Raw genomic sequence first — 56,170 nt, forward strand, 5'->3', positions numbered from 1 at the left:
CGTTGACGCCGATGTCGGAGGAGGAGGCGAAGAGCTTCGGCATTCCCGACGAAGAGCGGCGGCAGTACGTGCGGCTCGACAAGGCCAAGGTCAATCTCGTCCGGGCCGGTGGTCCGGCGCGATGGTTCAGGCTGTTCGGCGTGAGCCTCCACAACGCGACCGATCTCTATCCGCAGGGCGACGAGGTACAGGCGATCGAGCCGTGGAAGCCGAAGAGCCCATGGGCCGACCTCGATGAGAAATCCCTCAACAGCATCCTGAACAGGATCAGCGCCGGCCTTGGCGACGGCAACTTCTACACGGCAAGGCCGAACGCCGGCCGCCGGGCCGTGGTGCCGCTGGTCCGCAGGTTGACCGTGAGCAAGACCGAAGAACAGGCCCGCCAGATCGTCCGGGCGTGGCTCAAAAACGGCGTGCTGGTCGAGTTCGAGTACCACAATCCGGAGACCCGGAAGCCCGCAATGGGGCTCCGTGTCGAGTTCAGCAAGAGACCGGGAGAAACCGCGCCACTGGAAAAAATCTAGTGGCGCACAGTGACGCAACCGGGTCTGCGCCACCACTACCGGTGCGTTAGTAGAAAGTAGTGGCGCACTCGCGCGCGCCACTGACTTTCTTTAAGTGACGCACCGATGGCGCAGTGGATGCGCACACAAGTTGTTGTGCAAAGGAGGAAAGAGATGAAACCGTTTCATTCGTCGGAGGAAATGTTGGATGCACACGAACTAATGTTTGGCGAGGCCGGGCGGCGTTGCGCGGAGATCATCCTGAAATGGGCGACGACGTTGTTCGCGGTCCCGCTCGACGTGCTCAACATCCGGGTCGTGCTCGCGCCGGTCGAGCTTGGCCCTTACAATCGGCATACGGGTTATCACTATGGCAGTGAGGGGTCTGGCACCTTTATCCTCGGTAACCGGCATATCGTGAAGCTCAGTAGCGGCACGCTCGTTTTGACCGAGCAATCTGATGAGTTTCTGATCGGGTTTGAAGACTTCATCGTGCATGAGCTTACCCACGCCCGTCAGGCGTGTTTGGAGCGCCAGCATGGGTGGAAGAGAACGCGCGGCGCGCATCGTGATCAGGGTTGGTACGCCGCCGTTGCCGAGGCCTGCCCGCGCTATCTCGGTGTCGAGCTTCCTCGGTCATCGTGGCCGAAGGGGCCGCGCACGCCTGAAAGCACACTAACTGAAGTGCAGATGTGCCACTGGCCAATGTCGCTACGGCTGCTTGCCACGAGCGACGATCCGCGCCTGCCGAAGGTCGGTAACACACCTACTGTTGTGCATGATCGGCTTGAGGTTTGCTGATGCTCCGCCGCTCACCATCGCGTTCGTCTGCCGCCGAGAAAGAGCGGCAGCGGCAGCGCGAGGGCAAACGTGAAGCGCAGCGGCGCTGGCGCAAGAACGTCGAGGATGGCAAGCGGTGCGCCTCGACGCCCATCAGCGCGCTGATCCTGTGCTGGCTCGATCGCCGTTATCCGGGCCGATGTAATCTCGACGACCTCGGCGATGTAGGCCGGTTGATCGGCGACATCCTCGAAGCGAGCGCGCGTGCCGATACCGATCAGTGATCCGAAAATTTTCGCGTCCCGATGTAGATCGATCTACGTCGTCCGCCTCCGGACTGTGCCATTGTCGCCGGCAGGAGGTGCGGCCCATGAACCTCGATCGATCCCCTATCACTCCGTTGAGGCCCGACCGTGGCGAGGCCATCCGAGCCGAGGGTCGGGCATGGTCTCGTGCCATCGCCGCGCAGGCGCTGTCGTCGCCGCAGCGGAGTGCCGAGAAAATATTGCGCGCCAATTGGCCACACGACAGCCGCGCCGCCACGAAATTGAAATCGGCGGTGTCGCCGACCTCGACCACCAACAGCGGCCTGCCGCCTCACGATCTGGTCGAAGCGTTTCGCAGCTTGGCACCAGCATCAGCGGCGTGGAAATTGTTTGCCCACGACGCCGCGCTCAAGCTCGACCTGACCGGCGTCCATAGCATCAACATCCCGCACGTCGCGAACTTCCCGCCGCAGCCGGTTTTCGTCGGTGAAGGCAGCGCCGGTCCTGTCGCGCAATGGTCGCTGATGAAGTCGGCGGTTGGTCCGGCGCGAAAAATATTGGTGATCTCGTGCGTCAGTGAGGAGTTGGAAGCCGCCTCGCCGCAATCGGTCAGCGGCGTGATTGCTCGCGTGCTCGCGGACAGCTCCAACAAGAGCATCGACGCGACTGCGTTCGATGCCAATCCCGACGACGGCATCAGGCCAGCGGGATTGTTGTTCGGCGTGACGCCGACGCCTGCCGCTGCAGCCGGCGCGTTCGTGGCCGAAACGATTGCCGCTGACGTGTCCAATCTGGTCGGCGCGATTGCCGCCAACGGCATCGATCCGAGCGACACCGTGTTCATCGCTGGCGCGCGGGAAGCGTCGCTGATGCAGACCCTCGCAGGCGTCGATGCGATCATGTCCCTGGCTGTACCGCCTAAAACCGTGATCGCCTGCGCGCCTGCAGGCATCGCCAGCGGTTTTGAAGGCGGACCCGAGATCGACACCAGCAAGGAAGCCGTGGTGCATCGCGAGGGTGCGAGCCCCGGTGAGATCGTGAGCACGCCGGGCGTCTCGGCCTCGCCGAGCACATCGCTGTTTCAGAGCGGCCTGATCGCCGTCCGGGTTCGGGCGAATGCAGCATGGGCCGCCGCACCGGGTGCGGTGCAGGTCGTTTCAGGCGTCAATTGGTAGGTGAGCCATGAGCAGCTACAGCGACGAACAGGCGCGGCGCTGCATCGACGAAGCGCGCAGGACCATCTCCCGCGTCGATGCGATGACGCCGCATCAGGTCGAGAGCGAGAGCGGAGCGGAAGATGATGGAATCATCCGCAGGGAGATCGATCTGTCCGAGCCGCGCGTCGTTTCTAGAATGCAAGGCGTCCACGATCGCCATATCCGCCAGATCACCGAACGCGACGAACAATGGGCGCGTCAAGCCGAGCTGGCGCGAGCGAGGCAGGAGCGCGACAAGCAAGAGCGCGCCGAGGCCGCCGCCAGCGCCGATGCCGTGCAGCGCATCGCCGCGCTGGAGGCTCGCCTCGCCGGCCTCGAACACGACGCCGAGACGTGGCGGGACGTCGTCCGCGCGTTGGCTGATGGCACCGAACGCATCGACGAGCGTTTGCGCGAGCTGCGATCCGAGATCGGAGCCGATCGCAAGGCGGTGCTCGATCTGCCGGCGGTGTTGCCATCGTCGAGACTAGTGCAATGATCAGCGCCAATCAGATCGCCAACACGGTGCGCGACATCCGCATCGAGGCGCGACTGGTCGCGCTGCGCTGGCTCGCGCGAGACACCGCGCTGGCCTATGACCGGTTGGTCCGGCATGGCGTGCCGCCAGCCCTCGCGCACGACTATTTCGCCGTCGAGATGCTGCGGCAAAGGTTGGACGAGGAGCGCGATCGGGAGATCGATCTCTGATGTTATACAGCGTGCGCAACGTGGTGTGGGTCGGCGATAGGCTGAAGATGGCCGGCAACGCCGAGCCAAAGGGTCTTGTGATCGAGCTTGTCCCAGAGCCCGCATCGCCGGGCCAGCGCAGGCTCTACAGCGTGCGAACGCCTGATGGCTTGATGTCACCGCCGATGCTTCGGCCACGCGCCCGTTGGCGCGCGGAGCAAGTGCTGCTCGACATCGCCAACGCACCGGAAGTGTTTTGATGAGGGCCGGGGGGACTGTTATTCGGATAAGCCGAAGGGAGGAATCGAGCGGCTGCACGCTTTTGTTAGCGTCCAAATATTCGGTTTTGGGTAAAGCGCGCGATCAGCAGTAAGATCAGCTCATGACAGCCCAAAAACCCATCCCGATCGCCGCTTGTCGGCCCGGAACCACCCCGGAACCGCCGGAGACCTTGGGCGTCACCGGCTCGAAGTTGTGGCGCGACGTGCTGGAGGAATGGACGCTCGACGATGCCGCCGGCTTGGCCGTGCTGGAGCAGGCCGCGCAGGCCTACGACCGCGCCGAGAGCCTGCGTCGGCAGATTCAGATCACCGGAGAGGTGGTCGAGACCGGCAATGGCGGGATGAAGGCCAACCCGCTGATCATGTGCGAGATCGCCGCCCGGAGCCTCGTGGCGCGCCTACTGGGTCGGCTCGGCGTGCTCGACCGTGAGGACAAGCGCGGTCCAGGCCGGCCGCCCGGAAAGGGCAATCCATGGTAACGGCCACGCCCCGGACTCGAATTTCGCCGGCTGCACTCGCGCTGTTCGCCGAGCTTGAGCACACACAGCATGATCGACCCTTCGACGACAAAGCGCGGGAGCTGATGCGCCTGCTCGGCCTGACTGCGGAATGGTGGAGTGGCTGCTCAGTGCTCGACCGGAGCGACGGTCCCGTACACAGCTCGCCGAACTACTGCGAGTATCACGATTGGCATCGCTGCCGGGCGGCGCGCAACGAGCTGCTGGCCGCGCTGGAGGCGCGGGGCAAGCCTCGAACCGCCTAAGACTGTCTAAAACCGCGCCCCACCCAAAGTAAACTATACCCCAAGATGAACAGCAGGATGCACGGCAGGAACGCCCAAGCCGCTATCACGCCAGCAGCATATCCCCAGCGTCTCCACCGCTGATCCCAAAATTGTTGTGCGATGTAGTTCTTGTCCGCTTCGTTGTACTGATCATGCATGTAAAGGCGGCTGCCGTCAGGCATGTCGACCACGGCCATTGAGCCGTCCTTGTCCCATTCGCTTCGGTCTCTCCATTCAACCTCACGAAATTGCAAGCTTAGCTTCTCGGCGGACGGTGAGCGCATCGTTTCATAAAAGGGCTTCTTAAGGTCGAACGGGTCCACGAAGCCTTTTGTTGCTCCAATCGGTTGGAATGCGCCACGTACTGTGTCCGGCGTAGCTATCGTATAGGCGACGAAACCCGCACCCATGATCCAGAGAAGCGAGATCAAGACCCAAGCGCGAAACAGCCCCCTGCTGATGTTCATTTTGAAATCCTCTCGGCTCTAAGTATCAAGCATATCCCACTCGTCGCCGAGCACCCACCTAAGCGCTGACAGCTTCCCGTTGATCATGCCCCACTCGAAATCATCCCAAGGCCCCAATTCGCCGGGGCCGTACTGCTCCTCCTTCCTTCTAGCCGAGTGCTCGGCCATCTCCCAAATGGACCGATTTGTCGTCAATCCAAAGGGGTCCTTGCCTCGTTCCTCGTGGTCCTCGATCAGCACCGCTTCGCCGCTCTGAAGTTTTTCGTTCCAGACCTGATGCCGGTTGTACCAGACCTGATCAATTAATTTTTCGATCGCTTCCGTTATCTCGACGAATCGGCGCGGAGGAAAGTCGATCGTGTGCTCGACCATGATGTCCCGAAATTCGACGGGACGGTATGTGTTGAGAGCATTCCCCAGCTTGGTAAAATATCGCGATCTGCTCTTGGGAAAGAACTTGGCGATGTCCGGATGCGGCTCCTGTTCGTTGACGCCGACGTTGCTGAAGTCCTTGATGTTGTGGCTCACGAACGCATAGTGGCCGGCGGCCCGCCGCTGAATCTCTCCGTAGGCCTCGATCAGCGTTGCATCACCCATGCCGTTGCGCGGCCGGTGAAATGGAGCCTTGTTCTGCAACGCGCGTTCCGCCGCTGCGAGCTTCATGGAAGGCGTGATTTCGACTATCTCGGCTGCACCAAAGACCAGCCGTTCGATCCGCTCTACCGCCTTCGTCGCGGCATCCCGGTAGTTTACAGATTTGTGGTCGATCTCGGTGAGCTGCCGGATGGCGACTTGCTTCTCACCATCGTTGCCGTAGCGGGCGAGCATTTCCTTAGCCCGTCGCAATGTGCCTGCGATGCTTCGCCCGCTTTCCTCAACCACACGCTCTTTGTTTCGAGCTAGCTCGTCCACGACTATTTTTGGAACGACGAGACTCACGAAATTCATGCGCACCAAGTCCTCCAGTGCGCTCAAGAGCGGCTCTTGGCTGTAGTCCTTTACAAGCTCCAGCCAGACGCAGGTGTCCACCACGAGAAAAACAGGCTTGCGCTGTCGTGCCATGTACCCCCCAGCCTTCGGGCGACTCGCCCCCCGTCGTTGACAAAGTGAATTACCTCAAGTTGAGGTGGCATAGCCAAGCGCTTTTGGGCCGGCGCTGGCTCCAAGGCTGGAATTGCGGGGAAAACCACGTGGGGACCGGGGCAAGTGAGCGACGATAGTTCAGATAAAGATGCGTCATCCGCAAAACTGACCAGCGATTTCTTGGAGGGACTATACGGCGATCCACTGCGATCCGAGACCATGCGCGCTGGTCGCCAACTCATCATCGCTTCGGCAGTGTGCGCAGCGGTCGTGCTGTTCAAGGTGCGCCTCCAATCCACCAGCCTCGTTCCGCTGGATTTTGGCAATCGGGTGGACGTTCTGCCGATGCTTTTATCGCTGGCGGTCGTGCTGCTGTTGGTCAGCTTCATCTTGCGTGCTGCCACTGACCTCCTGCGAGAACGCGAGACCGCGAAGCTGGTTGTCGAGTACGTAGAAGGTGAGCGGGTGCAGGCCGCCAAAAGAGCCGCTCAGGAGACAGAAGAAGGCATCGCGCAAAGTGAACGCGAGGCCTATGAGGATCGCCCGGACTCAGACCCGGACCCGTGGTGGGAGCCGTATGTTGCCGTGAAAGAAGCTGCAGATGCGGCGGTGCTGAAAGCAGAAGAGCGACTCGGGATTAGACGGCTGCCTCGGCAATTGAGGCGGGCACGCAGTATCCTAGAAGTCGGCGTGCCCATCGTCTTCGCGGCCCTCGCGATCATCTTGTCGAGAGCGTCGGTGTACGCATTCGGCGCGGCCATAGTCTCTGCTTTCACGCCCTAGTGGCCGTAGCGCGTTCATCCCTGCGATCGATCGAGGTCGCCGGGCACGAAACCGGCCACCGCGCCGACGCACCAGCGGCCACGCCACGCGATCCCAGATGCCGTAATAAAAAGTTTGCTTTTCTCGTCCGGCTCGGTGGCGGTGAGCACCGGTGGCCTCAATCTTTCGGCTTCTCGTAGAGGTCGATATCGTTGATCGCGTCTTGGATGAGGTCGCGCAAGGCGGTCAACGTGTCGCGGGCGCGGAGTGCTGAACGGCCAGCCATGTACGGACCGGCAGGCGGCAAATCATCCGCAGGTGAGGCTGCGACGCTGCTACCGGTTTGACCGGTGCTGATCTCGGCAATGCGGCCACCGTTGACCCCGAAATAAGCGGCGATGTCGTGCTGCCGATCTCCGCGAGCCAGCATGCCTTTGACGGTCGCGATCTCTCCTTCACTCAGTGCCATGGGTCTCTCTTTTCCTCTTGCGAATCGGGAGCCTGTACGGTGACACAATGCAGGGTAGCAAGACGAGCATTGGGGTCGTTGTCCCGGTTATTCACAGGCAAGGAAAAAGCCCGGCCAGCGATGTGCTGACCGGGCTGCCTCAAATCCAAAACGGTTTTGGATTTCCGCTGATCACGCCGCGAGCCGCAGCTCGGTCCAATCAACGGCCTTCGCTTCCGGCTCGCCGATGATCCGCCGCAGCTCGTCGGCCCACGCCTGCAGCACCTCGCGCTTTTCGGTCAGCTCGCGATCCTCGGCATGGACGTAGTGCCGGCCGGTGACCGGCGGCAGCTTGATGCCGTCCTCTGCCGTCACGCGATGATCCAAGCAGAGCGCGATCTTCGACATCGGCTGACCGATCAGGCGCGCCCAGCTCGCCGCCGATCGGCGGAGGTCGTGCGGCGAAAACGGCTTCAGGCCGAGCAGCGCGCAGATGCCCGGCGTCTTCACCGAGCCGTCCTTCCGCTTGGTGCCGCGCAGCGCGGTCGCCATCGCTTGACGGTTCATCGGCTGATCGCTGAGCGGCGACATGAAGACGTGCTGCTGCGCATCGCTGGTCAGCGCCTCCCTGATGATCTCGACCGCCAGATCGCTCAGCGGCTGCTTGAGCACGCGCCTTTTCTTCACGCGCCGCAGCGGCACGTCAATCCGCGCACGATCGCCGTCGAGGTCAACCAGCTCGCTGCGCTGTGCGCCAAGCAGCTCGGCACTGCGCAGCATCGTGGTCAACTCAAACCGCAACGCGAGGCGAGTCCGGCGATCCCACGGCAGATCAGCGCGGTCGAGGCCCCACCACAGCGCCTTGATCTCCGCCTCGGACAGCACCCGCGTGCGCGGATGCTCGGCGTCGAGCGGCTCCAGATCGCTGCAGGGATTCGAGGTGACGTACTCGCGCCGCAGTGCCCAGCGGAACAGGCCGGAGGCCGCGCGCCGCATGTGCCTTGCATTGCTGATCGACGGGACGCCGAGCCTGCCGGCGACGATGTCGTCCGACATCGTCTGAATGTCGCTTCTGCTGACCTCGCTCGCCAGCTTCCGGCCGAGACGGGGACTGAGGAAGCGCCGGAGGTGACTGGCGACGTTGCTCCATGTCTCGATCCGGGGCCGCATCTCGCCGTCCGGCTTGCGGACCGGCGTCTTCATCCACTCGACCCTCTCGGCGATGACCTCGGCGACGGTTTTGCCGGCCTTGGCCTGCTGCGCCTTGCGGTCGCGGAAGGTCTCGGCGAGCGCGGCGGTGCCGAGCCCCTTGATGGCGTAGACCCGAGCGCGGGCGTCGGCGACGGTGAAGGCCTTGCCGTGGACGCCGAGCCAGCCCGAGCGCTGCTTGCCGGTCACCGGGTCGGTGAACTTCAGATAGAACGTCGCGACCCCGGCCGTGGTGACGGAGACGTAGAGGCCGGGGGTCTTGCGGTCGTAGAATTTGACCCGCTCGGTGACGCGCCGCGCGATCAATTTGTCAGTGAGGATGACACTGCCGGTGGGACGTGGGCTGGCAGCTTGTGTGGTAACTTCGGGCATGGTTTCGACTCTCCAAAGGTTGGGACCATGCCGGGACGCTTCGCTCTGGTGCCAACCGATGGCGAAGGTCCCGGCCCTAGATTTGGCAATCCCCGCGACCCAGCCCGATACAAGCGTTACGCAAAATGGCCTGTTTTCATAGGGTTTTCGTAGCGTCACGGTGAGACACCGTGCGCCAAATTATAGTCGTGTGGTCCTGACGCCCTAGCGGCAGGTGTCTTTTCGAATTGCGCGATGCGCGTTGCGAAGACGGTGACAAAAAAGCCCAGTCTCGCCGGGGAGAGCACGAAGTAAGCCGTAAGCCATCGCGTAGGGAAAGCCGGATTGCTCCGGTTACACCTGTGGTCCTACCCCCGTGCTCTCTACCTTTTGCACGGGGCCCATGGGTGCGATCGGCACCCGGCTTTCCCTGCGCCCTCTGTTAAAGAGAGAGCGAAACGAAAGAGCAGAGCTCGGGCAATCATGTCGCGAGAACGCGAAGTTGCATCCTCATCCTTAGCTGTCATCGCCCGGCTCGACCGGGCGATCCAGTACGCCGCGGCCTCTCGTTTCAAGCACAGCCGTCTCTGGAATACCGGATCATCCGTATGCGGGGGTGATGACACCGCGCTGTTTGATATCTTGAATTGCGCCTCATCCTCATCGTCGTCCTGGCGAAAGCCAGGACCCATTACCCCAAATGCAATTTGTTGCGCGACGCTCGGGCCACACCCCTCTCTAACAACAGGCCCTCTGGTGATGGGTCCCTGCTTTCGCAGGGACGACGATTGTGGATATGGGCCACGCCACACATTCGGTGTCGTCCTGGCATTCGCCAGGACGACGGTGGTGATTGCGGAACGATCCCGCCCTCTCACTCATGCGAACACGACATTTTGTCATGACCGGCGGAGTTGCATTTTTTGCAGTGCATAATATGATGAGGATAATTCAATCAAATCCCCGGCATTGAAGGGAATCCTGCCATGGCAACCAGCACCGATCCCGTCGTCATCCTCTCCGCCGCCCGCACCCCACTTGGCCGCTTCATGGGCGAGCTCACGCCGCTCGCGGCGCACAAGCTCGGTTCGCACGTGATCGGCGCGGCGCTCGAACGCGCAAAGCTTGCGCCCGAGCGCATCGACGAGGTCTTCATGGGCAACGTGCTGCCCGCCGGCCAGGGCCAGGCCCCCGCCCGCCAGGCCGCGCGCGGCGCCGGGCTGCCGGATGCCACCGGCGCCACCACCGTCAACAAGGTCTGCGGCTCCGGCATGAAGGCGACCATGCTGGCGCACGACATCATCAAGGCCGGTTCGGCCGAGATCGTGCTGTCCGGCGGCATGGAGAGCATGAGCAACGCGCCCTATCTGCTGCAAAAGGCACGCGGCGGCTATCGCGCCGGCCACGACCGCATCATTGACCACATGATGATGGACGGGCTCGAGGACGCCTACGAGACCGGCCGCTCGATGGGCGATTTCGGCGAGGCCACCGCGGAGGCCTATCAGTTCACCCGCGCCGACCAGGACGCTTTCGCGATGGAGACGCTGAGCCGCGCCCGCAAGGCGGTCGAGGGCGGCGCCTTCAAGGCCGAGATCGCACCGATCACGCTCAGCGAGAAGGCCGGTCCGCGCATCATCGCCAATGACGAGCACCCGCTGAAGGTCGATCCGGCAAAAATCCCCGGCCTGAAGCCGGCATTCCGCGCCAACGGCACCATCACGCCGGCCGCCTCCTCGGCTAATGCCGACGGCGCCGCGGCGCTGATCCTGACGCGGCGCTCGCTCGCCGACCGCGACGGCTTGCCGGTGCTGGCCGAGATCAAGGGCCATGCCACCCACAGCCAGGAGCCACAGTGGTTCACCACCGCGCCGATCCCGGCGATCAGAAAACTGCTCGACAAGGTCGGCTGGAGCGTCGGCGACGTCGACCTGTTCGAGATCAACGAGGCGTTTGCGGTGGTCGCGATGGCGGCGCAGCGCGATCTCGGAATTCCCCGTGACCGGCTGAACATCAATGGCGGCGCCTGTGCGCTCGGCCACCCGATCGGCGCCACCGGCGCGCGGCTGATCGTGACCTTGCTGCACGCGCTGGAGGCGCAGAACCTGAAGCGCGGCGTCGCGGCTTTGTGCATCGGCGGCGGCGAAGCCACCGCGATCGCGGTCGAGCGGGTCACGCACTAGTTTAAACGGCCCCACGTCCGAGTCCGAAAACGAGGGAACTTTGGCATTTTAGCCATAGCTCCCTCGTGGCATATTGTGCATCACGAATTGAACCCTCATCGCATTTCATCCGGGGCCCAATGATCTCGAACTGGCTTGCTTCCACCCTCGCCCGCCGCAACATCCATTACGGCTGGGTGATGGTCGCCGTGACCTTCCTGGCCGCGCTGATCTCGGCCGGCACCGTCGGCGCGCCCGGCGTCTTCATCGTGCCGCTGCAGAAGGAATTCGGCTGGTCGACTGCCGAAATCTCCTCCGCGCTGTCGATCCGCTTCATCCTGTTCGGGCTGATGGCGCCGTTCGCCGCCGCGCTGATGAACCGCTACGGCCTGCGCAACGTGACGCTGGCGGCGCAATTGATCGTGGTGTCGGGACTGTTGGCCTCGCTCGCGATGACGCAGGTCTGGCAGCTCATTCTGTTGTGGGGCGTCGTGATCGGAATCGGCACCGGCATGACCGCGCTGGTGCTCGGCGCGACCATTGCAGCGCGCTGGTTCGTGGCGCGACGCGGCCTCGTGATCGGCATCCTCACCGCGAGCGTCGCCACCGGGCAGCTCGCCTTCCTGCCGCTGCTCGCGACCATCACCGAGCGTTACGGCTGGCGTGTCGCGCTTGGCCTCGTCTGCGTCATGCTCGGCGTCGCTGCCTTTGCCGTGCTGATGGTGATGCGCGACCGGCCGAGCGATGTCGGCCTGCGTCCGTTCGGCGACGAGGGCACCGCACCGCTCCCCGCGCCGCCGCCGGCCAATGCGCCGATCATGGCGGCTGCGCTCGGCACGCTGCGCGACTCCTCGAAGTCGTCGGTGTTCTGGATCCTGTTCGCGACCTTCTTCGTCTGCGGCGCCTCGACCAACGGCCTCGTCCAGGTGCACCTGATCCCGGTGTGCCTCGATTACGGCATCCCGCAGGTGCAGGCCGCGAGCCTGCTCGCCGCGATGGGCATCTTCGATTTCTTCGGCACCATTATCTCGGGCTGGCTGTCGGACCGCTTCGACAATCGCCGGCTGCTGTTCTGGTATTACGGGCTGCGCGGGCTGTCGCTGCTGTATCTGCCGTTCTCAGACTTCACCTTCTACGGGCTGTCGCTGTTTGCGATGTTCTACGGCCTCGACTGGATCGCGACCGTGCCGCCGACGGTGCGCCTGACCGCGCAGCGCTTCGGCGCCGAGCGCGCCAATCTGGTGTTCGGCTGGATCTTCGCCGGCCACCAGCTCGGCGCCGGTGCCGCCGCGTTCGGCGCCGGGCTGTCGCGCACGCTTTATGCGAGCTATCTGCCGGCGTTCTTCATCGCCGGCGCGCTCTGCGTGATCGCCGCGCTGAGTGTGCTGGCGATCTCGCGACCGCAGCCCAAGGTCGCGCCGGAGGCGAAACCGGTCGCGGCCTGATCGAGCCTCGCTGCGTGCTGCTTACTCCGCGGCGAGACCGGTCGGCTCGGCGTGCGCGACCTTGTTGTAGTCGTGCACGACGCGACCGAACGGCAGCGTCAGGTCGGCGATGTAATGATGCGCGCCGACGACACGCTTGACCGGGAAATCCGCGACCGGTGCGTTGACATGCGGCACGAGATGCAGCCGGCCCGGCCCGATCCACGATCCCTTGACCACGATGTCGGTCAGGTTGATCGCAACCAGCTGGCAGATCTCGATATGGCCGTCGACGCCGGGGATCATCTTCAGATTAACTTGCGTCTTCGACAGCGTGGCGCGGGTGATGTCGCCATTGCCCGCCGTGCTCTCGTGCTTGTAGCCCATCGTGCCCATTGCGACGAGCTGGCCGGCATATTCCAGCGTGCCGGTCAGCGTGTCCTTGACGATCTCGAGCTTGGGATGCGCGTACTTCTTCGGAAAGCCCCAGATCTCGCGGCCGGCCGCGATCGGCGGATCATCGTCGAGATACATCTGGCAGACGAAGTTGACTTCCTCGCCATGTAGCCGCGCGGGGATCACGAGGCCGGACTCGGTGTAGCTGCCGAACCCGGAGCTGTCGGGCATCTTGATCCATTCGTAATGCACGATCGCCTGCTCGATCGGCTCCAGCGGCTCAGGCAGGCCGGCGCGGATCAATTCCGGATCGGTCTCATAGGTGATGACGAGGAATTCGCGATCGATGAAGCGGTACGGTCCGGCGGGATAGCTCGGACCAGCAGCCGGCATGGACGGAAGCTTGAGCAGATCTTCCCTGCGCATCGCGATAAACCCCTGTTCGGAAAATATTGCGCGGAGGCTAGCGGCCGAGATTGACAGCGATGTGAGGGATTTCCGTCACGCGCATGACCGCGGTTACGCTTGCGTGACCCGCGTGTCGCGGATCAGGCCAATGCCAACCATGCAGGCCGGCATGCCGGATGCGCCGTGCGTCGGTGGGACACTTGTCATCACCGCGTCATCGGCACCCTGAATTCTCGCCGCGATTTTTTGGAGTGCCTGATATGGACGCGCGTACCCCGCATTCTGACGACATCGAGCATGCGACGCCCGGCTGGCGTCCCCAAGGATGCGATCGCGTGGCGCTGGTTCTGCAAGGCGGGGGCGCGCTCGGCGCCTATCAGGCCGGCGTCTATCAGGCGCTGCACGAATCCAATATCGAACCCGACTGGGTCTGCGGCGTCTCGATCGGCGCGATCAACTCGGCGATCATCGCCGGCAATCCCCCCGAGAAGCGGCTGGAGCGGCTGCACACGTTCTGGGATCGCGTCACCAGCCGCAAGATCTGGCATTACACCCCGGACGGCGACATCTTCCGCAAGGCGCGCAACTTCACCAGCTCATGGCTGACGACGACGCTCGGACAGCCCGGCTTCTTCACCCCGCATCAGGCCAATCCGTGGTTCAGCCCGGCTGGCGCACGCACCGCGACGAGCTACTACGACACGACGCCGCTGCGTGAATCGCTGCTCGAGTTGGTCGATTTCGACCGCATCAATTCCAAGAAGATGCGCTTTGCGGTCGGCGCGGTGAACGTGCTGTCCGGCAACTTCATCTATTTCGACAACGCCCATGACGAGATCATCCCCGAGCACATCATGGCGAGCGGCGCACTGCCGCCGGCGCTGCCGATGGTGAAGGTCGGGACCGATCATTTCTGGGACGGCGGCATCGTCTCCAACACGCCGCTGCAGCACCTGCTCGACCAGGAGGACAACGCCAACTCGCTGGTGTTCCAGGTCGACCTGTTCTCGGCGCGCGGCGCGCTGCCGCGCGACATCCAGGACGTGATGGCCCGCCACAAGGACATCATGTATTCGTCGCGCACCCGCTACAACACCGACGTCTACCGCAAGACCTACAATCTGCGCACCGCCCTGCACAACGCGCTGGGAAAAATCCCCGACGACCAGCTCTCGGACGAGGAGCGCCAGCTCAAGAAGGCGAACAGCCGGCTGCCCGGGATCACGCTGCTGCAGCTGATCTATCAGCAAAAGGCCTATGAGGGCGACGCCAAGGACCACGAATTCTCCGGCACCTCGATGCGCGAGCACTGGGCGAGCGGACACGAGGACACCAAGCGCTCCCTGAAGCGGCGCGAATGGATCAAGATGCCCGAGAACGGCATGGGCATCGTGATCCACGACGTGCATCGGGAGGCGGAGTAGAAGAGCTCGTCATTGCCGGGCTTGACCCGGCAATCCATCCCGCTTCGCATGACTCACTCGTCCGCCGTTGCGGACGATGGATGCGCGGGTCAAGCCCGCGCATGACACGGTTGGTTCGCGGCGCCTTATGGCCGCGTCGACATGTTGCTCGGCGGCCCGGCCTTGCGGATCGGCTCGGCCAGACGCGCGAACTCGCAGAGCAGCGAGCGCGTCTTGCGCGGGTCGATCACCTCCTCGACCCAGAACTTCTCGGCCGAGCGGAACGGCGAGCGCAGCTTGTTGAGGCGATCCTCGATCTGGCGCAGCTTGGCGGCGGGATCACTGGCCGCATCGATCTCGGCACGATAGGCCGCCTCGATGCCGCCCTCGAGCGGCAGCGAGCCCCAATAGGCCGACGGCCAGGCATAGCGCATCGAGAACCGGTTGGCGGGCTGATGCACCACACCGGCGACGCCGAAGGCGTTGCGGATGATGATCGTGCACCACGGCACCGTGCTCTGGTTGACCGCTGCCATCGCCCGCACGCCATGGCGGATGGTCGCCGACTTCTCCGCCTCGAGCCCGATCATGAAGCCGGGGCAATCCATCAGATAGACCACCGGCAGATGGAAGGTCTCGGCGAAGTCGACCCAGCGCACCACCTTCTGGCACGCGTCCGAGGTCCACGAACCGCCATAGTGGAAGGGATCGCTGGCGAGCAGCAGCACCGCCCTGCCCTCGATCCGCGCCAGACCGGTGATCACAGGCCGGCCGAAATTGCTGGCGACCTCGAAGAAGGAGCCCTTGTCGACGACCGCATCGATGATCGGCCGCATCTTGTAGACCTGCTTGCGATTGCGCGGCACAGCCTTCAGCAGCGATTCCTCGGCACGTTCCGGATCGTCGGTGCAGGGAATGGTCGGCGGCAGATCGTAGACCGACGCCGGCAGATATGACAGGAAGCGCCGCGCGTAGTCGAACGCCTCCTCTTCGGTCTCGACGGCCTGATCGATCGCGCCGGCGCGGGTCTGGATGTCGGCGCCGCCGAGCTCCTGCTTGGTCAGATCCTGGCCCAAACGCTTCACCACCGGCGGACCGGCGACGAACATCGCCGAGCTCTTGGTCATGACCGAGTAATGCGTGGCCGCCAGCCGCGCGGCGCCAAGGCCAGCGACCGAGCCGAGGCCGAGACCGACCACCGGCACGCACGACAGATTGGCGAGCGTGTACCAGTACGAGCGCGTGCCGCCGACACCGCCGGGCAGATTGGCCGCGCCCCGGGTCTCGATCGTCTTCACCGAGCCGCCACCGCCCGAACCTTCGATGATCCGCACGATTGGCAAGCGGAAGTCATGCGCCATCTCCTCCGCCATCAGCGGCTTGGTGGAAATCGATGCATCCGCCGAGCCGCCGCGCACGGTGAAGTCGTCGCCGACCACGACCACGGTGCGGCCGTCGACCCTGGCGCGGCCGAACACGCAGTTCGCCGGCGTCAGATGCTTGAGTTCGTTGCTCTCGTCGTATTCGGCGATGCCGGAGATGGCACCGACCTCGTGGAAGCTGTTCTGGTCGACGAGCTTGTCGATACGCTCACGAACCGTGAGCCGGCCCTGGTCGCGTTGCCGCTTGACCTTGTCAACGCCTCCCATCTCCCGCGCGAACGCTTCGCGCCGAGCGAGGTCGTCGAGTTCCGGCTTCCAGTTCATTCATTGCCTCCGTCTTGATGATTTTGTTGTTATGGGCGGCCACCGGAAGCGACTTGCGTTCGATCCGATTGCTGAAGATGTCGCCGTCGGCGCCTTCGAGCAGGCTGCCGAGTGCTGCGGCGAGATCGACCATCTGCGGTGCGACCTCGCGATGCAGCCGCTGCTCGTCATACATCGCCGAGAGCAGGCCGATCGTGGTGACCACATAGGTCTGATATTGCGGTGACCACAGCGGCACCGCGACGCCGTTGATGTGCGGGCTCCACAGGCCGCAGGCGACGACGTAGCCGTGCTCCTGCAAATGGCGGCGGTTGGCCGCGATGCGCGGCGTCAGCATCTTGGCACTGTCCGGCAACTCGCCTTCCATCTCGGCGATGAGCGCGTCGCCGATCGCGGGATCGAGCGCTGCGGTATAGGCGTGGCCGGCGGCGGTGGTCGCCATCGAGATGCGGCTGCCGGTCGCCTCATGCAGGCCGAGCGCATTCGCCGCGCGGGCGAACTCCAGATAGACCAGATGAAAGCGGTCGGGGATCACGAAGCCCACGGTGCCGGGCAACTGGTCGGCGACATCCTGCAAACGCAGCCGGATCAGGTTGCGCAGCTGCAAGCCCTTCATCATCGAGGTGCTCATCGCGACCGCGCTCGGGCCGATGCGATATTTCTGATCGCGCGGTAGATAGACGAGCTGCCCCATTCGCGTCAGCGTGTGCGTCAAGCGCGACACCGTCGAACGCGGCAGGCCGCAGCGGTTCGAGATTTCGAGATTGCCGAGCCGGGCCTCATGTCCTTCGAAGCACCGCAATACATCAAACGCGCGCGACACCACCTGGATGACATCGCCATCGCCAGTCTCGCTGGCGAGCATTCCCTGCCGGCTAAGCCGTTCCGAGCGCCGTCCCATCTTGTTTGGCTCCATTCCGTCTTGCGGAATAAAATTCCACTTGCAGATGAAGCTACCTCAGGCAATCTGCCTCCACAACAAAAAGCCGTTCGCCGGATGAAATTTCCGCTAGACGGTATCGGAGAGTGGAATGCCAGAGATCAAGGTTGTGACTGAAGTTGCCGGGCGCGTTTGCGCGCTTCCTGTTGAAGCCGGTAGCAGCATCGGCGATGGCGACGAGATCGCGTTCGTCGAGGCGATGAAGATGGAGATCCCGGTCACATCGACGGCAGCAGGCAAAATCAAGTCGATTTTGGTCAGGATCGACGACGTCATCGCGGAAGGCCAAGCCGTCGCGATCGTCGAGACCTGAGCGCGGCCGTCGAGCCGCTCGGCGCGGACCAAATTCCCAGACGTCATGTGATCGGCGGTGGTTCCTTTGGGAGCCGCACGGCGTCGCATGCTGTTTCGCTTTCGAAACATTCTCGACCCGAAAGTTTCACATAGCGATACAATCGCCGAGCAACCGCTCGTTTTGTGAACATCTGTTCGAAAACCGGCAGCCGCCGGTTCGTGCCTGCTCGGCTCCGCGCCCGGCTGATGTCGATGCGCGCTCGGTTGCACGCGCCCTGATTGCGTTGCACAACAGGAGGCGATGAAACGATCGCCTCCTCCCGTCACTGCCACCACCACGGCCTGGTCCAGCTCGAAGCCGCCGCTGCTGCGGTTTCTGCACACGTGTTACGCAGACTTCCTGCCGGAGGTTGCCGGTGCGGTGGCCGACTACATCCCCGAGCTCGGCAAGGCGGACCCTGCCCATTTTGGCATCAGCCTCGCGACGCTCGACGGCCATGTCTACGAGGTCGGCGACACCAGGGTGCCCTTCACCATCCAGTCGATGTCGAAGCCGTTCGTATTCGCGCTGGCGCTGGACACGCTGGGCGCCGAGCGGGTGGAAAGCGTGATCGGCGTCGAGCCGTCCGGCGACCCCTTCAATTCGATCCGGCTCAATGCCGAGAACCACCCGTTCAATGCGATGGTGAATGCCGGCGCGATCGCCTGCTCCGGCCTGCTCCATGCCGACAAGGGCGATGGCGCATTCGACTATATCCGCCAGGCGCTCGGCCGCTTCGCCGGCCGCGAACTCGACGTCGACGAGGCGGTCTATGCCTCCGAAAGCGCCACGGGCGACCGCAACCGGGCGATCGGCTATCTGCTGCGCACCAACAGCGTGATCACCGAGAACGTGCCTGCGGTGCTCGACGTCTATTTCCGGCAATGCGCCATCCTCGTCACCGCGCGCGACAGCGCCGTGATGGCCGCGACGCTGGCCAACCGCGGCATCAATCCGCTGACCGGCGAGCAGGTGGTGACGCCCTACGCGATCGCACGCACGCTGTCGGTGATGACCTCGTCGGGCATGTACGACTACGCCGGCGAATGGATCTACCGCGTCGGCATCCCGGCCAAGAGCGGGGTCGGCGGCGGCATCCTGGCGGCGCTGCCGGCGCGGCTCGGACTCGGCAGCTACTCGCCAAAGCTCGACAAGCACGGCAACAGCGTGCGCGGCATCAAGGTGTGCGAGGCGCTGTCAGCGCATTACGACCTGCACATGCTGAACCGCAGCGATGATGCCCGCCACAGCATCATCGCCGACTACAATATCGGCAAGAACCCGTCGCGGCGCCTGCGCCGGCCGCAGGAGCAGGAGATCCTGGCAAAGCACTTCCAGGAGGTGCGCGTGATCGAGCTCGTTGGCACGCTGTCGCTCTCCAATGTCGACTATGTCTCGCGCCGCCTCGCCGGCAGCCCGCGACCGGAGTTCGTGATCTTCGACCTCCGCCGCGTCACCGCGACGACCCGCGCCGGCGCCCGGCTGGTGGCGGAGGCCTTCCAGGAACTGGCCGAACTCGGCGTCACCGTGATCCTGTCGGGCATCAAGCGGACCTCGCGCGAATGGAGCACGATCAGCGAGTGGACCAACCGGCTCGGCAATATCAGGGACTTCTATCTGCTCGACACCGCGATCGAATGGGCCGAGGACCAGATCGTCTACCGCTATGGCGGCTCGATCGACTTCCTCGAGACCACGGAGCTGTCCGAACAGCCGCTGCTCGCCGGATTGAGCGAGGCTGAGATCGCTGACCTCGCCTCGCTCTGCGCGGTCAGGACCTACCAGCCGAATGAAAAGATCATCGCCGCCCGCAGTGAGGCGACCTCGTTGTTCTTCCTGCGCAGCGGCGTCGTCCACGTCACCCTGCCCGACGGCATCCGGCTCGCGACGCTGACCGCCGGCATGGCGTTCGGCGAAATGGCGCTGCTGGAGCCGCGACGCTCGGCCGACGTGGTCGCGGACATGTCGGCCACCGCCTATGAAGTCGCGATCATGGATTTCGAGCGCTTCCGCGAGCAACACCCGCGCGCCGGCGAGCGGATCATGCGCAACCTCGCGCAGATCCTCGCCGAGCGGCTGATCGTGGCAAATGCGAAGGTCGATTTGCTGACGTCAGGGTAAGACTTCGTCACGCTGCGCGAGGGTTTGTGGAACCCGTCATGCCCGGGCTTGACCCGGGTATCTACATCTTGGTGCTAACCCTGACGAAAGACGTGGATGGCCGGGTCAAGCCCGGCCATGACATCGGAGAGTGCAAGCGATCCGGCCTCTCCCCGCATCCGCCAAGGCTTCGGCGGACAGGTGCGGAGAGAGGCAAAGACCTCAGCTCACCACTTCCGTCACCGGCTGCATGTCGATCTCGAACGTCTCGAGAAACTTCGACGTCATGATGTAGAAGCCGACCGAGAGCTGCAGCTCGATCAGCGCGCCCGGCGTCAGCAGCGCCGCGATCGCCTTGAAGGTCGCATCCGTCGGCTTCTTCAGCTTGACGATCTCGTCGGTGAAGGTCAGCGCCGCGCGCTGCGCCTCGTTGAAGCAGGTCGCGGACTGCCAGTTCTCCAGCGCGGCGTTCTGCTCGTCGGTGACGCCGACATTTTTTCCGATGCGCTTGTGCGCGACGATCTCGTAAGGCGCTTCGCAGAGAATGCCGGTGCGCGTGATCGCGAGCTCGCGCACGATCGGGTCGAGCTCGCCCTTGTGGCGGATCGCGCCGCCGAGCCGGCAATATTGTTCAAAGTAACTCGGCGAATGCGCCATCATGCGAAAGATGTTGGCGTTGCGGTTCTTGTCGAGGATCTCGCGGGTGCGCGGGCTTGCCTTCGCGGGATCAGAGTAGTCGATACGGGCCATTTCCTAACCTTGATCTCTGTCGTTTCTGTCTGGTTCCGAAACAGTATCCGCCGGCCGTCGCAGGAGCAACACGCGCGAGTCAAATTGCCGCCGCATTCCCAGACAACCCTGACACAGTCGATATTCGCTGAGTGGGGACTCATCAAAAGCGAATGCTCGACGCGGGGTGTTCCGAGTACAAAATCTGGCCGTCGTTTGCGCAATTTGCGCAACGATGAGTCACGCCCAAGTCTAGGGGAAACGCATGAAGGAAGCCACCAAGAGGGCGGCCTCGGAAGCGCTTGCGCAAATGCTGGCGGTGACGGCGATGCTCGTCATCGCCAGCTTTGTCTTTTATTGGCGATAGTATCTGTAAGCTTTGAGGGGCAAGAGCGAACCAATTCAGCCTGGTCTTGCGTTCTGACCGGATCACTCAGCCCCTCATTTTGCCTTTGCGAAATACGGAACCAGCCGTCCCGCAAGTTGCGTGAAGCGCGCCAAAACCTTGTCGCCGATGGCGAGATCGTTGTCGCCGTGCGCCATCATGCGAAAGCCCTCGTCGGCATCCACGAGCAGGATATTGTAAGGCACATGCGCCCGGGTCTCCGGCGTTGCGGCGCGGCAGACCAGTGACGTCGCATACACCGTCCCTGCCCCGCTCGCGCGATGCTCGGCGAGATCAGACGAGCCGCAGGCCGCACAGAAGCTGCGGCGGAAATATTGCCGCGCGGCGCAGGCGTTGCAGGTCTGATAGACGATGGCTTCCGCGCCCTTGGTCCAGTCAGCGATCGGTCCACTCATCGCACGCGCTCCAGGAACATGCTGACATGCGAGGACAGCACGCCGCCGTCGCCATGCAGCAGCGCGACCGACGCATCCCGCACCTGGCGATTGTCGGCGCGGCCGGTCATCTGAAGATGGGTTTCGACCAGATGCGCCATCGCGCCGCCGACGCCGCAATGGCCATAGCTGAGCAGGCCACCATGGGTGTTGAGCGGCAGCTCGCCATCCTGATTGAAATGGCCGGCGCGTACCCGCGCTGCCGCCTCGCCGCGCTTGGCGAGGCCGAGGTCTTCCAGCAGCATCGCGAGCGTGATCGTGAAGCTGTCGTAGACCGCGGCGTAGCGCACGTCCGATATCGCGATGCGCGACGCCGCTTTCGCCTTCGCGATCGAAATCTCCGCACCGAGCTCGCTCAATGCGGGCGCGGCCGTGATGTGCTGATGGGTATGCGCCTGGGCGCAGCCGCGGACGCGAACCCGCCTTTCGCCGGTCGGCTCGCGGCTGATCACGCACGCCGCGCCGCCGTCGGAGACCGGACAGCAGTCGAGCAGCTTGAGCGGCATCGCCACCGGCTTCGAGGCCATCACGTCGGCAACCGTGATCGGCTCGTGGAATTGCGCGCCGGGATGCGTCAGCGCGTGCTTGCGCATCAACACCGCGAACTCGGCGAGGTCTTCCTGTGTGAGCCCGTATTCATGCATGTAACGCGTCGCGACCAGGCCGTAATAGGCCGGGATGGTCGGCCCCAGGGTCACCTCGTAGTCCGGATGGCCGACCTGGGCCAATGCCTGGATCGAGGCGTCGCGGCTCTGCCCGGTCAGCCGGTTCTCTCCGCCGACCACCAGCACGTGCCTTGCGACGCCGGCATCGACGAGATGATGCGCCAGCATGGTCATCGCGAGGCCCGTGGCGCCGCCGACCTGCACGGCGTGGGCGTAGGACGGACGAATACCAAAGTGCTCGGCGAACACGGTGGCCAACATGATGTGCGGCGAGACGGTGGAATAGCCGCAGAGGATGCCGTCGATGTCGGCGCGCTTCAGCCCGGCATCCGAGATCGCAAGCTCGGCCGCCTTGCTCATCAGGTCGAGCGAGGACAGGCCCTCATGCTTGCCTTAGGACGTGAGGACGACGCCGGTGACGAAGCACATCGTTATCCCCTCTTCTCCGTCATACCGGGGCGACGCGAAGCGGCGAGCCCGGAATCCATAACCACGATCGTGAGTATGGATTCCCCCGATGCGCAATTGCGCATCTGAGGCCTGCGCCTGACGGCGCATCCCGGAATGACGAGTGGAGAAATTGGTTCAGCATCTTCAATACGACTTCGGAAGGCCGAGCACCTTCTCGCCGATGAAGCTGAGGATCAGCTGCGGGCTGATCGGCGCGATGCGCGGGATCAGCGATTCCCGCAAGTAGCGCTCGACGTGATATTCCTTGGCGTAGCCGAAGCCGCCATGCGTCATCACCGCCTGCTCACAGGCGTGGAAGCCGGCTTCCGCCGCGAGATACTTTGCGGAATTCGCGGCGGGGCCGCACGGCAGGTTCTGGTCGTATTGCCAGCCGGCGCGCAGCACCATCAGCCAGGCGGCCTCGAGCTCCATCCAGCACTTCGCCAGCGGATGCTGGATCGCCTGGTTCATGCCGATCGGGCGGTTGAACACGATGCGGCCCTTGGCGTATTCCGACGCCCGCTTCAGCGCGATCTGGCCGAGGCCGACCGCTTCAGCCGCAATCAGGATGCGCTCGGGATTCATGCCGTGCAGGATGTATTCGAAGCCGCGGCCTTCCTCGCCAATGCGGTCTTCGACCGGAATCTCGAAATTCTCGAAGAACAGCTCGTTGGAGTCGACGGGCTTGCGGCCCATCTTCTCGATCTCGTGCACGGTGACGCGCTTGCGGTCGAAGTCGGTGTAGAACAGGCTGAGGCCGTGGGTCGCGCTCTTCACCTCCTCCAGCGGCGTGGTGCGCGCGAGCAGCAGGATCTTGTTGGCGACCTGCGCGGTCGAGATCCACACCTTCTGGCCGTTGACGATGTATTTGTCGCCCTGGCGCACCGCGCGGGTCTTGAGCTGCGTGGTGTTGAGGCCGGTGTTGGGCTCGGTCACCGCAAAGCAGGACTTGTCACGGCCGTCGATGATCGGCGGCAGCATGCGCTGGCACTGCTCCTTGGTGCCGAACACCACCACCGGATTGAGCCCGAACACGTTCATGTGCACGGCCGATGCGCCGGACATACCGGCGCCGGATTCGGAGATCGTGCGCATCATGATCGCGGCATCGGTAATGCCGAGCCCGGAGCCGCCATATTCCTCGGGGATGCAGATGCCGAGCCAGCCGGCATCGGCCAGTGCGCGGTGGAAGTCAGCCGGATAGCCGCCCTCCTTGTCCTTCTTCAGCCAGTAGGCCTCGTCAAAGCGCGAGCAGATCTTGGCGACGGCGTCGCGGATCGATTCCTGGTTGGCGGAGAGTGCGAAATCCATCTGTCGTGCTCCTATGCCTTCACCACTTTGGCCGCGCCGTCGCGCACCATCGCCGCGATCTCGTCAGCGGAGAAACCGGCCTCGCGCAAAATCTCCGCGCTGTGCTCGCCGAGCCTGGGCGCTAGCCGGCTTGGCTCGACCTTGGTCTCCGACCAGCGCGCCGACGGCGTCATGCTGCGGATACGGCCCTCGGTCGGATGATCGATCACGGGGAAGACGCCGGTCGCCACCATATGCGGGTCCTCCAGCAGACTCTCGAGATCGTGCATCGGCATCACGGGCACGTCGGCCTTCTCGAGGATCTCGTTCCACTCGGCGGTGGTCTTGGTCTGCAGGATGCGCGCGAGCTCGGCGTAGACGACATCGATATTGGTCGCCCGGCCGGCGAAGGTCGCGAATTTCGGATCGCTGCGCAGATCGTCGCGGCCGGTCGCCTTGAAGAAATTCTCCCACTGCTTGTCGTTGTAGACGATCACGCAGATATAGCCGTCCAGCGTCTTGTACGGCCGCCGATCCGGCGACAGATGCCGCGCGTAGCCGCCTTTGTCGAGCGGTGGATCGTAGGTCAGGCCGCCCATATGATCGCCCATGACGAAGCCGGCCATGGTCTCGAACATCGGAATGTCGACACGCTGGCCCTGCCCGGTGCGGTCGCGATGCACGAGGCTCGCGCAGATCGCGCCGACCGCGGTGAGGCCGACGATGCGATCGACCAGCGCGTTCGGCACGTAGCGTGGCACGCCGTCCGAGGTCTGTGCCATCAGCGCCGGTAGCGCGGTGGCGCCCTGGATCAGGTCATCATAGGCGGGCTTGGCGGCATACGGGCCCTCCTGGCCGAAGCCGAACACGCCGGCATAAATCAGCCGCGGATTGACCTTGGCGACGACGTCGTAGCCGAGTTGCAGGCGCGCCATCGCCTGCGGGCGCACATTATAGACCAGCACATCGGCCTGCGCGATCAGGCGCAGCACGGCTTCGCGTCCCGCCGGCTTCTTCAGATCAAGGCAGACCGAGCGCTTGCTGCGGTTGGTGTTGAGGAACACCGGCCCCATGCCGGGATGCCGGGTCGGACCGATCTGCCGTGTCACGTCGCCGTCAGGCGATTCCACCTTGATAACGTCGGCGCCGTAGTCGCCGAGCATCTGGGTGGCATAGGGCCCCATCAGCACGGTCGTCATGTCGACGACCTTGATACCCTGCAATGGTCCCATCGTGCTGTTCGCTCCCGGATGTTGTGGTTACGCAGCTAGTAACGGGAGCTCTTCGCCGAGATCAAGCTGTGCCGGGCGTATGGGCGTATGCGCGGCGGCGGCCGGATCGTTTCCGCGCGGCGGAACGCAGGGCGGAAAGACGAAGCGCGCCACCGCCGGCTCGCTGCCGGCTACTGCCCGGTCATCGCCTCGCGCGCCTTCAGGAACTTTTCCAGTTCCGCGTTCTGCTGCTCGAGCCGCTCGGCAATGCGCTCTTCGACTTCGGCGCCAGCGGCACCCGCGGCCTGCTCGATCAGCTGCCTGATATTGTCCCGGAGGATTGCGATCCGATCGTTCACTTCCGACAGCGACAGGGACGTCTCGATACCCATGGTCCGTTCTCCCGGTGACAGGCGCAAGCAGCTTAGCGCGGCGGGAGGCCGCGGCCTATCCCCTAGCCGATCCCCTCGTTCATCCCTTGGCCTATCCTTGGCCTATCCTTTGGCCATCATCTCCCGCAGCGCGGTCTTCAGCACCTTGCCATAATTGTTCTTCGGCAGGGCATCGAGATAGACATAGCGCTTGGGCCGCTTGAAGCGGGCGATCGAGGCAAGGCAATGCGCGTCGAGCCTGCTGTCGTCGGCGGTGGCGCCCTCCTCGAGCACGACGCAGGCGACGACGATCTCGCCCCATTCCGGATCTGGCACACCAATCGCCGAAACCTCGCGGACATCAGGATGCGTCAGCAGCGCTTCCTCGACCTCCCGCGGATAGATATTGGTGCCGCCGGAGATGATCACGTCCTTGGAACGGTCCGACAGCGTCAGGAAGCCGTCGGCATCGAGGCGGCCAACATCGCCGGTGCGCAGCCAGCCGTCCTTCAGCGTCTCGGCATTGGCCTTCGGATTGTTCCAGTAGCCGAGCATCACGGTTAAGCCCTTGACCTCGATCTCGCCGGTCTCGCCTGCGGGCAGCGGCTTGCCGTCCTTGCCGGTGATGCGCACGGTGACGACGCTCTGGGCGGTGCCGACCGAAGCCAGCCGCTCGAGATAGCGCGGATGATCGCTCGCGCGGTGCCAGTCGCGCGACAGCGCCGTGATCGTCATCGGCGACTCGCCCTGGCCGTAGATCTGAACGAAGCGCTGGCCCATGGTCGCGATCGCATCGGTGATGTCGGCCGTGTACATCGGGCCGCCGCCATAGATGATGGTGCGCAGTCCCTCGCCATTCTCGCCGCGCTTCTTGGCGGCATCGACCAGGCGGCGCACCATGGTGGGCGCCGCGAACATCACGACATTGTCGAGCTGGCGACCGAGGTTGAGCACCTCGTCCGGATCGAAGCCGCCGGACTCGGGAACGACGTGCCGGCCGCCCATCCGGACATGCGGGAAATTATACAGGCCGGCGCCGTGCGAGATCGGCGCCGCATAGAGCGAGGCATCATGCGGCGTCGCCGGATCGACGTCGGCGAGATAGCACAGCGACATCGCAACCAGATTGCCGTGGCTGAGCATCACGCCCTTGGGACGGCCCGTCGTGCCCGACGTGTAGAACAGCCAGGCGAGATCATTGGTTTCGCGCGGCAGCGGCGCAGGTGTCCCCTCGCCGCTTCGCATCGCCTTGTAGGCATCGCTGTCGACCGACAGCATGGTCATGCCGGCGGGACAATCGTCCTTCGCTTCGGTCAGCGCACCGATCGTGTCATCGGACACGAAAGCCAGTTTGGCGCCGCCATTGCCGCAGATCCACGCCGCCTCGCGGCCGTGCAGCTTGGCGTTGATCGGGATTGCCGCGGCGCCGATCCACCAGATGCCGTAGAGGCATTCGAGATACTGCGTGCAGTTCGTCGCAAACAGCGCGATGCGGTCGCCGGCGGCAATGCCGTGATCGCGCGCCAGCGCCGCCCCGATCGAGGCGGCGCGGCGGGCAAAGGTTGCGTAGTCGGCGTCGAGGTCGAAGCCGGTCAGCAGCGCCGGCGCGTCGGGACGCGCCCGCGCCGTCGCCGCCAGCCATTCGGCAATGTTCATCGCAGTAGCCCCAAGCAAACTGTCATGCCCGGGCATAGCCGTCCGAAGGACGGCGTCGCTTCCGCTTGCCTATGCCCGGGCATCCACGTCTATGGCGCCGCATAAAGAAGGAAGACGTGGATGGCCGGGTCAAGCCCGGCCATGACGAATGGAGAGAATGTGGCCTACTTCGCCGGCTCGAGGATCGAGACGTAGTTGGCGACCGCAGCGCCGCCCATGTTGAAGATGCCGCCGATCTGCGGGTTCTTGAGCTGCATGCCCTCGGGCGCCTGCCCGGCGAGCTGCATCGCGCTCATCACATGCATGGAGACGCCGGTGGCGCCGATCGGATGGCCCTTGGCCTTGAGGCCGCCGGACGGATTGACCGGCAGCTTGCCGTCCTTCTGGGTCCAGCCTTCCATGATCGCGCGCGCGCCCTGCCCCTTCGGCGTCAGGCCCATCGCTTCATATTCGATCAGCTCGGCGACCGTGAAGCAGTCATGGGTCTCGACAAAGGACAGATCGGAGAGCTGCAGACCGGCCTTCTGCAGCGCGCGCTGCCAGGCGGTGGTGCAGCCTTCGAACTGCAGGATGTCGCGCTTCGACATCGGCAGGAAATCCTGCGCATGGGCGGTGGCGCGGATGTTCACCGCCTTGCCCATGGTCTTGGCGGTCTCGGCATCGGTCAACACCAACGCGGCGGCACCGTCCGAGACCAGCGAGCAATCGGTGCGCTTCAAGGGACCGGCGACGAACGGGTTCTTTTCGCTCTCGGCGCGGCAGAACTCGAAGCCGAAGTCCTTGCGCATCTGCGCATAGGGGTTGGCGACGCCGTTCTTGTGGTTCTTGGCGGCGATCATCGCCAGCGCATCCGACTGGTCGCCGTATTTCTGGAAATAGGCCTGCGCGATCTTGCCGAACACGCCGGCGAAGCCGCCGACCGTGTCGCCGTCCTCAGGCAGATACGACGCCTTCAGCAGGTTTTTGCCGATCTCCGGACCCGGCGTCCGCGTCATCTGCTCGACGCCGACGACCAGCACGATCTTCGCAGCACCCGCCTCGATGGCGCGAATGCCCTGGTGCACCGCGGCCGATCCGGTGGCGCAGGCGTTCTCGACGCGGGTGGTCGGCTTGAAGCGCAGCGCCGGATTGGCCTGCAGCACCAGTGACGCCGTAAAATCCTGCGGCGAGAAGCCGGCGTTGAAATGGCCGAGCATGATCTCGTCGACATCGGACGCGGCAATGCCGGCATCGGCGAGCGCCTCGTTGGCGACCTTGACGACAAGGCTTTCGACGGTCTCTGCGTCAAATTTTCCGAATGGCGTGTGCGCCCAACCCACAATGCTGGCTGCTGTCATGGTCGTATCTCCCTGTTCCCGTTCGGGAGTTATGTAGCGTATCTCGAGAGCGTTTTCGAGCGAAGTGGATACCGGTTCGCGTAAAGAAAACGCGTCAAAACCAGAATCTAGAACCCCGTTCCTATCGGAACGGAGTTCTAGGCGGCTTTCAGCGTTTTCATCGCCTTCGCGCACATGGCGGTTATGCCCGCCCAGTTGCCGGCGCGGATATCGGCCGCCGGGCACAGCCAGGAACCGCCGACCGCCAGCACATTGGGCTCGGCAAGCCAGGTTGCCGCATTGGCCTCACCGATGCCGCCGGTCGGGCAGACCCTGACGTTCGGGAATGGACCGGCCAGGGCCCGCAGTGCCTTGATACCGCCGGCCTGCTCGGCGGGGAAGAATTTGACGACGTCGAAGCCGTGCGCGAGTGCCTGCATCAGCTCGGAGGCAGTCGCGATCCCCGGCGCGAAGGGCAGCCCGCTGGCAGCCACCGCCTTCAATAACTCGGGCGTCGCGCCCGGGCTGATGCCGAATTTGGCGCCGAGCGCCTCGGCGCGCGCCAGATCGTCACCATTGAGGATTGTGCCGATCCCGACCACCGCATCGGGCACCTCGGCGATGATGGCCTTGGCCGCATCGACCGCGACCGCCGTCCGCAGCGTCACCTCGAGCGTTCGCACGCCGCCCGCGACCAGCGCCCTGGCGAGCGGCACTGCGTCGGCAAGCCGCTCGATGGTCAGCACCGGGATCACGGTGGCCTGGCGGATCAGCTCGGCGATCCGGTCCTGCTTCGATGTCGTTGTCATTGCGAGGCCTTGCGGGATGGTGGGGGACGAGGCGCCTTCTTCGGCGGCATGGCGTAGCGTGGAATGATCGCACCGGGATAGCACACCACGACGCCGGCCAGACGATGGCCGGCGCGCGCCGCCTCCTCAGGCTCGGCGCCGCCGAGCCGCGCGGCGAGATAGGCCGCGGCAAAACTGTCGCCGGCCGCCGTGGTATCGACCACCGGCTTCGGCAGCGGTTCCGCTCTCACCTCGCGCGTTCCCCCGGCCGAACGCACGATGCAGGCGGGCTCGGCAAGCTTCAGCACGACCTCGGGGCTCGAGATGCCGGCAAGCAGCGCGGTGTTGCTCTCGCCGGGATAGAGCGGCGCCAGATCCTCGGTCGAGGCAAGCACGATATCGGCGGTCTCGAACGCGCTGCTGAAGACCTTCCGTGCAAGTGCCAGGTCCGGCCAGCCGCGGGCGCGGAAATTGGTGTCGAACGCAAACCGCGTGCCCAGCAGCCGCGCGCGCTTCAGCGCCGCCAGCAGCCGTTCCCGTCCATCCTCGCGCAGGATCGAGAGCGTGATCGCCGACAGATAGACGATGTCGTAGGTCGCGAGCGAGTTCAGGATGTCGGCCGTCTCGGGCAGGTCCATCAGCTCGCGCGCGGCGGCGCTGTCGCGCCAGTGGAAGAAGCGCCGCTCGCCCTTGTCGTCGGTCTGGATCAGATAGAGCCCGGGCAGCTTGCCTGCCAATCGCGCGACATGCTTGGTGCCGATGCCTTCGCTCGCCCAACCCGCGATCATCTCATCGCTCAGCACATCATCGCCGAGCGCGGTGACATAATCGATGTGGACGCCGAGCCGGGACAGATAGACGGCGGTGTTGAGTGTGTCGCCGCCATAGGAGCGCGAATACAGGCCTCCGGGCTGGCCGCCCGGAGCCTGGCGCAACTCGATCATGCATTCGCCGATGCTGGCGACCCTTGTCATGCCAAGACCCGCGTGCCTGAGCGGAGCTAGGCGGCGAACTTACCGCCCAGCTCGTCCTCGATGTGGATGCGGATGATGTCGTCGAACGTCTTCTCGGCGGTGGTGAAGCCGAGCTTCAGCGCGCGCTCGGTGGCGAAATCGCGCGGCCAGCCCGAGACGATGCCGATGATGGTCGGATCGGGCACCCGCTTGATCCGCGCGGTGACGTTCTTGCCGGCAACGCGCTCAAGCGAGGCGATCTGCTCGCCGACGCTGACGGACATCCCGGGCATGCTGAGATTGCGCCGCGGCCCCATCGCGTTGAGATCCATCGTGCCGGCGTGAACCAGGAAGCCGACCGCCGATTTCGGCGAGGCGTGCCAGTGCCGCACGTCCTCCGACACCGGCAGCACAGCCTCCTCGCCCGCCAGCGGCTCGCGGATGATGTTGGAGAAGAAGCCGGACGCCGCCTTGTTCGGCTTGCCCGGACGCACGCAGATCGTCGGCAGGCGGATCGAGATCCCGTCGAGCAGGCCCTTGCGGGTGTAATCGTTGATCAGCAGCTCGCAAATCGACTTCTGCGTGCCGTAGCTCGTCAGCGGCGTATGGAAGAACTCGTCGCCGATATTCTCAGGGAACGGCGCGCCGAACACCGCGATCGAGGAGGTGAACACCAGCCGCGGCTTGTAGCCGCCGCCGACGGCGCGGATCGCGTCGATCAGGTAGCGGGTGCCATCGAGATTGATCCGGTAGCCCTTGTCGAACTCGGCCTCCGCCTCGCCCGAGACGATCGCGGCGAGATGGAAGATCACGTCGGGCCGCTCGGCGATCAGGGGCGCCGCGGCGCCGACATCGGCGAAATCGGATGCGACGACATTGACCGGGATCGAGGCGTTGGCGGGCTTGGCCGGCGCGACCACGTCCTGCAGGGTCATCCTGCTGATGTCCTGCTTGCCGAGACGGCCCTCACGCAACAGACGCTCGGTCAACTTGCGGCCGACCATGCCGGCGGCGCCCAGAATCAGAATGTGCACGACCCTGCTCCTTTTCTTCTCTTGTTCGAATTCAGATGCGGGCCTTGCGCGCCTATTCCTTCACGGCACCCGTCATCGCCGAGACATAATGCTCAACGAAGAAGGCGTAAAGAATAACCAGCGGCAATGAGCCGACCAGCGCCCCAGCCATCAGCGATCCCCATTTGTAGATATCGCCGTCGACGAATTCGTTGACGATGGCAACCGGTACCGTCTTGTTCGGCGTCGATTGCAGGAATGTCAGCGCATAGATGAACTCGTTCCAGCACAGAGTGAACGAGAAAATAAAGGCGGAGATCAGGCCGGGCACCGCCAGCGGCACGATGATCTTGACCAGGATCTGCCAGCGCGACGCGCCGTCGATGAGCGCGCACTCCTCGAGCTCGTAGGGGATGGTCTTGAAATAGCCCATCAGCAGCCACGTCGAGAACGGGATCAGCAGCGTCGGATAGACCAGGATCAGCGACAGCGGCGAATCGAACAGCCCATAGGCCTGGATCACCGAGGCCAGCGGGATGAACAGGATCGAGGGCGGCACCAGATATGCGAAGAAGATCAGAACGCCGACGGCCTCCGCGCCCTTGAAGCGCAGCCGCGTGATCGCATAGGCCGACAGCACGCTAGCGACGATCGAAAGGAACGTCGCGCCGACCGCGACGTACATCGTATTCCAGAGCCAGCGCGGATACTGGGTCTCAAACAGCAGCTTGCTGATGTGCTTGAAGGTCGGATGAACCACCCAGAACGGGTTGAACTTTTCCATGTCGATGAGCTGTTCGTCCGGTTTGATGGACGTCAGCACCATCCAGTAGAACGGGAACAGTAGCACCACGAGGATGATGAACAGCGGCAGATAAAGCGTAACCAGGCGCCGCGGCAGCGACTCCAGGTAGCTCATGCCTTCGGTGTCATCGCCGGTGTTGGCGGTCGCGGCCTTCGATTGCAAGGTTGAATCAGTCATTGTTCGATCCTTGCTGCCATTTGCGGCGCTGCATTCCGAACCAGGAGATGGCGATAGCCGCCACCAGGAAAGGAATCATCGCGGTGGCGATCGCGGCGCCCTCGCCGAGCCGCCCGCTGATGATGCCGCGCTGATAGCTCAGCGTCGCCATCAGGTGGGTCGCGTTGACCGGGCCGCCGCGGGTCAGCGCCCAGATCAACTGGAAGTCGGTAAAGGTGAACAGCACCGAGAACGTCATCACGACGGCGATGATCGGGGTGAGCAACGGATAGGTGATGAAGCGAAAGCGCTGCCAGCTGGTGGCGCCGTCGAGCGTGGCGGCCTCATAGAGCGACGGCGAGACCGTCTGCAGGCCGGCCAACAGCGTGATCGCCACGAACGGAACGCCGCGCCAGACATTGGCGAAGATCACGCTCGCCCGCGCCCACTCGGTGTCGCCGAGGAAGTTGATGTTGCTGTGAATCACACCGAGCTTGATCAGCGACCAGGAGATGATCGAGAACTGCGAGTCGTAGATCCACCAGAACGCGATTGCCGACAGCACGGTCGGCACGATGAACGGGATCAGCACGATCGACCGGATCACCGCCTTGAACGGCATGTGCCGGTTCAAGAGCAGTGCGAGATAGAGCCCGATCGCGAATTTGATGGCGCTTGCGATCAGCGTGTAGAACAAGGTGTTGAACACCGACAGCCAGAAGATCGAGTCATCCCAGAGCCACTGGTAGTTCTCGATACCGACAAAGGCGCCGGCGCGCCCGATGCGCTCGTCGGTGAAGCTCATCCAGACGCCGAGGCCCAGCGGATAGGCCAGAAACAGGATCAGGAACGCCGCCGTCGGCAACATGAACCAGAATGCCGCCCAATTGCGGTTTCCGCTGAGCCGCGACCAAAACGACGGCTCGCCTGCCGCGACGGCTTGCGCCGGCATCGATGTCTGGACAGTGCTCATTCGCTCTCAACTCCGAATCATGCGGTGACGCGCGACCAATTTGCCGTACGTCACCTCAGATCGCTCATGGACCGGAGCCGGCGCGGCTTCCCGCGCCGGCTGTCACCTAGCGGAAGATGCGCTTGGCCGCGCGTTCGGCCGAGGCCATCGCGGTCTTCACATCCTCACGTCCGGTGCAGTAGTTCGCAAACATGTCGACCACGACAAAGTCGGCGATCGCGGCGGCCGCGTTCTCGCTCATCTGCGCCTCGCCCGCCGGGGTCGACGCGGTCTGAGCCACGCTTCGATAGGGCGTCGTCTTCGGGTCGGCCGTCCAGACAGGATTCTTGTCGTAGTCGAGCAGGAAGTGCGACAGATAGCCCTGCGCCGCTTCGATCCACGGATTGAACTGATCCTGCTCCAGCATGAAGGCGGTGAACGCCTTGCAAGCCTGCGGATACTTCGAGAAGCTGAAGATCAGGATCGGGAAGCCGAGATGCAGCTCCCGTGTCTTGCCGTCGAGACCGGCCGGCAGGTGGGCATGATTCATGTCTTCGGCGATCTGCGGATTCTCCTTCTTCGCCGTGACGTAGATCGAAATGCCGTTCACGGTGAGATGAAGCTGCCCGGCGAGGAACGCCTTGTTGTTGGAGCTGTCGTTCCAAGACGCGGTCCCGGGCACGAAATTGTCGTAGAGGCCCTTGACGTATTCGAGCGACTTCGCGGTTTCCGGCGAATTGACGACGACCTTGTTGTCCTTGTCGATCAGCTTGCCGCCATGCGCCCACAGCGCCCAATGCAGCCAGCCGTTGGCATCGCCCGAGGCGTGGCCAAGCGCCATGCCGGCCGGGGTGCCGTTCTTGTTCATGCCCTTCACGAGATCCGCGAAGCCGGCGAGATCCTTCGGGAACTCCTTGTGGCCGGCCTTTTCCATGGCGGCGACGCGATAGTTGACGAGGCCGCCGGTGGCCGCGACCGGAATTCCGATCCACTTCCCGTTCAGCATGCCGTACGCCTTGCCGGAATCGGCCCAGCCACCGCACTTCTTGCCGAGATAATCGGCGACGTCAGTGACGTCGACGCACTTGCTCGGGAACAGGAACGGCAACGAATAGAGGCCCCATACCATGTCGAGGCCCTGCCCCGTATTGGCCGCGACCGACGCCTTGGGCTGGATATCGTCGTAGGATTCGTTGGAGACGTTGATCGTGATGTTGTTGGCCTTCTGGAAGGCATCGACGATCTTCATGAAGGCCACGTCCTCGGCTTCCACAAAGCGCTTCCAGCGCAGCAGGTTGATCTTGGCGCCCGGCTCCGGCTTCCATTGCGACGTCTGCGCCCAGGCCTTGGCATAGCCGAGCAGCTGATCGCTCGACATCGTCGCCGCGGCAGCCAGCATCGTGGCGCCGCCCTTGAGCAGCGAACGGCGGTCAGTGTTGAACATGGACATTGGCAATTCTCTCCCGATTTTTGGTTGTTGTTCAGAAATGATCCCTGCCGCCTGCAGCCGCGGCCGAAATCCCGGTCGAAATGATACACGGACGAGATGTGCGGTCGGCGTCAGCTATTCAGTCGTTTCCCCGTCGAATCGTCGAACAGATGGACCAGCGCAGGATCCGGCTTGAGCCGAACCTTGTCGCCCGGGTTGAACAGATGGCGCTCGCGGAACACGGCGACGACCTGCTCGCCGCCGAGCTTGGCGAACACCTGGGTCTCCGAGCCGGTCGGCTCGACCACCACGATCTCGGCCTCGGCGCCGTCATCGGCGATGGTGAAATGCTCGGGCCGCACGCCGTAGACGGCGGGCTTGCCGTCGGAGTTGGCCGGCGCCGATTTCAACGGCAATTTAACGCCGTTCGGCCCCTCGAAATAGGCAGCGCCGTTCGCCTTCACACTCCCCTTGAGGAAATTCATCGCCGGCGAGCCGATGAAGCCGGCGACGAACTGGTTCGCCGGCGTGTCGTAGAGCTCGAGCGGCGAGCCCATCTGCTCGACGATGCCGTCATGCATCACCACGATCTTGTCGGCCATGGTCATGGCCTCGATCTGGTCGTGGGTGACGTAGACGGTCGTCGTACGCAGCCGCTGGTGCAGCTCCTTGATCTCGGTGCGCATCGCAACGCGCAGCTTGGCGTCGAGGTTCGACAGCGGCTCGTCGAACAGGAACACCTGCGGATCGCGCACGATCGCGCGGCCCATTGCGACGCGCTGGCGCTGGCCGCCGGAGAGCTGGCGGGGATAGCGGTCGAGCAACGGGGTCAGCGCCAGAATTTCCGCGGCGCGCTTGACGCCGGTCGAGATTTCCTCGGGCTTGGCGCCGCGCAGCTTGAGCGAGAAGCCCATGTTGTCGGCGACCGTCATATGCGGGTAGAGCGCGTAGTTCTGGAACACCATCGCAATGTCGCGCTCTTTGGGCTGGACATTGTTGACGACGCGGTCGCCGATCGAGATCGTGCCGGAGGTGATGTTCTCGAGCCCCGCCAGCATGCGCAGCAGGGTCGACTTGCCGCAGCCGGAGGGGCCGACCAGAACGACGAATTCGCCGTCCTCGATCGGGATCGACACGCCGTGCAGGACTTCAAAATTGCCGAACGATTTCCGCACGTCGCGAATCTGGACCGACGACATCCACTTCCCTCCTCAAATTCCCGACGGCATACGACGAGTGCCGCCACCGCTTTGTTATGTTCCGACCACGCTGGGTGCGCGGCTCTGTTGGACTGAGTTTATTGTCCGCAGTTTATCCGGTTTTGGCAATCGTTCGATTAGCAATCGCTTGGTAGCGCTGTCAATATCGGTTTGTCTGCGACGAACGTCGTGGTATCAGCGGCAAATGGCCCCAAAGCGCATCATGCCAGGCAAGATACGGCTCGCCGAAGTTGCGAAGCTCGCCGGCGTCAGCCCGATTACGGCCTCACGCTTCTTCAGGAATCCGGAAGCGCTCTCGGCCGGCAAACGCGCCCGGGTCGAAAGTGCGGCAAAAGAGCTCGGCTATGTGCCCAATCTCGCGGCACGCGCGCTTGCGTCGCAGCGTACCGAGGTGATCGGTGTCCTGATCCCGTCGCTGACCAACAACGTATTCTCCGACGTGCTGCGCGGCATCTATGACGCGCTCGACGGCAGCCGCTACAGCATTCAGCTCGCCAACACCCGCTACAGCATCCTGCAGGAAGAGCGCCTGCTGCGTCTTTTTCTGGCACAAAAGCCGGCTGGTCTCATCGTCACCGGAATCAACCAGACTGCCGATTCACGGGCCATTATGGAGACTGTCGATTGCCCGATCGTCCAGATCATGGAGACCGGTCCCTCCCCGATCGACATGATGATCGGATTCTCGCATTTTGACGCCGCAAGAGCGGCAATCGGCCATCTGCTTGCACAGGGCTACCGGCGGATCGGCTTCCTCGGCGCGCGGATGGATCCGCGGGTGCAGCGCCGGCTTGACGGCTATCGCGCCGCGATGAGCGATGCTGCGCTGTTCGATCCGCAGATCATTGTCACCACGGCGATTCCGACCTCGGTGACGCTGGGCGGGACGTTGCTTGCCGACCTGCTCGCCAAGGCGCCGGACATCGACGCGGTGTTCTGCGTCAATGACGACCTTGCGCTCGGCGCACTGTTCGAATGCAAGCGCCGGCACATGGCGGTGCCGGAGCAGATGGCGATCGTCGGTTTCAACGACCTCGAATTCATGGCGTCGAGCGAGCCGACGCTGAGCAGCGTGCGCACCAACCGCTACGAAATGGGCAGAAACGCTGCCATGATGGTGATCGAAACGCTGGAAGGGCGCCGGCCCGCCGAGCCCGTCGTCGATCTCGGCTTCAGCGTCATGGAACGGCAGAGCTCTGCGCGGCGCAGCTGACATCCTCCCGACACCAGCCCGTCACAAGGGACACGAAAAATGACAAAATGATAGCGCAACCAAGTCCCTTCAACTAAGGTCCAATCCATCCAGTGAAACACCTGTGCGTGATCGTCGAGGTTTGTAGTGCGCGACGATTTGCACAAGGTAGAACACGTTGAACCAGAGCCCTTGAATGGGCGTATCAAGAATATGCATTGCGGGAGAAACCAATGACAAAACCCCACACCAACGGGCACAGCGCCGCAGGCGAGACCAACAAGGGTAAGGGCCGCCGGCTCCGCTCCCAGGAATGGTTCGACAACCCGCACAATCCGGGCATGACCGCGCTCTATCTCGAGCGCTATCTCAATTACGGCCTGACGCGCGAGGAATTGCAGTCGGGCAAGCCGATCATCGGCATCGCCCAGACCGGCAACGACCTGTCGCCCTGCAACCGGCACCATCTCGAACTCGCCCACCGCGTCCGCGAGGGCATCCGCGCCGCCGGCGGCATCGCGATGGAGTTTCCGACCCATCCGATCCAGGAGACCGGCAAGCGCCCGACCGCGGCGCTCGACCGCAACCTCGCCTATCTCGGCCTGGTCGAGATCCTGTTCGGCTATCCGCTCGACGGCGTGGTGCTGACCACCGGCTGCGACAAGACCACCCCGGCCTGCATGATGGCGGCGGCGACCGTCAACCTGCCGGCGATCGTGCTGTCGGGCGGCCCGATGCTGAACGGCTGGCACGAGGGCCAGCGCACCGGCTCCGGCACCGTGGTGTGGAAGGCGCGCGAGCGACTCGCCGCGGGCGAGATCGACTATGAGCAGTTCATCGAGATCGTGGCTTCTTCGGCGCCCTCGGTCGGCCATTGCAACACCATGGGCACCGCCTCCACCATGAACTCGCTCGCGGAGGCGCTCGGCTTCTCGCTGCCCGGCTGCGCGGCGATCCCGGCACCCTATCGCGAGCGTGGCCAGATCGCCTACGAGACCGGCAAGCGTATCGTCGACATGGTCTGGGAAGACCTCAAGCCGTCCGACTTCCTGACCCGCGAGGCGTTCGAGAACTGCATCGTGGTCAACTCCGCGATCGGCGGCTCGACCAATGCGCCGATCCACATCAATGCGCTGGCGCGCCATGTCGGCGTCGAGCTGTCGATCGACGACTGGCAGAAATACGGCCATGACGTGCCGCTGCTGGTGAACATGCAGCCGGCCGGCTTCTATCTCGGCGAGGAATACCACCGCGCCGGCGGCGTGCCCTCGGTGGTGCGCGAGCTGATCAAGCACAAGCGCATCCACGAAGGCGCCCTCACCGTCAACGGCCGCACCATGGGCGAGAATTGCAAGGAAGCGCCGAAGCCCGACGGCGACGTGATCTGGGGTTACGACAAGCCGCTGGTGAAAGACGCCGGCTTCCTCGTGCTGCGCGGCAATCTCTTTGATTCCGCGATCATGAAGACCAGCGTGATCTCGAAGGAATTCCGCGACCGCTATCTGTCCAACCCGAAGGACCTCAACGCCTTCGAGGGCCGCGCCATCGTGTTCGAGGGCCCGGAGGACTATCACGCCCGGATCGAGGATCCCGCGCTCGACATCGACGAGCACTGCGTGCTGTTCGTCCGCGGCACCGGCCCGATCGGCTATCCCGGCGGCGCCGAGGTCGTGAACATGCAGCCGCCGGCGGCGCTGATCAAACGCGGCATCCTGTCCCTGCCCTGCATCGGCGACGGAAGGCAGTCCGGCACCTCGGGCTCGCCCTCGATCCTCAATGCCTCGCCGGAGGCTGCCGCGGACGGCGGGCTCGCGATCCTCAAGACCGGCGACAAGGTGCGCATCGACCTCAACAAGGGCAGCGCCAACATCATGATCTCGGAGGATGAGCTGCGCACCCGCCGCGCCGAGCTGAAGGCCAAGGGCGGCTTCCCGCACCCGACCAACCAGACGCCGTGGCAGGAGCTCTACCGCCAGACCGTCGGCCAGCACGCGACCGGCGCCTGCCTCGAGCTCGCGACCCGCTACCACGACATTGCCGGCAAGGTCGGCGTGGCGCGGGATAATCACTGATCCGCAAGACCGTCATTGCCGGGCTTGACCCGGCAATCCATCGCTCTTCGAAAGATGGATGCGCGGGTCAAGCCCGCGCATGACAGCAAGAAACATACGAGAACCGAAGGAAGAAACGCATGTCCAATCGACTGAAGGGAAAGCGCGCCGTCGTCACCGCCGCGGCGGCAGGCATCGGGCGCGCATGCGCCGTGGCGTTCGCGCGCGAAGGCGCGACCGTGATCGCCACCGACATCAACGAGAGCGGGATCGCCACGCTCGGCAAGGAAGGCGTCGCCGAGACCGCCCGGCTCGACGTTCGCAGCACCGCAGACGTCAACGGCTTCGCCAAGCGCGTCGGCAAGATCGACATCCTGCTCAATGCGGCAGGCTTCGTGCATCACGGTACCATTCTGGAGTGCTCCGACGAAGACTTCGACTTTTCGTTCGACCTCAACGTCAAATCCATGCACCGGACCATCAAGGCGTTTCTGCCGGCGATGCTGGAAGGCGGAGGCGGCAGCATCGTCAACATCTCGTCCTGCGCGGCGTTGCGGCCGCCGGCCAACCGCTACGTCTACAGCGCGTCGAAGGCGGCGGTTTCACTGCTGACGCGCGCAGTTGCGCTCGACTTCATTACCCAGGGCATCCGCTGCAACAGCATCTGCCCGGGCACCGTGGAAACGCCATCGATGCTGGAGCGCGCAGCTGCCGCGGGCCCGGACGGACGCGAGAAGTTCGTCGCCCGCCAGAAGATGGGCCGGCTCGGCACCGCCGAGGAAATCGCGGCGATGGCGGTCTATCTCGCGAGCGACGAAGCCGCATTCACCACCGGCGTCGACATGGTCGTCGACGGCGGCTTCATGCTCTGACGCCCCCGATCAAAGGCATTCAGCAATGAACAAGATCGATCTCAACGGCCGCTGCGCCGTCGTCACCGGCGGCGCGCAAGGCTTCGGCCGCGCCATCACCGAGCGCTTCGTCGCATCCGGCGCCAGGGTCGCGATCTGGGACTTCGACCAGCCGCTGGCCGAGAAGACCGCCAGGGCGATCGGCGAGAACGTGATCGCGGTCAAGACTGATGTCACCGACCCGGCCGCGGTCGACGCCGCACGCGATCAGACGCTGCGGGCATTCGGCAAGATCGACATCCTCGTCAACAACGCCGGTATCACCGGAGCCAACAAGCCGGTCTGGGAAACCGATCTCGACGATTGGCGCAGGGTGATGCGCATCAATCTCGAGGGTCCCTTCATCTGCTGCAAGGCGATCGTGCCGACCATGATCGGCCAGAAATACGGCCGCATCGTCAACATCGCCTCGGTCGCCGGCAAGGAAGGCAATCCGAACGCCGCGCACTATTCGTCGTCGAAGGCCGGCCTGATCGCACTGACGAAATCGCTCGGCAAGGAGCTCGCGCAGCACGACATCCTGGTCAACGCGGTGACGCCAGCCGCGGCGAAGACCGCGATCTTCGACCAGATGACGCAAGCGCACATCGACTTCATGCTGTCGAAGATTCCGAAGGCCCGCTTCGTGCAGGTCGAGGAGCTCGCCGCGATGGTGGCATGGCTGGCGTCGGAGGATTGCGCGTTCTCGACCGGCGCGGTGTTCGACATCTCCGGCGGACGGGCGACCTACTGAGAGACCTTGGCAAGGTACCCGCCTATCCTACGATTTCGGCACGATTGCCGGCGTCGGGTGTGCGGTTCGCCAATGCGATCTCATCGCCTCGAACACCTGGGTGAAGGGAACGTTAAGGCCACGGAGGCGGCAGACCGCGGTCGATGGAGCCGCCGACGCCGCTCCGTGCGGAGCGAATTTGACCCATGCCGATTTTTCGCGGAGGTCAAGATTTCTGATATCGGCCCAAAGCACTCGCTTTCCGTCGCAATCCAGACCTTCGCGCGACAGGATGATGCTCGGTTGTGGATCGCAAAAATTCCAGACGGCCCCCCCGATGCAGCCAAGGGGAACAAGAGCCAAAAGAAGTAAGCACACGATCTCTCTTGTTTTGATACCGACTTCTGATGTCTTGGTCCATGCGAACACAGGCAACAGAATGAACGCGCCGCCGCCCAACAAATAGAGCGAAATGCTGGGATAGAAGCCAAGCGTGCCGGTCTTCGCATCTTCTGCGTCGAGCTGCAAATCGTATAATCGAAGTGCAAGATAAATGACCGCTAGCAGGACGGGGAATGCACACACCACGAAGGTGAGCGCTCTGCGACTTGAGGCAACCGGAGGTACCCGTGGCAAGCCTTGGAGAAGCGGACCCAGCACCGGTTGACGCCATCGCCAGGCGGCGAGCTGCAGCAAGCCGGCATACATGCCGAGGCCGAAGAACGTCAGGATTGGATGGTTAGTGCCGAGGTCGATGGATGAATTCGCTATGGTAAGTGCAAATATCAGCACTCCCGATATCAGCCAGCCCATTCGGCTCACTTGCGCTTTGAAGTACCTGTCTGCCTCCTTTAGAGCACGCTCGCGCGCGTCGTCGGCGACAATGTAGCCGCTCGCTGCCGGGCCAAAGGGATAGTAGACAGCTTGGCCGGCAGGATCGGTCGTCCATCTCTCGCGATCGCTTTCGACCAACCTCTCGCTTGCCTCGATCGCCGTCAATTGGCAGCCCCTCAGCGCTTCCGAGTTCATAGCCGACTTTGCATTCTTCGCGGGAAGCAATTTGGCCGCGTACGGTCTAATACAACGCTAACGAGAATATGGAAGATCGTAGCTTCCACTAAAACTGTTGGGCGAACGGCCGCAATTGAGGCAATTCTTTCTGACCGGATTGACTCTTCGGCGACGGCGGCGGCGATCCAAGTCGCGACCACCGCGCGGCTGTGGTCCGGATTGCTGCCAAACCTGAGATTGCACGTTCTCAACCGGCGCGGTGTTCGACATCTCCGGCGAGCGGGCGACGTGCTAACCCCCTCGCCTCGCCGGCTGCCGAAGCGCGGTGACGAGATGATCTGCGAGCAATGACGCCGCCCGCGCGAGGTTCGGCGCGCGGTGCAGGCGAATCTCTGCCCGCGGCAACCGCGGCATGCCGTCGCGCGTGGTCAGGCGGCGCAGCGTCGGCGGAAAGGTACCCGACTTGACCACGGTTACGGCAAGACCCTGCGCCGCGATCGCCTCGACCGCGGACAGGCTGTGGCTGACAAAGGCGAGCCGCCACGGCCGGCTCGCCTGGTCCAGTGCCTGCATCGCCCAGCTTCGGAACAGGCAGCCCTGCGGATAGAGCGCAACCGGCAGCGGGTCGAGCTCCTCGACCCGATGCGTGGCGCTCGCAGCCCACACCGCCTGCTCAGTGCGCAGCAACTCGCCCTCACCCCGCCCCTCGGGATGCATCGCGATCACGAGGTCAAAGGCTTCGCCGAGCCGGTCCGTCATCGACGATGTCAGCCCGGTCTCCATCTCGACATGGATCAGCGGATAGTTGGCGATGAACTCCTTGAGCAGCGGCGGGACGAGCAGCGTCCCGTAATCGTCCATCACGCCAAGGCGTACCCGCCCGCCGGTGCCATGCTCACGCACGCGGCCGACCGCCTCCGCATTGAGGCTCAGAATGCGGCGGGCGTAACCGATTAGCCCCTCGCCGGCCGCGCTCAGGTCGACACTGGACGTGCTGCGGTGAAACAGCTCGGCCTGCAGCCGCTCTTCCAGCCGCTTCACCTGCATGCTGACGGCGGATTGGGTCCGGTTCAGCGCCGCAGCGGCGCGGGTGAAGGAGCGATGATCCGCCACCGCGACAAAGGCTTGCAACAGATCCGGGTCCAGGACTGGCGCGCTCATCACAATCCGTGATTTGGTTGATCAACTTTATTCCATTCATTGATTATCGGCCGTTCCCTAGATTGCGCAAGCAAAACAGAGGGATCGAAGCGGGATGGGTGAGATCTGGGGGGTGTTGGCCGCGGTGGCGTCGAGTGCGCTCGGCGGAACCTCGATCGGGGCGACGCGGTTTCTGGTCGGCGCCATCGATCCGCTGGCGATCGGCGCGTTCCGCTTCGGCATCGGCGTCCTGCTGTTGCTGCCGCTGGCGCTGCTGCAGCGTGGAAGCTGGCCGCCGCGACGCGACTGGCCTGGCGTCGCCGGCCTCGGCCTGCTGTTCTTTGCGGCGTTTCCAATCCTGTTCAATGCTTCGCTGATCTTCACCACCGCAGCGCGCGGTGCGCTCGCGCTATCGACGCTGCCGTTGCTGACCATGCTGGTTGCCGCTGCGCTCGGCGCCGAGCCGCTCACCGCGCGAAAGACCACAGGCGTGCTGGTCACGATCCTCGGCGTCTCGATGGCGCTGCTCTCCGGCCTCGCCACGGCCCCGCCCGGCGCCTGGCGCGGAGATCTGTTGATGGTCGCAGCCGCACTGTGCATGGCGCTCTACAGCACCTGGTCGAAGCCCTATATCCGCCGCTCCGGCCCGATCCCCTTCACCACGCTCGCCATGGCGGCCGGTGCCGTGGTCCTCATTGTTGCCTCGCTACTGCGCGGCAGTTTCGCGCCGGTTGCCGGGTTCGGTGCGCCGCAATGGTTCGGCGCGACCTATCTCGGCGCGTTCGGTGCAGCACTCACCTTCTATCTCTGGGCCTTCGCGCTGGAGCGGACGACGCCGACCCGGGTGGCCGTATCAGTCACCGTCAATCCGATCGCCGCCTCGCTGGTCGGCGCGGCCCTGCTCGGCGAGCCGCTGAGCTGGAATCTGATGGCCGGCATCGTCACCGTGTTTGCCGGCATCTGGATCGCGACGACCCAGCCGCAACAGGCACGCGCGGTCGCGCCGGATACACACTGACCCACGACCACGCGCCCGCAAGGCCGTCCGCGAATCCGTGCTAGCCTGAGGGTCCGGTCCAAACGAACCCGAGGCGGCACGCCATTGAACATTTCCCTCTACGACGTCTCCGTCTGGGTGCTGCCGCTGGTGATCGCCATCACGTTTCACGAAGCGGCGCACGGCTTCGTCGCGCACCGGCTCGGCGACGACACCGCCTGGAAGCTCGGCCGCGTCAGCTTCAATCCGCTGAAGCATATCGATCCGTTCGGCACGCTCATCCTGCCCGCGATGCTGCTGTTCGCGCATTCGCCGTTCCTGTTCGGCTACGCCAAGCCGGTGCCGGTGAACTTCCGCAACCTCAACCATCCCAAGCTCGACATGGTGTGGGTGGCGCTGGCCGGCCCGGTCACCAACATCATCCTGGCAACCGCAGCGGCGCTGGCATTCCACGCGCTGCCATTGGTTCCCGCAGATGCGGCAAAATGGACCGCGGATAATCTGAAAAACGCCTTCCTGATCAACATCGTGCTCGCGATCTTCAACATGATGCCGATTCCGCCGCTGGATGGCGGCCGGGTCGCGGTCGGGCTGCTGCCGCGGCCGCTGGCGATCCCGCTCGCCCGGCTGGAGCCCTACGGCATGCTGATCCTGATCGGGCTATTGATCCTGCTGCCCGTGATCGGCAAGCAGATCGGCCTAAATCTTGATGTTATTTCAACGATACTGCGAACTCTGACCGGCTATGTAATCAACGCCCTTCTCCTTATTACCGGAAACACATAGCCTTGATTTGCGGATGACCCGATCGGAACATCGGAACCCAATCTTCCTACTCACGCGCAGGAACGGGAACGCTTCGAGGCCATGGTGATCAAAGCTGCCGATATGCTGATTGCACGACGCGCCGACACCCGCGCGCGCGCCGACTTTGCAACCTGGAAGATGATGGCCAAGCTGAACGGCGCCTCCGCCCTGCCGCCCGAGGCGCAGAATTTCCTCGCCATCCACAAGAAGCTGCTGGACCAGATGAGCGACGGCGAGGCCAGCGAGGCGACGATCCAGGAGATGTATCGCACCTACTATGCGGAGATGGGCGGCGCCGGCAAAGCGCCCGAGGTTCCGGCACGCTCGCGCGAACCGGCCGCCGACACTGGCAACGTCACCGCGTTCCGCCGCCTGCCCGCCAAGAAGGCGGCCGCCGCTGCCCCGAACGCCAAGCGTCCGATGCCGGTGGCGCTGATCTTCGCCTGCCTCGTCGTGGTCTACGTCGCGATCCGCTACTACTGGAAATAGAGCGGTCCGCGCTGCAAGCCATCCCTCGCTTTCATCATCTGCGCACGGACGCTGCGGCGTCCAGTCGCGCGTCACCGGAGCATGATCCGGAAAAGTGTGTATCGGTTTTCCGAAAGGATCATGCTCAAAACAAAAAGATGGAGCGGGATGATGATTCGAAGAAAAGTCATCCCGCTCGGGCCGCTCAATCGCCGCAGCGTGGAATATCGCGCGCGATCGATCGCGCCTGTGCCCTAGGCGATGCGCTCGATGCCGGGCATAATAAGGAACTCAAAAACAAAAATCATACTGGAGGAAAGATGAAGCGTTCCAATGCAGCCTCGGTCAAGACAGCCTTGGTGATGACCACGAGCCTCGTGTTTGCCGGCAGCGCATCGGCGCAGACGATGGACAAGGTCGCCAAGGTCGGCGCCCTCGGCGATCAGTCCGGTCTCTATCAGGACATCGGCGGTCCCGGCTCGACGGTGGCGGCGCAGATGGCGATCGAGGATTCCGGGCTGCTGGCGAAGGGCTGGAAGATCGACCTGATCTCGGCCGATCACCAGAACAAGCCCGACGTCGCGGTCAACATCGGCAAGCAGTGGATCGATGTCGAGAAGGTCGACGTGTTCGTCGATCTCGCCGCCTCCAATGTCGGGCTCGCGATCGCCAACCTCGCCAAGGACAAGAACGTTGTCAACCTCAACTCGGGCTCCGCCTCGTCCGACCTCACGGGCGCGCAGTGCTCACCGAACACGGTGCACTGGGTCTACGACACCTACATGCTCGCCAACGGCACCGGCAAGGCGCTGGTGAAATCCGGCGGCGACAGCTGGTTCTTCCTCACCGCGGACTATGCGTTCGGCCAGGCACTCGAGCGCGACACCTCGGCGGTCGTCACTGCGAACGGCGGCAAGGTGCTCGGCAGCGTCAAGCACCCGCTCAACAACGCAGACTTCTCGTCCTTCCTGCTGCAGGCGCAAAGCTCGAAAGCCAAGATCGTCGGTCTTGCCAATGCCGGCGGCGACACCACCAACGCAATCAAGCAGGCCGCCGAATTCGGTATCGTCTCGGGCGGCCAGAGGCTTGCGGGCATGCTGCTGTTCATTACCGACATCAACGCGCTCGGCCTCAACGTCGCGCAAGGCCTGAACTTCACCGAGACATTCTACTGGGACATGAACGATCAGACCCGCGCCTTCACCAAGCGTTTCATGGAGCGCTTCAAGAAGAACCCGCCGACCATGGTGCAGGCCGGCGTCTATTCCTCGCTGATCCATTACTTCAAGGCATTGGAAGCGCTCGGCGGCAATCCGCATGACGGCCGCGCCGTCGTCGCCAAGATGAAGGAGCTGCCGACCGACGATCCGCTGTTCGGCAAGGGGTCGATCCGGGTCGACGGCCGCAAGATCCACCCCGCCTATCTGTTCGAGGTGAAGAAGCCGTCGGAGTCGAAATATCCGTGGGACTATTACAAGCTGGTGGCGACCATCCCCGCGGACGAAGCCTTCCTGCCGCTCGAGAAGAGCGCCTGCCCGCTGGTGAAGAAGAGCTGAGACGCCGTCATTCCGGGCCTCGCGATACGAGCGCCCGGAGTTCATCGATCCGCCGAGCATGCGGCACAATGGATTCCGGGCTCGCGAACTTTGTCGCGCCCCGGAATGACAACGGCTACTTCTTCGGCTTGTTGAAAGTAACGGGAAGGGTGAAGGAGAATTGGTCCTCGGTCAGTCCAGCCGGCGGCGCAGGCACCGGATCGGAACGGTGGACCATCGAGACCGCGGCGTCGTCGAACGCGGCATCTCCCGACGTTTCCATCACCGCAACGGACAAGACCTTGCCGAGACGATTGAGCACCAGGGCAAGCTTCACCTTGCCCTCCTTGGCCTTGACGTTCTCCGGGAACTTCTTGTGCAGGTCGAGATAGGCGCTGATCTTCTTGCCCCATTTGGCCGTCAGCGCGAGCTTGTCCTTGCCGATCCCGGGATTGGGCGCCTTCGTCGTCTCCGACTGACGCGCGTCCTCCAGCTTGGTTGGCGCAGCCGCTTCTGAAGCCTGCTGCGCTTCCTGGGCGTTGGTCTCGACCTTGGCGACCTTGACCTCGTCCTCCTTCTGCTTCTTGGCGGTGTCCTCCGTCACGATGCGATCGGGGTCGTCGGCCTCCATCGGCTTGGCCTGAGGCAGGTCGGTGTCCTTCACCTCTGCCTTCTGCTGCGCCATCTCCTGCACGGCCTGCTGCTCGTCAGCCGGCGCGCCGGGCGGTGCCGCATCATCGGGCACATCCGGAGAGGCAAGCTCGACGGCGTATTCCGCGCCGGCGGCACCAAGCCCCTCGTCGCCGTCATCGCCGCGCAAATTCGTCAGCGCCAGCGCCGCGCCGCCCAGATGCAGCCCGACCGCCGTCACCGCGGCGATCACCCAGAGCCGCTTCGACGTCCGCAGGTCAAAATCGGGGTCGGTGGTCATCGCTGTTCGCCGTCAGGGTTTGGCCGGCTCGGCCTGCGCCGGTGCGGACGCTCCCGGAACACCCTCGAGCGCAACCAGTTTGACATGCGTGTAGCCGCCGGAGCGCAAGAGCTCCATCACGCCCATCAGCTCGCCATAGGGCACCATGCGATCGGCCCGCAGGAACACGTACTTGTCCCTGCTCATGTCGGGCACCGCATCGAGCGAATTGACCAGGTCGGCGCGCTTCACCGCGTTTTCCCCGATCGCCAGCGTCAGGTCCGGCTTGATGCTGACATAGGTCGGCTTGTCCGGCTTCTTCTGTGGCGTTGCGCTGGAGGTCGGCAGATCGATCGGCAGGTCGACGGTCGAGAGCGGCGCCGCCACCATGAAGATGATCAGCAGCACCAGCATCACGTCGATGAACGGCGTGACGTTGATCTCGTGGGATTCCTCGAAATCGTCATCGCCATCGTTCTCGGAGATCGAGACTGCCATCGCCTACTCCGCCGCCGCGGCGCGCGGATGCGCGGTGTGCGGAACGTCGCCATGGGTGCGATCGAGGTCGCGCGACAGGAGTCGTCCCGCAGCGCCCGAGGCGCGGTTGACGAGCTCGAGATAGACCTTCGTGACGCGCGAAAAATGGTTGTAGATGATGACTGCCGGGATCGCCGCGACGAGGCCGATCGCGGTTGCGAGTAGCGCTTCCGCGATGCCCGGCGCCACCACGGCAAGGTTCGTCGTCTGCGACTTCGAAATGCCGATGAAGCTGTTCATGATGCCCCAGACCGTGCCGAACAGGCCGACGAAGGGTGACGTCGCGCCGATGGTCGCGAGCAGTCCCGTGCCGACGCGGATCTTGCGGGCCTCGGCGCGCACGATTTCGGCAAAGCTCGATGCCGCGCGCTCCTTGATGCCGGCGTCGCTCGAGATGCCCGCCGACAGTCGTCCCTCGCGCATCGCAGCCGCAATGAACGACGACAGCACGCTGCCCTTGGCGCCGAGTGCGAACTGCGCTTCCGCCAGCGACCGCGATTCAGCGATCTTGGCGAGCGCGCTGCGCAGCTTGCTCTGCGCCACGGTCAGCTCGACCATCTTGGCGATGAACACCGTCCAGGTGACGAGCGACGCGAAAGCGAGACCGAGCATCACCGCCTTCACGATGATGTCGGCGTTCAGGAACATGTTCCACGGCGACAATTCGTGCAGACCGGTGCTGGTCGACTTCAGCACCTTGCCGTCGCCGTTCGCGGGCGCGGCCGGCGAAGCATCGAGCGCCGTCGGTGCCGGAGCCGCCGCGGTAGGTGCCGGCGCGGCCTGAGCCTGAGTTGGCGGGACTTGGGCTTGCGGCGCCGCGGGCGCCGGCTGGGCCACCGGCGCGGTCTGGGCAGCTGCCGCTGGCTGGGCCTGCGCAGCCGGCGGTTGGGCCACGGGCGCGGACTGGGCCCGGGTTACGGGCGCGGGCTGCGCGGCAGGCGCCGTTTGCTGCTGCGCCGAAGACGGCGCGGCCAGCATCAGCATCGCCAGCGAGGCGATCATGGCGGATGCAGCGGGGAACTTGAATGTCATCATCAGTTACACTTCAGCCCAGTGACGGATCAGGTTGTGATAAATCCCGGTCAATTTGACCGTTTCAGGGTCATCGCGGCCCAGCCGCTCCACCAGAGCCTGGATCGCAGTATCGAGATCAAAGATCAGGCTGCGCGCGTGGGCATCCCGTACCATGCTCTGCAGCCAGAAAAAAGACGCTACCCGGGTCCCCCGCGTGATCGGCGTGACCAGATGCAAGCTGGACGCAGGATAAACGACGAGATCGCCTGCCGGCAGCTTGATTTCATGGGATCCGTAAAGGTCCTCGATGACGAGCTCGCCGCCATCGTACTCTTCCGGCTCCGATAAAAACAGCGTGACCGACAGGTCGGTGCGGATCCGCAAGCCCGTCAGTCTGTCGCCTCGCACCGCATTATCGACATGCAGGCCGAAATGGTGCCCGTCGCTTGCGGCATAGCGGTTGAACAGGGGTGGAAAGATTCTAAGCGGGATCGCCGCCGAGATGAACCGGGGGCTTGCCGACAGCGCCGACAGGATCCGGTTGCCGAGCTGCCGCGCGACCTCGCTGTCGGGCGGCAGCTGCTCGTTGCGCTTGACCATCGCGGACGCAGCACCCGCGGTCGAGCGGCCGTCCTCCCAATCGCCGGCATCGATGATGCGGCGAAAGTCCGCCACATCAACCTTGCTCAATACGTTGGGAATACAGACCAGCATCTTGTGCCGCGAAGCCTCCGTCAGTAACGCGCAGACACAACCAGATACGCAGCGCGTCCCGGCGCTTCGAGCACGAACGGTGCTGCGCTCTGGTACAGCGCGTCGTAGTAGCGCTTGTCGAAGATGTTGTTGACGAACAGCTTCATGGTCCAGTGCTTGTCGATCTTGGCCTCGGCAAAGGCGTCGAAGCGCCAATAGCTCGGGATCGACGTGCCCTGGTTTGCCGCGAGGAAGGTGCCGCCGTACATCTTGGAGCGATACACCGCTTGCCCGCCGATCTCCCACATGTCGGTCAGCTGATATTTCGAGAGCATGCTGAACGACTGATGCGCCACGTTGGCGAGCGGCAAGCCAACGTTCGAAGTGTACAGAATCGTGTTAGCTGGCGGAATATTCGATTTGGTCACCTCCGACTGCATTAACACGAGGCCGCCGAACACGCTCCACTTGTCGGTGATCTTGCCGCCCACTCCGAGATCGATGCCGCGGATGCGATAGGCCGCGCCGGCGCTGATGCAGGAGATAGTTCCGGTCGTACCAGCCGGATAGGGACATGCGGCCGTTGCAGTCGCCGCGGTGACGTTCATGGATTCGCGCGCGTTCTCCTTCTCAGTCTGGAACAGCGCCGCCGTAACCAGCAAATGACGATCGAACAACTCCCACTTGGTGCCGACTTCAATCGCCTTGTTTTTCTCCGGCCCGAAGATCTGGTTTGGATTGCCGTTGAGAACCGGCGCGATGCCACCATACTGAATGCTCGTGCCGTCGAACTCCGCGCCGACGGGATTGGATGACGTGGCATAGGCGGCATAGACGCTCCCGTTCGGCAACGGCTTGAGCGTCACGCCGAGGTTGAAGTTCGGCATGCCGTAGTCTTGCTGTTGCTGACCGAAGACGTTCGCGACACCATTGACCGTACCATAGCCGCTGGTCTTGATGGTGTAGTCGTCATAGCGGACGCCACCATTGAGGATGACGAAGTCGTTGTAGTTGGCGGAATCCATGACGTATCCGCTCACGGTGTCGATCCCAATCTTGGTCGGCCTGCCGCTGAGGCCCGGGCTGCCCGTAAACGGGATGTTCGTGTATTGCGGGTTGAAGACGCTGATGCCGGAGAGCGAGCCGCTCCCCGTGAAAGACGATGTGCCGGTCGTTATCTCGGAGGCCAGGCCGGTGTAGCTGTCGATCGAAGACCGCTCGTTGTCGTATTCGATGCCGGCCGTCGTCGTGTGCTTGAACCCGAGACCGTCGACCGACTTGTAGGTCGCCTCGGTCTGGTTGGCGAACACGTCGGTGACCTGGTAGCGGCTTTGCGGATTGGCCGTGAGCGTATAGCTCGTGAACGGAGCGCCTGCGGCCAGCGTCGGCGATTCCGGCAGCGTGCCAATGTAGTTCTGGGTCGAACGCGATTCCCGGATCTTGTTGCTGATCGTCAGGTCCGGCGTGATCTGCACCTCGGCATTGATCGTGCCGATGTCCTGCCCGGTCCGAAAGAAGTCGCGATTGACGAAGCCGTAGAAATTATTGCGGTTGACGCCGAAGTCCGGGAACGGGCCGCCTGCCGTGCTCGCGGTGCTCGGCCGGTAGTAAGGCACGCCGAAATCCGGGATACCGGTGAGTTCGGTGTGGATGTAGTTGCCGCTGATCTTTACCGCATCGACCGGCTTCCACGTTCCGGCCACGAACGCGCCGTCGCGATTGTCGGTGACATAGCTGCGGCCGGCGACGCCGGCATCCTGGAACAGACCGCCGGCGCGGATCGCCAGCGTCGGGCTGATCACCTGATTGACATCGAGCGTCACCCGCTTGGTGCGATCGGTGCCGAACGAAGTGTCCATATTGTAGAAGCTGTTCTCCGTTGTCGCCTGCTTGGTGACGATGTTGATCGCGCCGCCGGTGGTGCCGCGGCCTGCAAAGGACGAGCCGGGGCCGCGCAGGATCTCGACCTGCTCGGTGAAGAAGTTCTCGCGGACGCTGACACCGGCGTCGCGCACGCCGTCGATGAAGATATCGTTGCGCGCGTCGAAGCCGCGGATGAAGAAGCGGTCGCCGAACGCATTGCCGCCCTCACCCGTACCGAGCGTGACGCCGGCCGTCGACAGGATCGCCGATTTCAGCGAGGTAGCGTTCTTGTCTTCGAGCACGTCCTTGGTCAGCACCGTGACCGACTTCGGCGTGTTCAGGATCGGCTCGGGATACTTGCCGGATGCCTGCAAGCGGTCGCCCTTGTACGGCGCGGCCGGATCGGCGTAGCGGTCGCGGTCAGCGGGAAGACCGCCGGCGTTGGGAAACGGCACCGGCGCCTGCTGGGCCTGTTGGTTGCTGCGGCGCGCGGCGCGGCGCAGCGCGTTGCGGGCGCGGACCTGGTCCGATGTGGGCTTTGACGTGACGGGCCGCGGGCGCGCGACCGGCGCATCCACATTCACCGGCGGCAGGTTGGATTGCTGCGCTTCGGCCCCCGAGAACGACGCCACCGCGATCAAGCTCGCGACCGCGGAGACCTTCGTGGAGGAATAACTGGTATCATCAATCGAACGGATCGCCGCATCGAAGCGCAGCGATCTCGGCGCTCTCACATTGCTCATTTCTTGCACGCCCCCAGAAAACCAAATCCGTTCGCGAAATCACGGTGCGACGAACTGTCTCTTTCGGTTATCGAGCGCGACTTTTTTTATCAATGCGACGAGCGCCACAGTCCGCTTGAATCGCCCCAATTCAAAGCGATTCTAATCTGTGGTTTGAAATCGTTCTAATCTGTAGTTTTTAAGCGTTCTAATAGTCGTTATGAACTAATGCCAAGGCGCCTCTCCAATCATTCGGCGCTTGGTGGCTTCATCAGCGAGAACAGCTCGTCGATGGTCCGCTGCGCGACCTGCCGGACGCGGTCGCTGTTCTCGAGGCCGGCGATATTGACGCCGTTGACGACCGCTTTGATCTCCTCGCGGAAGTCAGTGAGAAAGCGCAGCGGGTCACGCTGCTCGTTGGCGACGCGCGCGATCAACCCGGTGACCAGGATCTGGCAAGCCATCATGCGCCCGTTCAACTCGTCCATCGCTGTCCTCATCCTCTCGCATCGTCGCTGCGCGATATGAACGACATCCGACGGCGTTTCAACCGCATCGCGCAAACCGCATCAGGTGGACGGATGGAGAGCAGGTCTGGACGCGACGAGGCGCGCGCTATTTCGCGGCGATGTGCTCGGCATCCTCACCGAGCGCCTTGATGCGATCCTTGACCTCGCGCAGCGTGGCCAGTCCGCTCTCGACATGTTTGTCCGATACGTCGCGGAGCACGTCGCTGGCGATCTCATCGCGCAGACTGTCGAGATCGTCGACGAGGCGGCGCCCGCTTTTGGTCAGGAACAGGCGATTTGCGCGGCGATCCCTGGGATCGGGACGGCGTTCGAGCAAGCCATGTTCGACGAGGCGGTCAAGCAGCCGCACCAGCGAGATCGGCTGCAACTCGAGCACGTCGGCGAGATCGACCTGGGACAGTCCCTCCTGCTCGCGCAGGCGGAACAGTACAATCCATTGTGCGCGTGTGGTGCCTCGCGCCTTGGCGCGATGATCGATATAGTTGCGCAACAGCCGGGAACTCTCGACGAGCTGCGCAATGAACTGGCGTTTGAGATCGCGCGACATGGGGGTCCTCGGAGCGTTTTCCGGACGGAATGTTTCTGCTCGTTTCCGGCCTAAACCTTTCCAAATGTTTAGGATTCTCAAGCCTTGGTGTGTTTACACATTAAGTGCACGCATATTATATCCGCAAGCTCTGTGAACCGTTTCGGTCACCCTTTATTGTTAAGTCGAGCCCAAGAGTCCGCATGTCAAAGTCACGCACCATCGGTTGGGTCTTAGTGATCGCTGCGGTTGGCGCGGCCGGTTATTTTGGCTGGCAGAAACACACGAACGACCTGCAGGCGGCTGAAGCCGCGCAGAAGCGGTCCGCCCAGCGCCCGGCCGTACCGGTCAAGATCGCGCCGGTCGAGAAGGCCGACTTCCCGGTCTACCTGACCGGCCTCGGCACGGTGCAGGCGTTCAACACGGTCCAGGTCCGCACCCGGGTCGACGGCCAGATCACCAGGATCGCGTTCAAGGAAGGCCAGTTCGTCAAGGCGGGTGACACGCTGGTCGAGATCGATCCGCGGCCCTATCAGGCTACGCTCGACCAGGCCAAGGCCAAGAAGGCCCAGGACGAGGCCAACATCGCCAACGCCAATCTCGACCTGCAGCGCTACACCAAGCTCGGCGAGTTCGCGACGCGCCAGCAACTCGACACCCAGCGCTCCACCGTGGCCCAGCTCACGGCCCAGATCGCAGCCGATGACGCCGCCATCTTCAACGCCCAGACCCAGGTCGATTACGCCACCGTGAAGTCCCCCATCGACGGCATCGTCGGACTGCGACTGGTCGATATCGGCAACATCGTCAACGCCTCGGCCCAGACCGGCATCGTGACGATCACCCAGATCGAGCCGATCACGGTGATCTTCACCGCACCGGAAGACCAGCTGCCCGATATCAAGGCGGCGCTGGCTGTGGCGCCGCCCAAGACCATTGCCCTGACCACCGACGGCAAGCGGGTGCTGTCCACCGGCGCGCTTGCGCTGATCAACAATCAGGTCGACACCACCAGCGGGACTGTCCGGCTGAAGGCGGTGTTTGATAACAAGGACCATGCGCTGTGGCCGGGCCAGTCGGTCTCGACCCGGCTTCTGGTCAGAACGTTGAAGGATGCCACCGTCGTCCCGGATGATGCGGTGCAGCATGGCACCGAAGGCCTGTACGCGTATTCAGTCAATCAGGAGAACAAGGCCGAGCTTCGCAAGCTCAAGGTCAGCCAGTCGATCGACGGCAAGTCGGTGATCGAGGATGGCCTGTCGCCGGGACAGCAGGTGATCACAGCGGGTCAGTACAAGGTCTCGCCGGGAACCCTGGTGACGACGACGGTGGCGAGCTCGAACCAGTCCCAGTCGAAGGTTACGCAGGAATGAGCGACGGAATTTCCGCACCATTCATTCGCTTCCCCATCGGCACCTCGCTGCTGATGGCCGGCATCCTGTTCGTCGGCCTCGTCGCCTACCCCCTGCTGCCGGTCGCGCCGCTGCCGCAAGTCGACTTCCCGACCATCCAGATCACCGCGACGCTGCCGGGCGGCAGCCCGGAGACCATGGCGAGTTCGGTCGCCCAGCCGCTGGAGCGCCAGTTCGCGCAGATCCCCGGCATCGCGCAGATGACCTCGACGAGCTATCTGGGCACGGCGTCGGTCACGATCCAGTTCGACCTCAACCGCTCGATCGACGGCGCCGCCAACGACGTGCAGGCCGCCATCAACGCCGCCAGCGGCCAGTTGCCGAAGAATCTCCCCTCGCCGCCGACCTATCGCAAGGTCAATCCGGCGGACGCGCCGATCATGCTGCTGTCGGCGACATCGGACACGCTGCCGCTGACCACGGTCAGCGATTCCGTCGACGCCCAGCTTGCCCAGCAGATCAGCCAGATTTCCGGCGTCGCGCAGGTCATCATCGGCGGCCAGCAGAAACCGTCGGTTCGCGTCCAGATCGACCCGGCCAAGCTGGTCGCGAAAGGCCTGTCGCTGGAAGACGTCCGCGCCGCGATCAACATCGCAACCGTCGACAGCCCGAAGGGCAATATCGACGGCGCCACCCGCGCCTACACCATCTATGCCAACGACCAGCTGCTTACGGCGGACCCGTGGAACGACGTCATCATCGCCTACCGCAATGGCGGACCGCTGCGCATCCGCGACATCGGCCAAGCCGTGACCGGACCTGAGGACGCCAAGCAGGCGGCCTGGGCCAACGGCAAGCGCGGCGTGTTCCTCGTCGTCTTCAAGCAGCCCGGCGCCAACGTCATCGACACCGTCGACAAGATCAAAGCGGCGCTGCCCCGGCTGGTCGCGGCAATTCCGCCGGCAGTCAAGATCGAGGTCATCAGCGACCGCACGACCACGATCCGCGCCGCGGTGGAGGACGTCCAGTTCACCCTGCTCCTGACCATCTTCCTGGTCGTGATGGTGATCTTCGCCTTCCTGCGCAGCTTCTGGGCTACCGTCATCCCGGCCGTGACCGTGCCGCTGGCGCTGCTGGGCGCCTGCGCGCTGATGTGGATCTTCGGCTACACGCTCGACAATCTGTCGCTGATGGCGCTGACGATCGCGGTCGGCTTCGTGGTCGACGACGCCATCGTGATGCTGGAGAACATCAGCCGCTACATCGAGGAAGGCGAGAGGCCAATGGCCGCCGCCTTCAAGGGTTCCAAGGAAATCGGCTTCACCATCGTCTCGATCAGCATCTCGCTGGTCGCGGTGCTGATCCCGCTGCTGCTGATGGGCGGCATCATCGGCCGCCTGTTCCGCGAATTCGCGGTCGTACTGGCGATGACCATCTTCGTCTCGATGTTCGTGTCGCTGACGCTGACGCCGATGATGGCCTCGCGCTTCCTGCGCGCCCACAATGAGGAACGGCACGGTCGTCTCTACAAGCTCAGCGAGCGCGGCTTCGACGCCATGCTGCGCGGCTATCAGAGCGGGCTCGACCTCGCGCTGCGCTGGAAGTTCACGACCCTGATGATCTTCTTCGCGACGCTGGCGCTGTCGGTCTACATGTTCGTCATCA

Annotated in this window: 57 protein-coding genes (2 of these 57 cut by a window edge); 25 read left to right on the plus strand and 32 right to left on the minus strand. The window is 63.8% G+C overall.

The annotated features are described in order from the left end of the window. From Q0030_RS06590 to Q0030_RS06630, 9 genes are all read left to right on the plus strand, one after another. Positions 1 to 524: the final stretch of an AAA family ATPase gene (locus tag Q0030_RS06590; RefSeq protein ID WP_298364299.1), read on the plus strand. It extends 874 nt beyond the left edge of the window; only the last 524 of its 1,398 coding nucleotides appear in the window; its start codon lies off the left edge, out of view; the stop codon is at positions 522 to 524. A gap of 153 nt (positions 525 to 677) precedes the next feature. Continuing rightward, the gene (locus Q0030_RS06595; RefSeq protein ID WP_298364302.1) at positions 678 to 1,304 is read left to right on the plus strand and encodes a hypothetical protein; all 627 of its coding nucleotides are present in this window, start codon (positions 678 to 680) and stop codon (positions 1,302 to 1,304) included. Then, a complete protein-coding gene (locus tag Q0030_RS06600; RefSeq protein WP_298364309.1) occupies positions 1,298 to 1,567 on the plus strand; it encodes a hypothetical protein in 270 nt (89 codons plus the stop codon). Before Q0030_RS06595 ends, Q0030_RS06600 begins: the two co-directional genes overlap by 7 nt. A gap of 221 nt (positions 1,568 to 1,788) precedes the next feature. Next, positions 1,789 to 2,724 carry a hypothetical protein gene (locus Q0030_RS06605; RefSeq protein WP_298364311.1) on the plus strand — a complete coding sequence of 312 codons (936 nt, stop codon included), beginning with the start codon at positions 1,789 to 1,791 and terminating at the stop codon, positions 2,722 to 2,724. Positions 2,725 to 2,806: 82 nt separating this feature from the next. Continuing rightward, positions 2,807 to 3,244, plus strand: a complete 438-nt coding sequence (locus Q0030_RS06610) for a hypothetical protein (protein WP_298364314.1) — start codon at positions 2,807 to 2,809, stop codon at positions 3,242 to 3,244. Next, positions 3,241 to 3,453 (plus strand): hypothetical protein, encoded by a 213-nt coding sequence (locus tag Q0030_RS06615; protein ID WP_298364317.1) that lies wholly within the window; start codon positions 3,241 to 3,243, stop codon positions 3,451 to 3,453. The genes Q0030_RS06610 and Q0030_RS06615 overlap by 4 nt, the downstream gene beginning before the upstream one ends. Then, a complete protein-coding gene (locus Q0030_RS06620; protein WP_298364320.1) occupies positions 3,453 to 3,692 on the plus strand; it encodes a hypothetical protein in 240 nt (79 codons plus the stop codon). The genes Q0030_RS06615 and Q0030_RS06620 overlap by 1 nt, the downstream gene beginning before the upstream one ends. A gap of 122 nt (positions 3,693 to 3,814) precedes the next feature. Next, positions 3,815 to 4,192, plus strand: coding sequence for a P27 family phage terminase small subunit (locus tag Q0030_RS06625; RefSeq protein WP_298364325.1), 378 nt, complete (start codon positions 3,815 to 3,817; stop codon positions 4,190 to 4,192). Further along, positions 4,186 to 4,476 carry a hypothetical protein gene (locus Q0030_RS06630; RefSeq protein WP_298364327.1) on the plus strand — a complete coding sequence of 97 codons (291 nt, stop codon included), beginning with the start codon at positions 4,186 to 4,188 and terminating at the stop codon, positions 4,474 to 4,476. Before Q0030_RS06625 ends, Q0030_RS06630 begins: the two co-directional genes overlap by 7 nt. Here the strand turns inward: Q0030_RS06630 and Q0030_RS06635 are convergent. Beyond that, entirely contained in the window at positions 4,473 to 4,964 is a 492-nt protein-coding gene (locus tag Q0030_RS06635; protein WP_298364329.1) for a hypothetical protein, read from the minus strand. The genes Q0030_RS06630 and Q0030_RS06635 overlap by 4 nt on opposite strands. An 18-nt stretch (positions 4,965 to 4,982) precedes the next feature. Beyond that, positions 4,983 to 6,026, minus strand: a complete 1,044-nt coding sequence (locus tag Q0030_RS06640; RefSeq protein WP_298364330.1) for a PIN domain-containing protein — start codon at positions 6,024 to 6,026, stop codon at positions 4,983 to 4,985. Positions 6,027 to 6,170: 144 nt separating this feature from the next. Here Q0030_RS06640 and Q0030_RS06645 point away from each other — a divergent pair, with 144 nt between their 5' ends. Continuing rightward, complete coding sequence (locus tag Q0030_RS06645) at positions 6,171 to 6,830, plus strand: hypothetical protein (protein ID WP_298364332.1); 660 nt, start codon at positions 6,171 to 6,173, stop codon at positions 6,828 to 6,830. 14 nt (positions 6,831 to 6,844) lie between these two features. On the opposite strand, the gene Q0030_RS06650 is transcribed toward Q0030_RS06645, so the two are convergent. From Q0030_RS06650 to Q0030_RS06660, 3 genes are all read right to left on the minus strand, one after another. Beyond that, entirely contained in the window at positions 6,845 to 6,979 is a 135-nt protein-coding gene (locus Q0030_RS06650; RefSeq protein WP_298364334.1) for a hypothetical protein, read from the minus strand. 8 nt (positions 6,980 to 6,987) lie between these two features. Next, entirely contained in the window at positions 6,988 to 7,278 is a 291-nt protein-coding gene (locus Q0030_RS06655) for a hypothetical protein (RefSeq protein ID WP_298364336.1), read from the minus strand. Positions 7,279 to 7,449: 171 nt separating this feature from the next. Next, positions 7,450 to 8,838, minus strand: a complete 1,389-nt coding sequence (locus Q0030_RS06660; protein ID WP_298364338.1) for an integrase family protein — start codon at positions 8,836 to 8,838, stop codon at positions 7,450 to 7,452. Between the two features lie 965 nt (positions 8,839 to 9,803). Here Q0030_RS06660 and Q0030_RS06665 point away from each other — a divergent pair. Continuing rightward, positions 9,804 to 11,000 (plus strand): acetyl-CoA C-acyltransferase, encoded by a 1,197-nt coding sequence (locus Q0030_RS06665; protein ID WP_298364339.1) that lies wholly within the window; start codon positions 9,804 to 9,806, stop codon positions 10,998 to 11,000. A 119-nt stretch (positions 11,001 to 11,119) separates the two neighbouring features. Beyond that, positions 11,120 to 12,424, plus strand: a complete 1,305-nt coding sequence (locus tag Q0030_RS06670; protein WP_298364341.1) for an MFS transporter — start codon at positions 11,120 to 11,122, stop codon at positions 12,422 to 12,424. A gap of 21 nt (positions 12,425 to 12,445) precedes the next feature. Here Q0030_RS06670 and Q0030_RS06675 read toward each other — a convergent pair whose 3' ends face one another. Continuing rightward, entirely contained in the window at positions 12,446 to 13,225 is a 780-nt protein-coding gene (locus Q0030_RS06675) for an acetoacetate decarboxylase (protein ID WP_298364342.1), read from the minus strand. Positions 13,226 to 13,467: 242 nt separating this feature from the next. Here Q0030_RS06675 and Q0030_RS06680 point away from each other — a divergent pair, with 242 nt between their 5' ends. Further along, on the plus strand, positions 13,468 to 14,631 hold the full coding sequence (locus Q0030_RS06680; RefSeq protein WP_298364344.1) for a patatin-like phospholipase family protein: 1,164 nt from the start codon (positions 13,468 to 13,470) through the stop codon (positions 14,629 to 14,631). Positions 14,632 to 14,756: 125 nt separating this feature from the next. Here the strand turns inward: Q0030_RS06680 and Q0030_RS06685 are convergent, their stop codons facing one another. Together Q0030_RS06685 and Q0030_RS06690 are read right to left on the minus strand one after the other, a co-directional pair. Continuing rightward, the gene (locus tag Q0030_RS06685; protein WP_298364345.1) at positions 14,757 to 16,316 is read right to left on the minus strand and encodes a carboxyl transferase domain-containing protein; all 1,560 of its coding nucleotides are present in this window, start codon (positions 16,314 to 16,316) and stop codon (positions 14,757 to 14,759) included. Beyond that, positions 16,246 to 17,217, minus strand: coding sequence for an IclR family transcriptional regulator (locus Q0030_RS06690; protein ID WP_298364347.1), 972 nt, complete (start codon positions 17,215 to 17,217; stop codon positions 16,246 to 16,248). Before Q0030_RS06690 ends, Q0030_RS06685 begins: the two co-directional genes overlap by 71 nt. A 130-nt stretch (positions 17,218 to 17,347) precedes the next feature. On the opposite strand from Q0030_RS06690, the gene Q0030_RS06695 reads away from it, so the two are divergent. Both Q0030_RS06695 and glsA read left to right on the plus strand, forming a co-directional pair. Beyond that, positions 17,348 to 17,569: an acetyl-CoA carboxylase biotin carboxyl carrier protein subunit gene (locus Q0030_RS06695; RefSeq protein WP_050402149.1), complete on the plus strand. Its 222-nt coding sequence runs from the start codon at positions 17,348 to 17,350 to the stop codon at positions 17,567 to 17,569. Positions 17,570 to 17,851: 282 nt separating this feature from the next. Continuing rightward, positions 17,852 to 19,711 carry a glutaminase A gene (gene glsA / locus Q0030_RS06700; protein WP_298364350.1) on the plus strand — a complete coding sequence of 620 codons (1,860 nt, stop codon included), beginning with the start codon at positions 17,852 to 17,854 and terminating at the stop codon, positions 19,709 to 19,711. A gap of 201 nt (positions 19,712 to 19,912) precedes the next feature. On the opposite strand, the gene Q0030_RS06705 is transcribed toward glsA, so the two are convergent. The 15 genes from Q0030_RS06705 to ugpC form a co-directional block, all read right to left on the minus strand. Continuing rightward, positions 19,913 to 20,440, minus strand: coding sequence for a carboxymuconolactone decarboxylase family protein (locus Q0030_RS06705; protein WP_298364352.1), 528 nt, complete (start codon positions 20,438 to 20,440; stop codon positions 19,913 to 19,915). Between the two features lie 420 nt (positions 20,441 to 20,860). After that, complete coding sequence (locus tag Q0030_RS06710) at positions 20,861 to 21,220, minus strand: OB-fold domain-containing protein (RefSeq protein WP_298364354.1); 360 nt, start codon at positions 21,218 to 21,220, stop codon at positions 20,861 to 20,863. Beyond that, positions 21,217 to 22,302: a thiolase family protein gene (locus tag Q0030_RS06715; protein WP_298364609.1), complete on the minus strand. Its 1,086-nt coding sequence runs from the start codon at positions 22,300 to 22,302 to the stop codon at positions 21,217 to 21,219. The genes Q0030_RS06710 and Q0030_RS06715 overlap by 4 nt, the downstream gene beginning before the upstream one ends. Positions 22,303 to 22,518: 216 nt before the next feature. After that, the gene (locus tag Q0030_RS06720) at positions 22,519 to 23,685 is read right to left on the minus strand and encodes an acyl-CoA dehydrogenase family protein (protein ID WP_298364356.1); all 1,167 of its coding nucleotides are present in this window, start codon (positions 23,683 to 23,685) and stop codon (positions 22,519 to 22,521) included. An 11-nt stretch (positions 23,686 to 23,696) separates the two neighbouring features. Beyond that, positions 23,697 to 24,896 (minus strand): CoA transferase, encoded by a 1,200-nt coding sequence (locus Q0030_RS06725; RefSeq protein WP_223973067.1) that lies wholly within the window; start codon positions 24,894 to 24,896, stop codon positions 23,697 to 23,699. A gap of 170 nt (positions 24,897 to 25,066) precedes the next feature. Further along, entirely contained in the window at positions 25,067 to 25,267 is a 201-nt protein-coding gene (locus Q0030_RS06730) for a hypothetical protein (RefSeq protein WP_298364360.1), read from the minus strand. 102 nt (positions 25,268 to 25,369) lie between these two features. Next, complete coding sequence (locus Q0030_RS06735; RefSeq protein WP_298364362.1) at positions 25,370 to 26,902, minus strand: AMP-binding protein; 1,533 nt, start codon at positions 26,900 to 26,902, stop codon at positions 25,370 to 25,372. Between the two features lie 164 nt (positions 26,903 to 27,066). Next, positions 27,067 to 28,239 (minus strand): acetyl-CoA acetyltransferase, encoded by a 1,173-nt coding sequence (locus Q0030_RS06740; RefSeq protein ID WP_298364365.1) that lies wholly within the window; start codon positions 28,237 to 28,239, stop codon positions 27,067 to 27,069. A gap of 137 nt (positions 28,240 to 28,376) precedes the next feature. Continuing rightward, positions 28,377 to 29,027 carry a bifunctional 4-hydroxy-2-oxoglutarate aldolase/2-dehydro-3-deoxy-phosphogluconate aldolase gene (gene eda / locus Q0030_RS06745; RefSeq protein ID WP_298364368.1) on the minus strand — a complete coding sequence of 217 codons (651 nt, stop codon included), beginning with the start codon at positions 29,025 to 29,027 and terminating at the stop codon, positions 28,377 to 28,379. After that, positions 29,024 to 29,980, minus strand: coding sequence for a sugar kinase (locus Q0030_RS06750; RefSeq protein WP_298364372.1), 957 nt, complete (start codon positions 29,978 to 29,980; stop codon positions 29,024 to 29,026). The genes eda and Q0030_RS06750 overlap by 4 nt, the downstream gene beginning before the upstream one ends. Positions 29,981 to 30,006: 26 nt before the next feature. Continuing rightward, on the minus strand, positions 30,007 to 30,993 hold the full coding sequence (gene denD, locus Q0030_RS06755; protein WP_298364375.1) for a D-erythronate dehydrogenase: 987 nt from the start codon (positions 30,991 to 30,993) through the stop codon (positions 30,007 to 30,009). A 52-nt stretch (positions 30,994 to 31,045) separates the two neighbouring features. After that, positions 31,046 to 31,954, minus strand: a complete 909-nt coding sequence (locus tag Q0030_RS06760; protein WP_298364377.1) for a carbohydrate ABC transporter permease — start codon at positions 31,952 to 31,954, stop codon at positions 31,046 to 31,048. Continuing rightward, positions 31,947 to 32,906 carry a sugar ABC transporter permease gene (locus Q0030_RS06765; RefSeq protein WP_298364380.1) on the minus strand — a complete coding sequence of 320 codons (960 nt, stop codon included), beginning with the start codon at positions 32,904 to 32,906 and terminating at the stop codon, positions 31,947 to 31,949. Before Q0030_RS06765 ends, Q0030_RS06760 begins: the two co-directional genes overlap by 8 nt. A 106-nt stretch (positions 32,907 to 33,012) precedes the next feature. Beyond that, complete coding sequence (locus tag Q0030_RS06770; RefSeq protein ID WP_298364382.1) at positions 33,013 to 34,335, minus strand: ABC transporter substrate-binding protein; 1,323 nt, start codon at positions 34,333 to 34,335, stop codon at positions 33,013 to 33,015. 110 nt (positions 34,336 to 34,445) lie between these two features. Next, a complete protein-coding gene (gene ugpC / locus Q0030_RS06775) occupies positions 34,446 to 35,513 on the minus strand; it encodes a sn-glycerol-3-phosphate ABC transporter ATP-binding protein UgpC (protein WP_298364385.1) in 1,068 nt (355 codons plus the stop codon). A gap of 205 nt (positions 35,514 to 35,718) precedes the next feature. On the opposite strand from ugpC, the gene Q0030_RS06780 reads away from it, so the two are divergent. The 4 genes from Q0030_RS06780 to Q0030_RS06795 all read left to right on the plus strand — a co-directional run bounded on the left by Q0030_RS06780 (position 35,719) and on the right by Q0030_RS06795 (position 40,421). Continuing rightward, entirely contained in the window at positions 35,719 to 36,747 is a 1,029-nt protein-coding gene (locus Q0030_RS06780; protein WP_298364387.1) for a LacI family DNA-binding transcriptional regulator, read from the plus strand. 212 nt (positions 36,748 to 36,959) lie between these two features. Continuing rightward, the gene (locus Q0030_RS06785) at positions 36,960 to 38,798 is read left to right on the plus strand and encodes an IlvD/Edd family dehydratase (RefSeq protein WP_298364390.1); all 1,839 of its coding nucleotides are present in this window, start codon (positions 36,960 to 36,962) and stop codon (positions 38,796 to 38,798) included. Positions 38,799 to 38,917: 119 nt separating this feature from the next. After that, on the plus strand, positions 38,918 to 39,649 hold the full coding sequence (locus Q0030_RS06790) for an SDR family oxidoreductase (RefSeq protein ID WP_298364393.1): 732 nt from the start codon (positions 38,918 to 38,920) through the stop codon (positions 39,647 to 39,649). 25 nt (positions 39,650 to 39,674) lie between these two features. Further along, positions 39,675 to 40,421, plus strand: a complete 747-nt coding sequence (locus Q0030_RS06795) for an SDR family NAD(P)-dependent oxidoreductase (protein ID WP_298364396.1) — start codon at positions 39,675 to 39,677, stop codon at positions 40,419 to 40,421. 27 nt (positions 40,422 to 40,448) lie between these two features. Here Q0030_RS06795 and Q0030_RS06800 read toward each other — a convergent pair whose 3' ends face one another. Together Q0030_RS06800 and Q0030_RS06805 are read right to left on the minus strand one after the other, a co-directional pair. Continuing rightward, positions 40,449 to 41,399: a hypothetical protein gene (locus Q0030_RS06800; protein ID WP_298364399.1), complete on the minus strand. Its 951-nt coding sequence runs from the start codon at positions 41,397 to 41,399 to the stop codon at positions 40,449 to 40,451. A 303-nt stretch (positions 41,400 to 41,702) separates the two neighbouring features. Continuing rightward, positions 41,703 to 42,572, minus strand: coding sequence for a LysR substrate-binding domain-containing protein (locus Q0030_RS06805; RefSeq protein WP_298364404.1), 870 nt, complete (start codon positions 42,570 to 42,572; stop codon positions 41,703 to 41,705). A gap of 94 nt (positions 42,573 to 42,666) precedes the next feature. Between Q0030_RS06805 and Q0030_RS06810 the strand changes: the two genes are divergently transcribed. The 4 genes from Q0030_RS06810 to Q0030_RS06825 all read left to right on the plus strand — a co-directional run bounded on the left by Q0030_RS06810 (position 42,667) and on the right by Q0030_RS06825 (position 46,379). Beyond that, a complete protein-coding gene (locus tag Q0030_RS06810) occupies positions 42,667 to 43,569 on the plus strand; it encodes a DMT family transporter (RefSeq protein ID WP_298364407.1) in 903 nt (300 codons plus the stop codon). 84 nt (positions 43,570 to 43,653) lie between these two features. Continuing rightward, positions 43,654 to 44,334 (plus strand): site-2 protease family protein, encoded by a 681-nt coding sequence (locus Q0030_RS06815; protein WP_298364411.1) that lies wholly within the window; start codon positions 43,654 to 43,656, stop codon positions 44,332 to 44,334. Positions 44,335 to 44,436: 102 nt separating this feature from the next. Then, complete coding sequence (locus Q0030_RS06820) at positions 44,437 to 44,844, plus strand: hypothetical protein (RefSeq protein WP_298364611.1); 408 nt, start codon at positions 44,437 to 44,439, stop codon at positions 44,842 to 44,844. A gap of 299 nt (positions 44,845 to 45,143) precedes the next feature. Next, positions 45,144 to 46,379: an ABC transporter substrate-binding protein gene (locus Q0030_RS06825; protein ID WP_298364420.1), complete on the plus strand. Its 1,236-nt coding sequence runs from the start codon at positions 45,144 to 45,146 to the stop codon at positions 46,377 to 46,379. A gap of 115 nt (positions 46,380 to 46,494) precedes the next feature. On the opposite strand, the gene Q0030_RS06830 is transcribed toward Q0030_RS06825, so the two are convergent. The 7 genes from Q0030_RS06830 to Q0030_RS06860 all read right to left on the minus strand — a co-directional run bounded on the left by Q0030_RS06830 (position 46,495) and on the right by Q0030_RS06860 (position 53,174). After that, complete coding sequence (locus Q0030_RS06830) at positions 46,495 to 47,289, minus strand: TonB family protein (RefSeq protein WP_298364424.1); 795 nt, start codon at positions 47,287 to 47,289, stop codon at positions 46,495 to 46,497. Positions 47,290 to 47,301: 12 nt separating this feature from the next. Continuing rightward, positions 47,302 to 47,766, minus strand: coding sequence for a TonB system transport protein ExbD (gene exbD, locus Q0030_RS06835; RefSeq protein ID WP_298364427.1), 465 nt, complete (start codon positions 47,764 to 47,766; stop codon positions 47,302 to 47,304). A gap of 3 nt (positions 47,767 to 47,769) precedes the next feature. Further along, positions 47,770 to 48,840 (minus strand): tonB-system energizer ExbB, encoded by a 1,071-nt coding sequence (exbB, locus tag Q0030_RS06840; protein ID WP_298364430.1) that lies wholly within the window; start codon positions 48,838 to 48,840, stop codon positions 47,770 to 47,772. Positions 48,841 to 48,843: 3 nt separating this feature from the next. Further along, complete coding sequence (locus tag Q0030_RS06845; RefSeq protein ID WP_298364432.1) at positions 48,844 to 49,533, minus strand: Fe2+-dependent dioxygenase; 690 nt, start codon at positions 49,531 to 49,533, stop codon at positions 48,844 to 48,846. 20 nt (positions 49,534 to 49,553) lie between these two features. Next, positions 49,554 to 52,118, minus strand: a complete 2,565-nt coding sequence (locus Q0030_RS06850; RefSeq protein WP_298364434.1) for a TonB-dependent receptor — start codon at positions 52,116 to 52,118, stop codon at positions 49,554 to 49,556. Between the two features lie 227 nt (positions 52,119 to 52,345). Further along, positions 52,346 to 52,585 (minus strand): hypothetical protein, encoded by a 240-nt coding sequence (locus tag Q0030_RS06855; RefSeq protein ID WP_298364436.1) that lies wholly within the window; start codon positions 52,583 to 52,585, stop codon positions 52,346 to 52,348. Positions 52,586 to 52,712: 127 nt separating this feature from the next. Further along, the gene (locus Q0030_RS06860; RefSeq protein WP_298364438.1) at positions 52,713 to 53,174 is read right to left on the minus strand and encodes a MarR family transcriptional regulator; all 462 of its coding nucleotides are present in this window, start codon (positions 53,172 to 53,174) and stop codon (positions 52,713 to 52,715) included. A 182-nt stretch (positions 53,175 to 53,356) separates the two neighbouring features. Here Q0030_RS06860 and Q0030_RS06865 point away from each other — a divergent pair, with 182 nt between their 5' ends. Together Q0030_RS06865 and Q0030_RS06870 are read left to right on the plus strand one after the other, a co-directional pair. Next, entirely contained in the window at positions 53,357 to 54,526 is a 1,170-nt protein-coding gene (locus tag Q0030_RS06865; protein ID WP_298364440.1) for an efflux RND transporter periplasmic adaptor subunit, read from the plus strand. Further along, positions 54,523 to 56,170, plus strand: partial view of an efflux RND transporter permease subunit gene (locus tag Q0030_RS06870; protein WP_298364444.1) — the 5' portion only. Its footprint extends 1,499 nt past the window's final position; the window shows 1,648 of its 3,147 coding nt (coding positions 1-1,648); its start codon is at positions 54,523 to 54,525; its stop codon lies off the right edge, out of view. The genes Q0030_RS06865 and Q0030_RS06870 overlap by 4 nt, the downstream gene beginning before the upstream one ends.

It is taken from the genome of uncultured Bradyrhizobium sp., assembly GCF_947648125.1.
Taxonomy (GTDB): Bacteria; Pseudomonadota; Alphaproteobacteria; order Rhizobiales; family Xanthobacteraceae; genus Bradyrhizobium.

Bases quoted from the DNA above. Each gene is read 5' to 3' on its own strand.
- Q0030_RS06860 (WP_298364438.1), bottom strand. From the start codon at position 53,174: ATGTCGCGCGATCTCAAACGCCAGTTCATTGCGCAGCTCGTCGAGAGT.
- Q0030_RS06750 (WP_298364372.1), bottom strand. From the start codon at position 29,980: ATGACAAGGGTCGCCAGCATCGGCGAATGCATGATCGAGTTGCGCCAG.
- Q0030_RS06850 (WP_298364434.1), bottom strand. From the start codon at position 52,118: ATGAGCAATGTGAGAGCGCCGAGATCGCTGCGCTTCGATGCGGCGATC.
- Q0030_RS06730 (WP_298364360.1), bottom strand. From the start codon at position 25,267: ATGGGTATCGAGACGTCCCTGTCGCTGTCGGAAGTGAACGATCGGATC.
- glsA (WP_298364350.1), top strand. From the start codon at position 17,852: ATGAAACGATCGCCTCCTCCCGTCACTGCCACCACCACGGCCTGGTCC.
- Q0030_RS06595 (WP_298364302.1), top strand. From the start codon at position 678: ATGAAACCGTTTCATTCGTCGGAGGAAATGTTGGATGCACACGAACTA.
- Q0030_RS06805 (WP_298364404.1), bottom strand. From the start codon at position 42,572: ATGAGCGCGCCAGTCCTGGACCCGGATCTGTTGCAAGCCTTTGTCGCG.
- Q0030_RS06625 (WP_298364325.1), top strand. From the start codon at position 3,815: ATGACAGCCCAAAAACCCATCCCGATCGCCGCTTGTCGGCCCGGAACC.
- Q0030_RS06690 (WP_298364347.1), bottom strand. From the start codon at position 17,217: ATGGGACGGCGCTCGGAACGGCTTAGCCGGCAGGGAATGCTCGCCAGC.
- Q0030_RS06665 (WP_298364339.1), top strand. From the start codon at position 9,804: ATGGCAACCAGCACCGATCCCGTCGTCATCCTCTCCGCCGCCCGCACC.
- Q0030_RS06825 (WP_298364420.1), top strand. From the start codon at position 45,144: ATGAAGCGTTCCAATGCAGCCTCGGTCAAGACAGCCTTGGTGATGACC.
- Q0030_RS06655 (WP_298364336.1), bottom strand. From the start codon at position 7,278: ATGGCACTGAGTGAAGGAGAGATCGCGACCGTCAAAGGCATGCTGGCT.
- Q0030_RS06660 (WP_298364338.1), bottom strand. From the start codon at position 8,838: ATGCCCGAAGTTACCACACAAGCTGCCAGCCCACGTCCCACCGGCAGT.
- Q0030_RS06765 (WP_298364380.1), bottom strand. From the start codon at position 32,906: ATGAGCACTGTCCAGACATCGATGCCGGCGCAAGCCGTCGCGGCAGGC.
- Q0030_RS06720 (WP_298364356.1), bottom strand. From the start codon at position 23,685: ATGGATTTCGCACTCTCCGCCAACCAGGAATCGATCCGCGACGCCGTC.
- Q0030_RS06725 (WP_223973067.1), bottom strand. From the start codon at position 24,896: ATGGGACCATTGCAGGGTATCAAGGTCGTCGACATGACGACCGTGCTG.
- Q0030_RS06760 (WP_298364377.1), bottom strand. From the start codon at position 31,954: ATGACTGATTCAACCTTGCAATCGAAGGCCGCGACCGCCAACACCGGC.
- Q0030_RS06640 (WP_298364330.1), bottom strand. From the start codon at position 6,026: ATGGCACGACAGCGCAAGCCTGTTTTTCTCGTGGTGGACACCTGCGTC.
- Q0030_RS06845 (WP_298364432.1), bottom strand. From the start codon at position 49,533: ATGCTGGTCTGTATTCCCAACGTATTGAGCAAGGTTGATGTGGCGGAC.
- Q0030_RS06710 (WP_298364354.1), bottom strand. From the start codon at position 21,220: ATGAGTGGACCGATCGCTGACTGGACCAAGGGCGCGGAAGCCATCGTC.
- exbB (WP_298364430.1), bottom strand. From the start codon at position 48,840: ATGATGACATTCAAGTTCCCCGCTGCATCCGCCATGATCGCCTCGCTG.
- Q0030_RS06695 (WP_050402149.1), top strand. From the start codon at position 17,348: ATGCCAGAGATCAAGGTTGTGACTGAAGTTGCCGGGCGCGTTTGCGCG.
- exbD (WP_298364427.1), bottom strand. From the start codon at position 47,766: ATGGCAGTCTCGATCTCCGAGAACGATGGCGATGACGATTTCGAGGAA.
- Q0030_RS06670 (WP_298364341.1), top strand. From the start codon at position 11,120: ATGATCTCGAACTGGCTTGCTTCCACCCTCGCCCGCCGCAACATCCAT.
- Q0030_RS06820 (WP_298364611.1), top strand. From the start codon at position 44,437: ATGCTGATTGCACGACGCGCCGACACCCGCGCGCGCGCCGACTTTGCA.
- eda (WP_298364368.1), bottom strand. From the start codon at position 29,027: ATGACAACGACATCGAAGCAGGACCGGATCGCCGAGCTGATCCGCCAG.
- Q0030_RS06740 (WP_298364365.1), bottom strand. From the start codon at position 28,239: ATGACAGCAGCCAGCATTGTGGGTTGGGCGCACACGCCATTCGGAAAA.
- Q0030_RS06770 (WP_298364382.1), bottom strand. From the start codon at position 34,335: ATGTCCATGTTCAACACTGACCGCCGTTCGCTGCTCAAGGGCGGCGCC.
- Q0030_RS06830 (WP_298364424.1), bottom strand. From the start codon at position 47,289: ATGACCACCGACCCCGATTTTGACCTGCGGACGTCGAAGCGGCTCTGG.
- Q0030_RS06675 (WP_298364342.1), bottom strand. From the start codon at position 13,225: ATGCGCAGGGAAGATCTGCTCAAGCTTCCGTCCATGCCGGCTGCTGGT.
- Q0030_RS06855 (WP_298364436.1), bottom strand. From the start codon at position 52,585: ATGGACGAGTTGAACGGGCGCATGATGGCTTGCCAGATCCTGGTCACC.
- Q0030_RS06705 (WP_298364352.1), bottom strand. From the start codon at position 20,440: ATGGCCCGTATCGACTACTCTGATCCCGCGAAGGCAAGCCCGCGCACC.
- Q0030_RS06630 (WP_298364327.1), top strand. From the start codon at position 4,186: ATGGTAACGGCCACGCCCCGGACTCGAATTTCGCCGGCTGCACTCGCG.
- ugpC (WP_298364385.1), bottom strand. From the start codon at position 35,513: ATGTCGTCGGTCCAGATTCGCGACGTGCGGAAATCGTTCGGCAATTTT.
- Q0030_RS06790 (WP_298364393.1), top strand. From the start codon at position 38,918: ATGTCCAATCGACTGAAGGGAAAGCGCGCCGTCGTCACCGCCGCGGCG.
- Q0030_RS06610 (WP_298364314.1), top strand. From the start codon at position 2,807: ATGACGCCGCATCAGGTCGAGAGCGAGAGCGGAGCGGAAGATGATGGA.
- Q0030_RS06735 (WP_298364362.1), bottom strand. From the start codon at position 26,902: ATGAACATTGCCGAATGGCTGGCGGCGACGGCGCGGGCGCGTCCCGAC.
- Q0030_RS06680 (WP_298364344.1), top strand. From the start codon at position 13,468: ATGGACGCGCGTACCCCGCATTCTGACGACATCGAGCATGCGACGCCC.
- Q0030_RS06685 (WP_298364345.1), bottom strand. From the start codon at position 16,316: ATGAACTGGAAGCCGGAACTCGACGACCTCGCTCGGCGCGAAGCGTTC.
- Q0030_RS06615 (WP_298364317.1), top strand. From the start codon at position 3,241: ATGATCAGCGCCAATCAGATCGCCAACACGGTGCGCGACATCCGCATC.
- Q0030_RS06795 (WP_298364396.1), top strand. From the start codon at position 39,675: ATGAACAAGATCGATCTCAACGGCCGCTGCGCCGTCGTCACCGGCGGC.
- Q0030_RS06635 (WP_298364329.1), bottom strand. From the start codon at position 4,964: ATGAACATCAGCAGGGGGCTGTTTCGCGCTTGGGTCTTGATCTCGCTT.
- Q0030_RS06810 (WP_298364407.1), top strand. From the start codon at position 42,667: ATGGGTGAGATCTGGGGGGTGTTGGCCGCGGTGGCGTCGAGTGCGCTC.
- Q0030_RS06865 (WP_298364440.1), top strand. From the start codon at position 53,357: ATGTCAAAGTCACGCACCATCGGTTGGGTCTTAGTGATCGCTGCGGTT.
- Q0030_RS06785 (WP_298364390.1), top strand. From the start codon at position 36,960: ATGACAAAACCCCACACCAACGGGCACAGCGCCGCAGGCGAGACCAAC.
- Q0030_RS06620 (WP_298364320.1), top strand. From the start codon at position 3,453: ATGTTATACAGCGTGCGCAACGTGGTGTGGGTCGGCGATAGGCTGAAG.
- Q0030_RS06780 (WP_298364387.1), top strand. From the start codon at position 35,719: ATGGCCCCAAAGCGCATCATGCCAGGCAAGATACGGCTCGCCGAAGTT.